The sequence below is a fragment of the Flavobacterium sp. JLP genome (assembly GCF_015350755.1).
Lineage (GTDB): Bacteria > Bacteroidota > Bacteroidia > Flavobacteriales > Flavobacteriaceae > Flavobacterium.
This window is the reverse complement of sequence record NZ_JADKPS010000003.1, coordinates 1-57671: the sequence shown is the minus strand read 5'-3', so window position 1 is coordinate 57671 and position 57671 is coordinate 1. Positions and strand designations below refer to the sequence as shown.

The 57671-nt window shown below is 32.4% G+C and carries 59 protein-coding genes and 3 tRNA genes (1 of these 62 running past the window's edge); 21 read left to right on the top strand and 41 right to left on the bottom strand.

The window, feature by feature from the left end:
• Window positions 1–3218: the 3' portion of a T9SS-dependent choice-of-anchor J family protein gene (locus tag IRZ83_RS09650; RefSeq protein ID WP_194568373.1), read on the top strand. The gene continues 211 nt to the left of window position 1, outside the view; only the last 3218 of its 3429 coding nucleotides appear in the window; its start codon lies beyond the left edge, outside the window; the stop codon is at window positions 3216–3218.
• Window positions 3219–3268: 50 nt separating this feature from the next.
• Here the strand turns inward: IRZ83_RS09650 and IRZ83_RS09645 are convergent, their stop codons facing one another.
• From IRZ83_RS09645 to IRZ83_RS09625, 5 genes are read right to left on the bottom strand one after another with little or no spacing between them, the layout of a single operon-like run.
• On the bottom strand, window positions 3269–3802 hold the full coding sequence (locus IRZ83_RS09645) for a MepB family protein (RefSeq protein ID WP_194568371.1): 534 nt from the start codon (window positions 3800–3802) through the stop codon (window positions 3269–3271).
• A 51-nt stretch (window positions 3803–3853) separates the two neighbouring features.
• Window positions 3854–5611: a hypothetical protein gene (locus tag IRZ83_RS09640; protein ID WP_194568369.1), complete on the bottom strand. Its 1758-nt coding sequence runs from the start codon at window positions 5609–5611 to the stop codon at window positions 3854–3856.
• On the bottom strand, window positions 5608–6162 hold the full coding sequence (locus IRZ83_RS09635; protein WP_029272338.1) for an RNA polymerase sigma factor: 555 nt from the start codon (window positions 6160–6162) through the stop codon (window positions 5608–5610). The genes IRZ83_RS09640 and IRZ83_RS09635 overlap by 4 nt, the downstream gene beginning before the upstream one ends.
• A gap of 51 nt (window positions 6163–6213) precedes the next feature.
• Window positions 6214–6612, bottom strand: coding sequence for a hypothetical protein (locus IRZ83_RS09630; protein WP_029272339.1), 399 nt, complete (start codon window positions 6610–6612; stop codon window positions 6214–6216).
• Between the two features lie 8 nt (window positions 6613–6620).
• On the bottom strand, window positions 6621–7493 hold the full coding sequence (locus tag IRZ83_RS09625) for a protease complex subunit PrcB family protein (RefSeq protein ID WP_194568367.1): 873 nt from the start codon (window positions 7491–7493) through the stop codon (window positions 6621–6623).
• A gap of 187 nt (window positions 7494–7680) precedes the next feature.
• Here IRZ83_RS09625 and rmuC point away from each other — a divergent pair, with 187 nt between their 5' ends.
• The 5 genes from rmuC to IRZ83_RS09600 all read left to right on the top strand — a co-directional run bounded on the left by rmuC (window position 7681) and on the right by IRZ83_RS09600 (window position 11163).
• A complete protein-coding gene (gene rmuC / locus IRZ83_RS09620) occupies window positions 7681–9054 on the top strand; it encodes a DNA recombination protein RmuC (RefSeq protein WP_194568365.1) in 1374 nt (457 codons plus the stop codon).
• Window positions 9055–9060: 6 nt separating this feature from the next.
• Window positions 9061–9426, top strand: a complete 366-nt coding sequence (locus IRZ83_RS09615) for a hypothetical protein (RefSeq protein WP_029272342.1) — start codon at window positions 9061–9063, stop codon at window positions 9424–9426.
• 2 nt (window positions 9427–9428) lie between these two features.
• Window positions 9429–9974: an acyl-CoA thioesterase gene (locus tag IRZ83_RS09610; RefSeq protein WP_029272343.1), complete on the top strand. Its 546-nt coding sequence runs from the start codon at window positions 9429–9431 to the stop codon at window positions 9972–9974.
• 27 nt (window positions 9975–10001) lie between these two features.
• Window positions 10002–10394 carry a VOC family protein gene (locus IRZ83_RS09605; protein ID WP_029272344.1) on the top strand — a complete coding sequence of 131 codons (393 nt, stop codon included), beginning with the start codon at window positions 10002–10004 and terminating at the stop codon, window positions 10392–10394.
• Between the two features lie 199 nt (window positions 10395–10593).
• Entirely contained in the window at window positions 10594–11163 is a 570-nt protein-coding gene (locus IRZ83_RS09600) for a YceI family protein (RefSeq protein ID WP_029272345.1), read from the top strand.
• 2 nt (window positions 11164–11165) lie between these two features.
• On the opposite strand, the gene IRZ83_RS09595 is transcribed toward IRZ83_RS09600, so the two are convergent.
• Window positions 11166–12077 carry a TIGR01777 family oxidoreductase gene (locus IRZ83_RS09595; protein ID WP_194568363.1) on the bottom strand — a complete coding sequence of 304 codons (912 nt, stop codon included), beginning with the start codon at window positions 12075–12077 and terminating at the stop codon, window positions 11166–11168.
• Window positions 12078–12175: 98 nt separating this feature from the next.
• Between IRZ83_RS09595 and IRZ83_RS09590 the strand changes: the two genes are divergently transcribed.
• On the top strand, window positions 12176–12838 hold the full coding sequence (locus IRZ83_RS09590; protein WP_194568361.1) for a TetR family transcriptional regulator C-terminal domain-containing protein: 663 nt from the start codon (window positions 12176–12178) through the stop codon (window positions 12836–12838).
• A complete protein-coding gene (locus IRZ83_RS09585) occupies window positions 12835–14139 on the top strand; it encodes an ABC1 kinase family protein (RefSeq protein WP_194568360.1) in 1305 nt (434 codons plus the stop codon). Before IRZ83_RS09590 ends, IRZ83_RS09585 begins: the two co-directional genes overlap by 4 nt.
• A 238-nt stretch (window positions 14140–14377) precedes the next feature.
• Here the strand turns inward: IRZ83_RS09585 and IRZ83_RS09580 are convergent, their stop codons facing one another.
• From IRZ83_RS09580 to IRZ83_RS09510, 15 genes are all read right to left on the bottom strand, one after another.
• Window positions 14378–15673 (bottom strand): cryptochrome/photolyase family protein, encoded by a 1296-nt coding sequence (locus tag IRZ83_RS09580; RefSeq protein ID WP_194568358.1) that lies wholly within the window; start codon window positions 15671–15673, stop codon window positions 14378–14380.
• Window positions 15674–15776: 103 nt separating this feature from the next.
• Window positions 15777–16238: an SRPBCC family protein gene (locus tag IRZ83_RS09575; protein WP_194568356.1), complete on the bottom strand. Its 462-nt coding sequence runs from the start codon at window positions 16236–16238 to the stop codon at window positions 15777–15779.
• A 9-nt stretch (window positions 16239–16247) separates the two neighbouring features.
• Window positions 16248–16688: a sterol desaturase family protein gene (locus tag IRZ83_RS09570; RefSeq protein WP_194568354.1), complete on the bottom strand. Its 441-nt coding sequence runs from the start codon at window positions 16686–16688 to the stop codon at window positions 16248–16250.
• A gap of 118 nt (window positions 16689–16806) precedes the next feature.
• Entirely contained in the window at window positions 16807–17646 is an 840-nt protein-coding gene (locus tag IRZ83_RS09565) for a phytoene/squalene synthase family protein (protein WP_194568345.1), read from the bottom strand.
• An 11-nt stretch (window positions 17647–17657) separates the two neighbouring features.
• Window positions 17658–19121, bottom strand: coding sequence for a phytoene desaturase family protein (locus tag IRZ83_RS09560; protein WP_194568343.1), 1464 nt, complete (start codon window positions 19119–19121; stop codon window positions 17658–17660).
• Between the two features lie 37 nt (window positions 19122–19158).
• The gene (locus tag IRZ83_RS09555; protein ID WP_029272354.1) at window positions 19159–20058 is read right to left on the bottom strand and encodes a MerR family transcriptional regulator; all 900 of its coding nucleotides are present in this window, start codon (window positions 20056–20058) and stop codon (window positions 19159–19161) included.
• 71 nt (window positions 20059–20129) lie between these two features.
• The gene (locus IRZ83_RS09550) at window positions 20130–21092 is read right to left on the bottom strand and encodes an ion channel (protein WP_194568341.1); all 963 of its coding nucleotides are present in this window, start codon (window positions 21090–21092) and stop codon (window positions 20130–20132) included.
• Window positions 21093–21225: 133 nt separating this feature from the next.
• Complete coding sequence (locus tag IRZ83_RS09545) at window positions 21226–21726, bottom strand: tetratricopeptide repeat protein (protein ID WP_029272356.1); 501 nt, start codon at window positions 21724–21726, stop codon at window positions 21226–21228.
• 144 nt (window positions 21727–21870) lie between these two features.
• On the bottom strand, window positions 21871–22437 hold the full coding sequence (locus IRZ83_RS09540) for a DUF4256 domain-containing protein (RefSeq protein ID WP_029272357.1): 567 nt from the start codon (window positions 22435–22437) through the stop codon (window positions 21871–21873).
• Window positions 22438–22470: 33 nt separating this feature from the next.
• A complete protein-coding gene (locus IRZ83_RS09535) occupies window positions 22471–23049 on the bottom strand; it encodes a YdeI/OmpD-associated family protein (RefSeq protein ID WP_194568339.1) in 579 nt (192 codons plus the stop codon).
• A gap of 17 nt (window positions 23050–23066) precedes the next feature.
• The gene (locus tag IRZ83_RS09530; protein ID WP_194568337.1) at window positions 23067–23444 is read right to left on the bottom strand and encodes a DoxX family protein; all 378 of its coding nucleotides are present in this window, start codon (window positions 23442–23444) and stop codon (window positions 23067–23069) included.
• A gap of 5 nt (window positions 23445–23449) precedes the next feature.
• Complete coding sequence (locus IRZ83_RS09525; protein ID WP_194568335.1) at window positions 23450–23917, bottom strand: SRPBCC domain-containing protein; 468 nt, start codon at window positions 23915–23917, stop codon at window positions 23450–23452.
• 6 nt (window positions 23918–23923) lie between these two features.
• Window positions 23924–24247: an ArsR/SmtB family transcription factor gene (locus IRZ83_RS09520; RefSeq protein WP_194568333.1), complete on the bottom strand. Its 324-nt coding sequence runs from the start codon at window positions 24245–24247 to the stop codon at window positions 23924–23926.
• Between the two features lie 153 nt (window positions 24248–24400).
• Entirely contained in the window at window positions 24401–25552 is a 1152-nt protein-coding gene (locus IRZ83_RS09515; protein WP_194568331.1) for an acyltransferase family protein, read from the bottom strand.
• Window positions 25553–25653: 101 nt separating this feature from the next.
• The gene (locus tag IRZ83_RS09510; RefSeq protein ID WP_194568329.1) at window positions 25654–26559 is read right to left on the bottom strand and encodes a LytTR family transcriptional regulator DNA-binding domain-containing protein; all 906 of its coding nucleotides are present in this window, start codon (window positions 26557–26559) and stop codon (window positions 25654–25656) included.
• Between the two features lie 224 nt (window positions 26560–26783).
• Between IRZ83_RS09510 and IRZ83_RS09505 the strand changes: the two genes are divergently transcribed.
• Complete coding sequence (locus IRZ83_RS09505; protein ID WP_194568327.1) at window positions 26784–28073, top strand: M20 family metallopeptidase; 1290 nt, start codon at window positions 26784–26786, stop codon at window positions 28071–28073.
• 103 nt (window positions 28074–28176) lie between these two features.
• Here IRZ83_RS09505 and IRZ83_RS09500 read toward each other — a convergent pair.
• The 3 genes from IRZ83_RS09500 to IRZ83_RS09490 form a co-directional block, all read right to left on the bottom strand.
• Window positions 28177–28259 (bottom strand) — tRNA-Leu (locus IRZ83_RS09500).
• A 43-nt stretch (window positions 28260–28302) separates the two neighbouring features.
• Window positions 28303–28375, bottom strand: a tRNA-Lys gene (locus tag IRZ83_RS09495).
• A 38-nt stretch (window positions 28376–28413) separates the two neighbouring features.
• Window positions 28414–28486 (bottom strand) — tRNA-Lys (locus IRZ83_RS09490).
• Window positions 28487–28613: 127 nt separating this feature from the next.
• On the opposite strand from IRZ83_RS09490, the gene IRZ83_RS09485 reads away from it, so the two are divergent.
• Entirely contained in the window at window positions 28614–29132 is a 519-nt protein-coding gene (locus tag IRZ83_RS09485) for a shikimate kinase (RefSeq protein WP_194568325.1), read from the top strand.
• Here IRZ83_RS09485 and IRZ83_RS09480 read toward each other — a convergent pair.
• Window positions 29124–29624, bottom strand: coding sequence for a phosphoribosyltransferase domain-containing protein (locus IRZ83_RS09480; protein ID WP_029272366.1), 501 nt, complete (start codon window positions 29622–29624; stop codon window positions 29124–29126). The genes IRZ83_RS09485 and IRZ83_RS09480 overlap by 9 nt on opposite strands.
• An 83-nt stretch (window positions 29625–29707) precedes the next feature.
• Window positions 29708–30097, bottom strand: coding sequence for an RNA-binding S4 domain-containing protein (locus IRZ83_RS09475; protein WP_029272367.1), 390 nt, complete (start codon window positions 30095–30097; stop codon window positions 29708–29710).
• 79 nt (window positions 30098–30176) lie between these two features.
• Between IRZ83_RS09475 and IRZ83_RS09470 the strand changes: the two genes are divergently transcribed.
• The gene (locus IRZ83_RS09470; RefSeq protein ID WP_194568323.1) at window positions 30177–31283 is read left to right on the top strand and encodes an FKBP-type peptidyl-prolyl cis-trans isomerase; all 1107 of its coding nucleotides are present in this window, start codon (window positions 30177–30179) and stop codon (window positions 31281–31283) included.
• A gap of 76 nt (window positions 31284–31359) precedes the next feature.
• Here IRZ83_RS09470 and IRZ83_RS09465 read toward each other — a convergent pair whose 3' ends face one another.
• The 3 genes from IRZ83_RS09465 to IRZ83_RS09455 all read right to left on the bottom strand — a co-directional run bounded on the left by IRZ83_RS09465 (window position 31360) and on the right by IRZ83_RS09455 (window position 33835).
• Complete coding sequence (locus IRZ83_RS09465; protein ID WP_029272369.1) at window positions 31360–32313, bottom strand: transketolase family protein; 954 nt, start codon at window positions 32311–32313, stop codon at window positions 31360–31362.
• A gap of 75 nt (window positions 32314–32388) precedes the next feature.
• A complete protein-coding gene (locus IRZ83_RS09460; protein ID WP_029272370.1) occupies window positions 32389–33240 on the bottom strand; it encodes a transketolase in 852 nt (283 codons plus the stop codon).
• Between the two features lie 280 nt (window positions 33241–33520).
• Window positions 33521–33835 (bottom strand): hypothetical protein, encoded by a 315-nt coding sequence (locus IRZ83_RS09455; RefSeq protein ID WP_194568321.1) that lies wholly within the window; start codon window positions 33833–33835, stop codon window positions 33521–33523.
• Between the two features lie 336 nt (window positions 33836–34171).
• On the opposite strand from IRZ83_RS09455, the gene tgt reads away from it, so the two are divergent.
• The 10 genes from tgt (at window position 34172) to IRZ83_RS09405 (ending at window position 44516) form a co-directional block, all read left to right on the top strand.
• Window positions 34172–35302: a tRNA guanosine(34) transglycosylase Tgt gene (tgt, locus tag IRZ83_RS09450; RefSeq protein ID WP_029272372.1), complete on the top strand. Its 1131-nt coding sequence runs from the start codon at window positions 34172–34174 to the stop codon at window positions 35300–35302.
• Between the two features lie 95 nt (window positions 35303–35397).
• Window positions 35398–36486, top strand: a complete 1089-nt coding sequence (locus IRZ83_RS09445) for an LptF/LptG family permease (protein ID WP_029272373.1) — start codon at window positions 35398–35400, stop codon at window positions 36484–36486.
• Window positions 36473–37360: a DMT family transporter gene (locus IRZ83_RS09440; protein WP_194568319.1), complete on the top strand. Its 888-nt coding sequence runs from the start codon at window positions 36473–36475 to the stop codon at window positions 37358–37360. Before IRZ83_RS09445 ends, IRZ83_RS09440 begins: the two co-directional genes overlap by 14 nt.
• 112 nt (window positions 37361–37472) lie before the next feature.
• A complete protein-coding gene (locus tag IRZ83_RS09435) occupies window positions 37473–38426 on the top strand; it encodes an acetyl-CoA carboxylase carboxyltransferase subunit alpha (RefSeq protein WP_029272375.1) in 954 nt (317 codons plus the stop codon).
• Between the two features lie 141 nt (window positions 38427–38567).
• Complete coding sequence (dnaB, locus tag IRZ83_RS09430; RefSeq protein WP_029272376.1) at window positions 38568–40112, top strand: replicative DNA helicase; 1545 nt, start codon at window positions 38568–38570, stop codon at window positions 40110–40112.
• Window positions 40113–40246: 134 nt separating this feature from the next.
• Window positions 40247–40627: a hypothetical protein gene (locus IRZ83_RS09425; RefSeq protein ID WP_051662746.1), complete on the top strand. Its 381-nt coding sequence runs from the start codon at window positions 40247–40249 to the stop codon at window positions 40625–40627.
• Between the two features lie 2 nt (window positions 40628–40629).
• Window positions 40630–41271 carry a hypothetical protein gene (locus IRZ83_RS09420; protein WP_194568317.1) on the top strand — a complete coding sequence of 214 codons (642 nt, stop codon included), beginning with the start codon at window positions 40630–40632 and terminating at the stop codon, window positions 41269–41271.
• Between the two features lie 78 nt (window positions 41272–41349).
• Window positions 41350–42141 (top strand): sensor histidine kinase, encoded by a 792-nt coding sequence (locus IRZ83_RS09415; RefSeq protein ID WP_194568315.1) that lies wholly within the window; start codon window positions 41350–41352, stop codon window positions 42139–42141.
• A 113-nt stretch (window positions 42142–42254) separates the two neighbouring features.
• A complete protein-coding gene (locus tag IRZ83_RS09410) occupies window positions 42255–42920 on the top strand; it encodes a response regulator transcription factor (protein WP_194568314.1) in 666 nt (221 codons plus the stop codon).
• Between the two features lie 336 nt (window positions 42921–43256).
• Entirely contained in the window at window positions 43257–44516 is a 1260-nt protein-coding gene (locus tag IRZ83_RS09405; protein ID WP_194568313.1) for an asparagine synthetase B, read from the top strand.
• Between the two features lies 1 nt (window position 44517).
• Here IRZ83_RS09405 and IRZ83_RS09400 read toward each other — a convergent pair whose 3' ends face one another.
• The 12 genes from IRZ83_RS09400 to thrS all read right to left on the bottom strand — a co-directional run bounded on the left by IRZ83_RS09400 (window position 44518) and on the right by thrS (window position 56414).
• Window positions 44518–45321, bottom strand: a complete 804-nt coding sequence (locus IRZ83_RS09400) for an endonuclease/exonuclease/phosphatase family protein (protein ID WP_194568312.1) — start codon at window positions 45319–45321, stop codon at window positions 44518–44520.
• A 51-nt stretch (window positions 45322–45372) separates the two neighbouring features.
• Entirely contained in the window at window positions 45373–45627 is a 255-nt protein-coding gene (locus IRZ83_RS09395) for a hypothetical protein (RefSeq protein ID WP_029272383.1), read from the bottom strand.
• 77 nt (window positions 45628–45704) lie between these two features.
• Window positions 45705–46373, bottom strand: a complete 669-nt coding sequence (locus IRZ83_RS09390) for a response regulator transcription factor (protein WP_029272384.1) — start codon at window positions 46371–46373, stop codon at window positions 45705–45707.
• Between the two features lie 9 nt (window positions 46374–46382).
• Window positions 46383–48158, bottom strand: a complete 1776-nt coding sequence (locus IRZ83_RS09385; protein WP_194568311.1) for a tetratricopeptide repeat-containing sensor histidine kinase — start codon at window positions 48156–48158, stop codon at window positions 46383–46385.
• On the bottom strand, window positions 48159–49643 hold the full coding sequence (locus tag IRZ83_RS09380) for a tetratricopeptide repeat-containing sensor histidine kinase (RefSeq protein WP_194568310.1): 1485 nt from the start codon (window positions 49641–49643) through the stop codon (window positions 48159–48161).
• A 290-nt stretch (window positions 49644–49933) separates the two neighbouring features.
• A complete protein-coding gene (locus IRZ83_RS09375) occupies window positions 49934–51655 on the bottom strand; it encodes a tetratricopeptide repeat-containing sensor histidine kinase (protein ID WP_194568309.1) in 1722 nt (573 codons plus the stop codon).
• A 168-nt stretch (window positions 51656–51823) separates the two neighbouring features.
• Entirely contained in the window at window positions 51824–52258 is a 435-nt protein-coding gene (locus IRZ83_RS09370) for a carboxymuconolactone decarboxylase family protein (protein ID WP_194568308.1), read from the bottom strand.
• 78 nt (window positions 52259–52336) lie between these two features.
• On the bottom strand, window positions 52337–52909 hold the full coding sequence (locus IRZ83_RS09365; RefSeq protein ID WP_194568306.1) for a Crp/Fnr family transcriptional regulator: 573 nt from the start codon (window positions 52907–52909) through the stop codon (window positions 52337–52339).
• A 150-nt stretch (window positions 52910–53059) separates the two neighbouring features.
• Window positions 53060–53404, bottom strand: a complete 345-nt coding sequence (gene rplT, locus IRZ83_RS09360) for a 50S ribosomal protein L20 (protein ID WP_007810721.1) — start codon at window positions 53402–53404, stop codon at window positions 53060–53062.
• Between the two features lie 177 nt (window positions 53405–53581).
• Window positions 53582–53779 (bottom strand): 50S ribosomal protein L35, encoded by a 198-nt coding sequence (gene rpmI / locus IRZ83_RS09355; protein WP_007810722.1) that lies wholly within the window; start codon window positions 53777–53779, stop codon window positions 53582–53584.
• Window positions 53780–53893: 114 nt separating this feature from the next.
• Window positions 53894–54445: a translation initiation factor IF-3 gene (gene infC, locus IRZ83_RS09350; RefSeq protein WP_072974136.1), complete on the bottom strand. Its 552-nt coding sequence runs from the start codon at window positions 54443–54445 to the stop codon at window positions 53894–53896.
• 22 nt (window positions 54446–54467) lie between these two features.
• Window positions 54468–56414 carry a threonine--tRNA ligase gene (gene thrS / locus IRZ83_RS09345; protein WP_154339335.1) on the bottom strand — a complete coding sequence of 649 codons (1947 nt, stop codon included), beginning with the start codon at window positions 56412–56414 and terminating at the stop codon, window positions 54468–54470.
• Between the last annotated feature and the right edge of the window lie 1257 nt (window positions 56415–57671).

Below are 57671 nucleotides of genomic sequence, written 5' to 3'. Positions count from 1 at the left end.
TTTCAGGTACTTTTGGTGCTGATAGAGCATTAGTTGCTAATAGTACGGCTGCTACAACTAGTGGTAATTTCCATAATTATAATGGAAAAATAGGTTTTTTAAATACTAGTGGATTAGATTTAACTATTGGTTTTGCATTCATAACAACAGGCCAATCAGCCATTCAGGTTCAATACGAAGTTATGACAATTCGTAATCCTTATGACGGAACAAACAATACTCGTATTAATGAAATGATCTTGCAATATAGAGTGGGCACTACGGCAGATTTTACATCGATACCAGAAACTGCATATGTAAATAATACTACTACACAAACGGGGTCCGGAATTACAACACCACAAAATCCGCAGACTATAAAAATCACCTTGCCATCAAATTGTGATAATCAGCCTGTAGTACAGATTAGATGGATTTCTAAACAAAATTCAGGAGGAGGTTCAAGACCTTCGTTTGCAATTGATAATATAAAAATTGGAAGTGATATAACACCTCCGGTAAACGAATCAGGTTATCCAAAAGCTGTTGAAGTATTATCTGAGGGTTTTGACTTTTTCAATAAAATAAATGAAATTGGTAAAACGTATTATGTACTAGTAGCGGCAGGCATTGCAGAACCAACGCCTGCACAGGTTAAAGCGGGTTTAAATGCCAGCGGAAACGCACCTTTACAAGCAGGTTCTCTTACTATAACAAATAAAGATCAGGAATATTCAAAGGTAATTTCAGGTTTAAGTTTGGGAACTTCTTATATTGTTTATTCTGTATCTGAAGATGCTTCTGAGAATCTTCAAGTTACAGTTAACAAGCTAGATGTCACTACAGCGAGTGTTTTAGTGCCTTCTTTACGAACTACAGCCTCAGTGCTTAATTTTGGGAAATCTGATCAAAATATTGATTCATCAAGTTTGAGTTATCAAATCAGTGGAACAAACATACAGAATACCGTTACTGTTACCGCACCAGCCAATTTCAGTGTTTCAAAAGACAACATAACTTTCCAATCTTCTATTGTTTATGATGCCTCCGATTTTGCTGCAAATGCTACACCAACGGTGTATGTTCGTTTTAAACCTAACACAACTGGCGTTTTTTCAGGAACATTAACTAATGAAACAACGGGAGCTTTAAGCAAAACAGTCTCTTTGTCTGGAATTGGAATAAATCCTTACATACAAGGTTTTAATGATGCTGATGTTTTAACAAACAGCGGTTGGACACAATATAATGTTGCCGGTGCTTTAAATAAATGGAGTTATACAACAGTTGCAAGAAATATAAATTCTGGAAATGGAGCAGTTTTAGTAAACGGATTTACCGATACTGGAGCTAGCAAAGACTGGCTGATTTCTCCAAAATTACATTTGGATACTTTTACTCAATTTGCACTATTGTCTTTTTACTCACGTAAATTTTATGACGGGCCAAGTTTAAAATTAGTAGTTTCTACAAATTATGACGGAGTAAGCAGTCCTGAAACTGCAGCTTGGACAGAAATAGACGGGAAATTTCCTACCGTAACAGGAACTTATGCGCAATCACAATATATAGATTTAAGCGCATTTAAAACACCTAATACGTATGTAGCATGGGTTTATGAAACCACTGCTGGCGGAAATACTTTGGCAGCAGAATGGTGTTTAGATGATGTTGCGATAACAAATGAGTCAGGATTCGTTGCGTCAAATCCTGTTTTAGATTTTGGCGATGTTGCTGTAAATACAAATTCTGCGAGTCAGTCTTTTGTTTTTAAAGCGAATGGTTATAATGATATTACAATTAAAGCTCCTGCAGGTTATCAGATCTCTTTAGATAATACTGTATTTCAGTCAGAAGTTTTTGTCAGCGCTGCTGATGCATCCGCAGGCAAAATGGTTTATGTGCGATTTACTCCATCTGTAAAAGCATTAAGTATTCCTGGAGCTTTAACGGTAGCAGGAACTGCCTTAAACAAACAAATCGGATCTTTAAATGGTTCATCTCTGCCAAAAGCAGATACCTACGATATTGTTAGTTATAATTTAGAATTCTTTGGCTCTGATGTTAAAGGTTCAGATGGAGTTGAGTTTGGTCCAACTGATGATGCGCTGCAAATAGAAAATGTTGCTAAAGTGATGAATAAATTAAATGCAGATGTTTATGTCGTTCAAGAAGTTTCTGATGATCCATCTTTAGATCTTTTAATTCAGAAAATCAATATTAACGGAAAAACATTTGATAAATCAATTTCGACTTCTTGGTCTTATTCGTTTAATGCCCCAGAAGCTGATTTTCCTCCACAAAAATTAGTCGTTCTTTATAATACGCAGACTACAACTGTTAAAAGCACAAAAGTATTGTTTAAAGATTTATATGATCAAGTTCGTGCTGGAACTGTAGTATTGCCTGATTATCCTGGTACAGGTACTCCTCAAGTTAATGATGATAGTTTTTTCTCATCAGGACGTCTGCCATATTTAGTTCAGGTAGAAACAAATATTGGCGGTGTCAAAAAAGAACTTAATCTTATTGATCTTCACGCCCGTGCCAATAGCGGAACCGATATAATGAAATACAATCAGCGTAAATATGATGTGGAATATCTGAAACAAGCGTTAGATGCTGAGTATCCGAATTCAAATCTTGTTCTTTTAGGAGATTTTAATGATGATGTAAAAGCATGGGTTGGAAATGCCAATACCCCATCATCTTACCAAAAATTTGTAGAAGATAAAACAAATTACAATGCTTTAACATTCGATATTAGCCAAGCAGGAGCTTTTAGTTTTTTAAGTTCTGGCGGATTTTTAGATCATATTATAATTTCTAATGAATTAACAGATCAATATATTCCGAATTCAATTGCCGTATATGATCCACGTGCAGACATTACAAGTTATACGTCTACAACTTCTGATCACGGGCCTGTAATTGCTCGATTTGAATTAAAACAAGACGTTTTGTCGACGATAGATTTTGGTGCAAATAAATATGGTGTAGCATCCTATCCTAATCCAGCAAATGATGTTTTGAATGTTGTTGTAAAAACCAATAATGCTAAAGATCTCAAATTAAGACTGTATGATATTTCAGGGCATTTAATTGGAAAACCAATTGAAATAAACGGAACTCAAGAAACCACGACAATTCCGGTATCGCATTTGCAATCAGGAATCTATATCTATACGTTAACAGAAAACAATAAAATTGTTTTTAAAAATAAGATTATCAAGAAATAAGAAATAAAACTAAAACAAAAGGCCGTTCGATTGAACGGCCTTTTTTATGTTTAAATTGAATGTACTCCAATCAAATTTTTAAAATTCTTTAACTCTAAATTTGGGCTTATTTCATAAAAATAATGTAATTGCCACTGCTGTGTTTTTTGCGCTTGTTTACTAGTTGTGACATCCCACGGCGGATAAACTCTCGTTGCTCGTATTCCTTCTTTTGTTTCTGTAGAAAAAATTCCTTTTTGAAGCAAAATATTTTTCGGAAAGATGAATTGTCCTAAAAGAGTCTCTTTTCTAACGCTTACAATTACAAAATCAATTTCATCTGAAAAATCAAAAGGTTCGATAATTCCTGATTTATTTCGTTTCCATAAAGTGACAAACTGCCCTGTTTTTGTTGGTGTTATTTTAGCTTCTCTATAACAAATGTTTTTTTTATTAAAAGAAAAACGATAAGCATTGTACTCTTTGCTTTCAGCTTCCGGTTGAGGTTGCGTGCAATCAAATTCAAAGGAATCAAAAATGAATTGTTTTAAAAGAAGCAAATCTTTTGAAATTTGCAGTTCATTCCAATTGTTTTGAATAGTCATTTGTAAGATTATTTTTGAGTTGAGATTTGTAAAAGTAATTCAAAAACTATTTTAAAATGATACATTCAATCCAAAATTCAATCCCCACTGAAATTGGTTGAAAGACTGACTGTTCAGCGGATTTACATAATAATTCATAGCTGGCTCAACAAATACATTTGTCTTTTTGTATACGCGATATTGTACTGTACTGCTCAAAGTCGATCCGTAAACAAAATCATTAGCATTTACATTTTGTCCAATGTTATTGCCATCTAAAGCTACGTTGTTCGAAATCAATTTACCAACAAATCCTCCTGTGTTTAAAGTGATATTGGCTTTGTTTTTAGAAAAAACAGAATAGGAAACTTCTAATGGCATTTCGATATATCGTAAGCTTTGATCTAAATTTCCACTCTGTATATTATCGCTTGATATCGCCGTTTTAGTTGTGCTTGATAAAAGTACAACACCAGAAGCATTATTGCTGGCTATTTGAGGAATTGAAGAGTTTTGAGCAAGGTAATCGCCCGTCCCTAAAAAAGCATTGTTTTTGGTGCTTATATAAGAAACATTCGCAACGCTTTGTCCTAATTCATTGATTTTGAAACCAGAACCAACAGCCCATTTTTTATTGATTTTATATTTTGTTTTAACTCCGTACGTATTGCTTTGTTTGGAATCGTTTACGTTTCCTAAAGTTTTTTCGTTTTTTGTGTTTTCAGAATTTGCAATACCTGCAAAAACTTCAAGAGCCCATTTGTCAGAATTTGACAGAGCTTTAGGATCTTTTTCTTTTCCTTTTTTGACTTCGGGAGTTATAATTCCTTTTTCTAAATTTTGAAGTTCTGCCAACTGAACTGAATCTTGTTTGCTTAAAATAACATCCTTAAATTTCGAGTTGCTTTTTGGTGTATTTTCTGCAATTGCTTTATCTGTTTTGACAATCTCATTCGAAGCATTTTTCTCGCTTTCAACAGCTCCATTTTGTTTGTTGCCTAAAGATGAATTTGAAGCATTAAAAGCAACATTATTTGAATTCGAATTTAATTTGTCTTCAAATATAGAAGCAGGTGTCTGATTTTTTGGAGAATTAAAGGCATTCTTTTTCTTCGTTACAAATGTTTTTTCGGCTAAAATCTTGTCGGCATTTCTTTTTTCAGGATTTGAAAACTGATTTTTTGAAGCTGTATTAAATGAATTTTGTTTTCCGTAAACGAAAGTTTTTTCGGCTACAGCCTGATTTGCATTTGCTTTCTCTGAATTCAATTTCTGATTTCTAGAGAAAGAATTCAATTGATTTTGTTTTTCAGCAACAGTATTTTTTTCGGCTAGAGCCTGATTTATATTGTTTTTTGCTCTATTTGATTTTGAATTTAAATTTTTAGAAGAATTAATTTTGCTTGAAGCCTCTGTACTGGCTACTGCTGTTTCTTCAGTTTGATTTCCTTCAGAGTTGTTAGTTTGAACTGAATTACTTTCTACAATTGAATTAGTAGTATCATCTGATTGTTGATTACTATTATTTTGTTCTGATTTAATTGGAGTTTTGTCATTTTGCTCCTTTTTATTTTCATCTAAAACAACTTTATTATTTTCAATACCACTGCCGTTTATAGTTTTAATTCCAGAATTTGAAGTAAAATATAAAACAGAAGGAAGCAACAGTCCTAATAACAAGGATGCCGCAGCCGACCACCAAATAATAGCCCTTTTTTTCTTTTTAGGTTTATCCAGTTTTTCCTCAATGTTAGCCCATAGCTCGGGTGGCGGAACACTCGAAAAGTTTTCCATTGATGAAAAAATATCTTCTATATTTTGCTTTTTCATGCTATCTTAAAATTTTTTTTTATGCTCAAAATCCTTTTTTGCAAAATTCCCTTCGCTCTGTTTAAATTTGATTTTGATGTTCCTTCTGATATTTTTAGTAATTCGGCGATCTCTTTGTGTTTCATTTTTTCAAAAACATAGAGGTTAAAAACCGTCCGGTATTGATCAGGCAAATCCCGTATATATTCTAATAATTTTTCTTGTTCTATCGGAATTGTTTCTAATTCCTCCTCTTCAATAAAATCAGTATCAGGGTCAAAAACATCTAGAAAAAAACTCTCTTTTTTCTTTTTATTTAAAGTTTCGATGAGTTTATTGATGAAAATCCGTTTTAGCCAGCCTTCAAAGCTTCCTTCAAATTTATATTGGCTTATTTTCTGAAAAACAATTACAAATGCTTCTTGGAAAACATCCTTGGCATCATCTTCGTTTTTCATATACTTCAAGCAGATACCATACAAAACAGGAGAAAACAGCTGATATATTTTCAGCTGTCCTTCGCGCTCATTCTGCATGCATTGCCTAATGTATTTTTCTAAATCGTCTTTCAAAAATGTGGTATTGTTTGGTTTTGCAAAAATAGTTCTTATAAACTTAAAAAACTATCTTTTAAAAATAGTACGGGCTGCATCTTGACAGTTGCTTACGATTGTTAGGTTTTGATTATCAAGGTTTTCTATAATATAAGTTTTACCTTCAAAGGTAATAAGGTCGTGTTCTGCCTTATCAGAAAAACCAATTCCTTTTCCTATTTCATACGCACTATTTCTAATTTCAACATCATTTTTATACGTGATTACTCTTCCGTCAGGAGTAAAAACTACCTTTTTTGTAAAGCCAATAGTTTTAGGAGTTGCGGTATAAGGATTACTTGCTCCTCCAATAGATTTTTCCCAAATCCAAGTGTTCACAATAGAACCAGAATTTAAGGTTGTCGATTCTAAAGAGTAAGCTGTTGAGAAAAGTCCAAAGACGATAAGGATTAAAATTTGTTTTTTCATGGTTATGATTATTTTAAACTTGTGATTTTGTCTTGAATCGCTTTTTTGAAAAGTTTAATTTCTGCACTTTGATCTGCAGTGTCATTAGTATCTATAAATACTTTTGTAGCAATTGGTCCCTGATGAAGTTCAAAATAAATACCGCCTTGATCTGCAGCATCTGGCGAACCGTACGTTTTTGTTTGTCCTTTTAAATTTAAAATTTCTGCCGGCACACTTTTTAAGAACAAAGTATAGTCGCCTCTTTTACCAGCAGCCATATATTTATATTGCTCAAAATTGTAGTTTCCTGAAGCTACATTCTGAAATTTCATAATATTAAAATCGTTTATCTGAAAGAATTTTTGACAATCAGAACCGGCGCATTCTCCAAAGTAAGTTCCAATTACAATATTGTCTGGAGTTTCTGTTACTGGGTTGAAAAGAATAGTTTTAGATGTTCTTGGAATCAAAATAAAATCTGATGGATATGTTGCAGCTTGTGTAATAGCTTCTCCAGCTAAAGGTGCTTTTTCATAAAAACTGATGATAACTTCGCAGTTATTTTCGACAATCGAAGTCATTTTTATAGCGTAGCCGCTTGTTGGTTTTTCTCCAGCAAAAATTCCTACCAGCATATTTTTAGTAAAATCTATTGTAGGATCGCTTGCAGCGGTACAAGTATTTTCGTGTTTTGTAAAGTTAGAATCCATTTTTTCTTGCGAGGCGACAAGAATGGCAGCTGGTTTTACAGGTAAAGTTTTGATGCTGTAATTGCATAATAGTGGAAACCCTGTAAAAGCTAAATCTGTATTTGCGCCACAGTCAACATTTATGTCGTCGCCAAGGGAGCAAGCACTGAATCCAAAAGCTATAAACAAGCTTAACATTAATTTTTTCATGATATTATTTAATAGGTTATATCTAGTAGATGATTCTTTTTGAAAAGGTTGCGTAAAAGATTTTTTTTTCTTGGAAATTTTTAAAATTCTCGTTTAATTTAGAATGTCTCCTAATTCGTGAAATTTTGATTTTAAAGATTAAGCACTACGTATTATTGCGTACTTTTACTTAAATAAAAATTTAATTATGTTTGATTTTCTTCCACTTATACTGGCGTTTGTTGTTGCTTTATTCTTAGGGATTTACTTAGGAAAATTGCTCTTTTCGGCAAGATCACAATCTGAAAAAGTGAGTTTAGAAGAGAGATTAAATGCAAATGCAAATCAGCTTGAATTGCAAAAAGAACAATTCGAAAATGAAAGAAACAATTTTCAGAAACAGCTTCAATTAACCAATGCTGAAAAAGAAAATATAAGAACCGAAAAAGACAGTTTGGCGATTCAGCTTTCTAAAAAAGAAGTCGATTTTGAAAATTTATGGGAGCGCCACAGAGAACAAAAAAGTGAAATAACAGAGCTTCAGGAAAAATTCACGAAAGAATTCGAAAATTTGGCGAATAAAATTCTCGAAGAAAAATCGGCTAAATTCACGGAACAGAACAGCGAAAACATGAAAAATATACTTTTGCCTTTGCAGGATAAAATTCATGGTTTCGAACAAAAAGTAGAACAAACACATAAGGAAAGTATTGATTATCATGCCGCTTTGCGCCAGCAAATTGTAGGTTTAAGCGAAATGAATGCTCAAATGAGCAAAGAAACCCTAAACTTGACGAAAGCCTTAAAGGGCGACAGTAAAATGCAGGGAAATTGGGGCGAACTCGTTTTAGAACGTGTTTTAGAAAAATCGGGTCTAGAAAAAGGTCGTGAATACGAAGTACAGCAGAGTTTTACTAACAATGAAGGAAATCGCGTTTTTCCGGATGTGGTGATTAATTTGCCAGACGGTAAAAAAATGATTGTCGACTCGAAAGTTTCTTTGGTTGCTTATGAAAAATGGATCAATGAAGAATCAGAAATTCTAAAAGTTGAATATTTAAAAGAGCATGTAAGTTCTATAAGAAGACATGTTGAGCAACTCGGAAATAAAAATTACCACGATTTGTATCAAATAGAAAGCCCAGATTTTGTTTTGCTTTTTATTCCGATAGAACCCGCTTTTGCAATTGCTTTAAACGAAGATTCTGCTTTATACAACAAAGCTTTTGACCGTAATATTGTAATCGTTACGCCAAGTACATTATTAGCGACTTTAAGAACTATTGACAGCATGTGGGCCAACCAGAAACAACAGGAAAATGCTTTTGAAATTGCCAGACAAGCCGGAGCCTTATACGATAAATTTGAAGGTTTTGTAACCGATTTGGTTAAAATTGGAAATAAAATTAAAGATACTAAAAGTGAATACGATAACGCAATGAATAAATTGGTAGACGGAAAAGGAAACTTGATCTCAAGCGTTGAAAAGTTGAAGAAAATGGGAGCAAAGGCTAAAAAAGCTTTGCCAGAAAATATTATTGCGAGAGCCTCAAATACAGACGAAAATCAATCTTTAAATTAAGATCTTATGAAAAGAATTTTAATAATAATTGCAGCAATTGGTGTTTTAATTTTTACGATTTATTTTACCTTTATTTATTATATTCCTTACAGTGAAGGATATCGTTCTGGCGAATTGATCAGAATGAGTCATAAAGGCGTAATGATGAAAACTTGGGAAGGCGAAATAAGTCAAGGCGTTTCTGGATCACAAATATTTAGATTTTCAGTTTTAGACAGCGATAAAAAAGTAATTGATCAATTAAACGATCTGCAAGGTCAATATGTAAAACTGACTTACGTAGAACGCTATAGAACATTTAGCTGGTGGGGAGATTCTCATTTTTTTGTCACAGCTGTTCAAAAAGAAAGTTCCCCATTTAAATATAAATAAACATGACAGATTTTAAACCCGTTTCTTCATCAAAAATTAGTATTTCAGAATTAATGCTTCCGTCGCACACCAATTTTAGCGGCAAAATTCACGGAGGATATATTTTGCAATTGCTGGATCAGATTGCTTTTGCTTCGGCATCAAAATTTTGCGGTAATTATTGTGTAACAGCTTCGGTTGATACAGTGAACTTTTTAAAACCTATTGAAGTAGGCGAATTAGTAACCATGAAAGCATCTGTAAATTATGTTGGAAGAAGCTCGATGATTGTAGGCATTCGAGTTGAGGCTGAAAATATTCAGACAGGAGCAGTTAAACACTGTAATTCGTCTTATTTTACGATGGTTGCCAAAGATAAAGATGGGAAAAGCGTTCAAGTACCAGGACTTATTTTATCTAATTTAGATGAGGTTCGACGCTTTAGAAAATGCATCAAACAAATTGAGTCTAAAAAAGAAGTCGAAGAACATGCCAAAATTACAAATGTAAATTCGATTGAAGATTTAGCAAGTTTAGACAAATATAATGTACTTTTAGAATTAGCATAATTTATTAAATCACTTAATTTAAAACAAATGGTAAAGTTTGGATATACAATTTTATATGTAGAAGATGTAGAAAAGTCGCTTTCATTTTATGAAAATGCATTCGGATTTTCAAGAAAATTTATAACACCAGATCATGATTATGGCGAATTAATTACGGGAGAAACGACACTTTCATTTGCTTCAAAAAATTTAGCCAGCCAAAACTTAAAAGAGGGTTTTGTTCAAAGTAATTTAGAAGGCAAGCCTTTTGGAATTGAAATTGGTTTTATAACAGACGAAGTTGGCGAATTAGTGCAAAAAGCAACTTCTTTAGGAGCAATCTTAGTTGTAGAACCAACAAAAAAACCTTGGGGGCAGGTTGTGGCATATGTACGAGATTTAGATGGCTTTTTAATAGAAATTTGTACAGAAATGAAATAATGTAAATTTCACAAATATTTGGCAAAAATATGAAACCGGCTATCCTGTAAAAATCGTAAATTTAAGGTATAGAATCAATCTTAAAATTATATTTCAAGGAGTATTGCCATTCGATTTTTTATCGGTTTAATTAAGTTCAGTTTTTCTCTTCTTATCATTAAATTATCGATTGACATAATTGTTTAAATATTTGACGATTATGAAAAAAATTACATTATTTATTTTACTATTTACCGCTTATTCCGTTGTTGCTCAGGATAAATTTTTCACCAATTCGGGAACAATTAATTTTGAAGCCTCAATTCCTCTTTTTGAAGAAATAAAAGCCGTAAACAGACAGGTTGCAATTGTTTTAGAACCTAAGACAAGTACATTTATTTGTACTGTTGTTATCAAAGATTTTCGTTTTAAATTAGACTTGATGCAAGAACATTTTAACGAAAATTACATGCAGAGCGAGCGTTATCCTAAAGCAGTTTTTAAAGGCAAAATCGAGAAATTTGATTTGAAGGACATTACTGAAGAAGAAAAAATGTATCAAATAAAAGGAAAATTGGTCGTACGAGGAAAAACTAAACAAATTATGGTAGATGCCTTAATTAAAAAAGTGGGCGACGGAATTCAAATTATATCTGACTTTCCTATTTTGGTTTCTGATTTTGATATTCAAATTCCAGATGAAATAGCTTCCAGAATTTCTAAAACTGCTAATACAGAATTAATTGGAGTTATGAGAACTAATGATCAAGTTTATCTGACTTTAAAATAAAGCTAATGCAAACAGCTTACGAGTGTTTTTTCTAAATCTGTAAACTGAAATTCAAAACCCATTTTCTGAATTTTTTCAGAAGAAACTCTTTGGCCTTCTAAAACTGCATCGCTCATTTCGCCTAAAACTATTTTTAAGAGAAATGGCGGCACTTTTGGAAGCCATATTGAGTAACCAAATAACTTGGCCAGTTCTTTAGAAAATCTTGAGTTTGTAGTATTGTCAGTGATACAGGCATTGTAGGGACCTATCATTTCTTGGTCTAAAATTGCCTTCAAGTAAATTTGGCATAAATCTTCGACATGAATCCAAGGTAAATATTGTTTTCCTGTTCCTAAAACTGCTCCAAAACCAGACTTGAAACTCGGAACAAGTTTTTTAAGAAAACCTTCATTTTTACCAAAAACAATTCCGGTTCTGACTTTTACAGTCCGAATTCCCAATGAATTTATTTTATCAACACTACTTTCCCATTCTTGGCAAGTTGTGCCTAGAAAATCATTTGCTGGCGGTGTATTTTCATCACATATTTTATGACTCGTTATAGCACCGTAAATTCCAATCGCTGAAGCCGAGACAAATGCGTCTAAAGTTTTATTGTTTTCTTTTAAGACAGAAAAGATAAGTTCAATTGGTTGTATGCGGCTTTCTAAAATAACTTTTTTACGATTTTTAGTCCATCTTTTTTCTACAATTCCTTCGCCCGCTAAATGGATAATATAATCGGCATTTAAAATGGCATTTTTATCAATGTAATTCTTTTTTAAATCCCATTTATAATAGGTAACCAAAGGAGTATTTTCTCTATCAGATCGGCTCAAAATAGATACCGAAAAACCACTATCTAAAAGTACATCTGTGAGATGTTTTCCAATGAATCCAGTACCTCCGGTTAGTAAAACATTTTTAGCCATGATAGTTTATAATATATTTAACAGTGCATCTTGTTTAAGCATAAGTAAAGATACTTAAACATTGCTTACCTTTAAGGCAAATTCTAAATTTTAATGAAATGGCAACTAAAAAAAAGATGATCACAAGAGATGATATTGTTTCAAAATATATGGATTACGTTTTAGAAAAAGGAGAAAAGCCAAAATCAGTTTATCATTTTGTCAAAGAAAATGATTTTACTGAAGCTGAATTTTATACTTTTTTTGGAACGATTGAAGGTTTAGAAAAAGAAATATTCAGACTGTTTTTTGTAAATACTGTTGATCTGCTTCACAAAAACAGTGAGTATGCAGCATACAATATGAAAAACAAAATGCTGAGTTTTTATTTTACTTTCTTCGAGATGTTGACTGCCAACAGAAGTTATGTTTTGCAATCGCTAAAACTGGACCGAAATCCGCTTAAAAATTTAGTACAGCTTACTTCGCTTCGTGAAGTGTTTAAAGAATATGTTTCTGAAATCTTAACGGATGATTATAGATTAGAACAGGAAAGACTTCAAAAATTTCAAGAAAAGACAATTCAGGAAAGTGCTTGGCTGCAATTGATGATGACGATAAAATTCTGGATTGACGATTCGTCTCCGGCTTTTGAAAAAACAGATATTTTTATCGAAAAATCAGTTAATGCTTCGTTTGAATTAATGAATGTCGCGCCAATAAATCATTTGATAGATTTCGGAAAATTTCTATTCAAAGAAAAAATATACAGCAAACAATGAAAACAATAGATTATATACCAACGTCAAAAATAGAAAGAGCCAGCAAATTAGTTCAGACAGGTGCAAAAGTGGGAGTAAACTACATTAAGCATTATGCTGAAAAAATGGTAAATTCTGATTTGACACGTGATAAATTAAATGAAAACAATGCCGAAGATATTTATGACGGACTAAAAAGCTTAAAAGGAAGCGCGTTAAAAGTAGCTCAAATGCTGAGTATGGATAAGAACTTCTTGCCTCAGGCTTATGTCGAGAAATTTTCTTTGTCGCAATTTTCTGTTCCGCCTTTATCGGCACCTTTAGTCTTAAAAACATTCAAAGCAAATTTCGGAAAAACACCTTATGAAATTTTTGACGAATTCAATGCAAATTCTGTAAATGCGGCAAGTATTGGTCAGGTTCATTTGGCTAAGAAAAATGATAAAAAACTGGCTGTTAAAATTCAATATCCTGGAGTTGCAAACAGTATTTCGTCTGATTTGGCTTTGGTTAAACCAATTGCAATTAGAATGTTTAACCTGCAAGGAAAAGATTCTGACAAATATTTCAAGGAAGTTGAAGATAAACTTATTGAAGAAACAAACTATTTATTAGAATTAAAACAAAGTCAGGAAGTTGTTGATGCGTGTAATAAAATCGAAAATATACTTTTTCCGAATTACTATCCAGAGTTTTCATCAGAGAAAATCATCACAATGGATTGGATGACAGGAATTCATCTTTCTGAATTTACGGCTAAAAATGCTGATCAGGAAGTTGGCGACAAAATAGGTCAGGCGCTTTGGGACTTTTATATGTACCAAGTTCACGTTTTACGAAAAGTTCACGCAGATCCGCATCCAGGTAATTTTTTAATTAATGATCAAAATCAGCTAATTGCTTTGGATTTTGGTTGTATGAAACAGATTCCCGAGGAATTTTACTCACCATATTTTGAATTGATTAATAAAGCAGTTTTAAATGATTTGGAAAATTTTAATAAAAAATTATTTGAGTTAGAAGTTCTTAGATCTGATGATTCTAAAGAGGAGATCGAATATTTTACAAATATGTTTTTTGATTTGTTATCACTTTTTACCAAGCCTTTTCAAAATGAAACCTTCGATTTTGCAGATGAAACTTTTTTTAATGCAATCGCCGAATTAGGAAAGCGTTTCTCGGAAGATACAAATCTTAAAAAAATGAATGGAAATCGTGGTTCTAAGCACTTTATTTACATGAACCGTACTTTCTTCGGACTTTATAATTTAATGTTCGATTTGAAAGCAAAGATTGTGGTTGATAATTATTTGAAATATTAAGTTTTTGTTTCAAGTTTCAGGTTTCAAGTTGGCTGAACTTTACATATAGAACTTTGTCAAAGTTTAAAACTTTGACAAAGTTTTTTTTGTCTTGTTTGTCATCCTGACGAAGGAAGGATCACACTCGTAAATCGATAAAGATTGGCGGCTTTCTGTGCGGAATTTCTTGTGTGATTCTTCCTTCGTCAGGATGACAAGATTACGAACAATTGGAATTTGGAATTTAAAATTTTGGAATTTATTTCAAAATTCCAGCCTTATAAGTAGCAATAGCGTGATCTCTTGCAAAGGCATGGTCGATCATTGGTTCATTATATCCTAAATCAAATTCTGGAATCCATTTGCGGATGTAGATTCCTTTTTGGTCAAATTTCTTTAGTTGAATTTCAGGATTAAAAACTCTGAAATAGGGCGCAGCATCACAACCCGTTCCAGCTGCCCATTGCCAGTTGCCTACATTTGAGGCCAATTCAAAATCTAGTAATTTTTCTGCAAAATACGCTTCGCCCCATTGCCAGTTAATTAGCAAATGTTTGCATAAAAAACTTGCTACTACCATTCGCACGCGATTGTGCATGTATCCGGTTTCATTGAGCTGACGCATTCCGGCATCGACCATTGGGTAACCTGTTGTGCCAGAACACCATCGTTTAAAATCGTCTTCGTTATTTCGCCATTGGATGCCGTCGTAAGCTGATTTAAAATTGTGATTAACACAATTTGGAAAACTGAAAAGAATCTGAATAAAAAATTCTCTCCAAATCAATTCGCTTAAAAAAGTTTGATTTTTCTTGTTCGCCCAATTGACTAATTTTCGGATACTGACAGTTCCGAAACGCAAATGAGGAGACAGATAAGAAGTGCTGTCTAAAGCTGGAAAATCTCTCGTTTCTTTATAATTTGAAATGTGAGTTAAGTTGTGTGGAAGCACTTTTATTAAACTTCTTTCAAAACCAATTTCAACTAATTCGGGAAATCTAAATTGATTTTTTGCAAAATTTGCAAAGTAAGGTTTGGTATCATATTCTGGAGCTTGTTCAGAGAAATGATATTTCTCGAGCCATTTGTTTTTATATGGTGTGTAAATCGTGTAAGGCAGTCCGTCTGCTTTTGTGATTTCTTTTTCTTCAAAAATTACATGATCTTTAAATGAAAAAGTTTCAATATTATTTTTTTTTACTAAAGAAGAAATTGCTAAATCGCGTTCAATAGCATATGGTTCGTAATCCTTATTGAAGAAGATTTTCTGAATATCAAATTCTTCTAATAGCGATTTCCAAACATCAATTGTTTTTCCTTTTTTAATTAAAAGAGAAGAGTCAATTCCAACAAGTTCAGTATTTATTTTTTGAAGGGAATCATAAATAAAACTTACCCGTGCATCGTTTTTAGGAAGGTTTTCTAGAATATCTTCATCAAAAATGAATAATGGAACTACAGGAAATTCAGAGTTTAAGGCATGAAATAATCCAGTATTATCTTCTAAACGCAAATCACGTCTAAACCAGAAAAAAGTAACTTTTTGTTTTGTCATTATATTAATTTCTGCTTTTGAAATTTTGTTGTGTTGCCAGAGATTTCTATTAGAATAAAAACGTTTAATGATTTGTATTAAGCTGTGAAATCTTTAGCAGAACTTATTTCAAATTGAATAATTCTTCAATCTTATTGTGGCGATATTCAAAAATGGCTTTTAATTTTCTTTTTACAATTAAAGCATTCATAAGTCGGCCTAAATACCAAAAAGGCAAAGCATAATGCACAATATCGACCATTTTTGTTCCGTTTGCGACAGGCTCAAAAAAATGTTTATGATGCCATAAAGCGTAAGGACCAAAACGCTGCTCATCTATAAAGTATTGATTTTCTTTTGAAACAGTTATGATCGTTACCCAGTTTATTTTTATTCCTAAAAGAGGTTTTAATGTGTATGTAATAATTTGACCAGGATACATGCGCTTGCCGTCAAAATCTTGAATCTCAAAACTCATATTGTCAAGAGTTATGGTTTGAAGGTTATTTGGGCTTGAAAAAAAATCCCAGCATTCTTCAATACTGGCATTGATATGCTGTACAGCTTCTATTTTATATACTTTCATAAAGTAAATTTACATTTTGTAATATTTGAAAGGAACAAATAACATTCCGAAGCATTCTCCATGCTCTTTTCCTAAATGTTTGTGGTGAATTTTATGTGCTTTTCGCAACCCAATAAGGTATTTGTTTTTAGTGTTTTTAAACCATTTAAAACGCTGATGAATCAAAACGTCATGAATTAAAAAGTAGCATATTCCGTAAGTTGTTATGCCACAAGCAACAAAAAACCAATAATTAAATCCGCCTTGAACTCCAAAATAAAACAGCACGATGCTCGGAACCGCAAAGATTACAAAGAAAACGTCGTTGCGCTCAAAAGTATGCTCGTACTTAGGCTGATGATGATCAGCGTGAAAATACCACATAAGCCCGTGCATAATGTATTTGTGCGTGAGCCATGTAACACATTCCATGAACAGAAAAACACCTAAAAAGATTAAGAAAGAAATCATTTTTTTTTATTTGTTGAAATATTAAAATTATTATTTAAAATATGATGAGCTTACCTTTAAATTATAAAAGATTGACTCAAAAAAGTATTTAGTATTTAGAGCTAAAGAATTAGGAAATCTAAACCAGCTTCAATTTGTAAGTTACAAAAGATTGCGCTAAAAGTCCTGCTTTAGTATAATTTGAAACTCTGATTCTAGAAGTTCCAATTTCGTAATAAGGTGTATTTTTTAGCTTTTTCAGTAATTTTTTATAATAAACAAAAGCAGTATAAACGCCAAATTTAGCTTCGATAGGAAGTTTTACAATTCCTTGATATGCAATTCTAAAATCTTCTTCGATTTCATTGATAATGGCTGTTTTTGCATTTTCATCAAAAGAATTCAAATCGACTCCTGGAAAATAATTTCGGTTTAAAACCAAATTATCATCTTTTAAATCTCTTAAAAAATTCACTTTCTGAAAAGCAGATCCTAGACGCATTGCTTCGTTTTTAAGCTGTTCGTATTTATGATCTTTTCCTGAAACGAAAACTTTCAAGCACATCAAGCCAACAACATCTGCAGAACCGTAGATATAATCTTCATATTCAGTTTGTGTATTATAAGTTGATTTTATAAGATCGAGTTTCATACTTTTTAAAAAAGCCTGAATCATATCATCTGTAATATTGTATTCTTTTACAGTGTGCTGAAAAGAGTTCAGAATCGGATTAAGGCTGATTCCAAGTTCCATCGCTTTATAAAACTCTTTTTCAAAATCGTTTATGAGACTTTCTTTGTCGTATTCATGAAACGAATCTACAATTTCATCTGCAAAGCGGACAAAACCATATATGCTGTAAATAGCATCGCGAATACTTGGCGACAACATCTTTACTGCTAGCGAAAATGAGGTGCTGTAGTGCTGTGTAACAAGCTTACTGCATTTAGAAGAAACGGCGTCGAATAGTGATTTCATTTTTTTAAGATCTAAGATTTTTGAATTAACTCAGCAACCAATTTTCCCGAAATTAAAGCAGGCGGAACCCCTGGTCCAGGAACGGTTAGTTGCCCTGTGAAGTATAAATTCTTTACTTTTTTGCTTTTTAATTTCGGTCTTAAAAAAGCAGTTTGTAATAAGGTATTTGCCATTCCGTAGGCATTTCCTTTGTACGCGTTATAATCGGATACAAAATCATTTTTACAGAATGATCTATTAAATATAATACTATTTTTAATTTTTTGTTGTGTAAGTGCTTCAAAACGAGTGATAATTTTTTCGAAATATTCTTCTCGAAGCGATTCACTGTCTGTTATTCCCGGTGCTAACGGAATCAAAAAGAAACCGCTTTCCATACCTTCCGGCGCAGCAGTTATGTCTGTTTTAGAGGGAAAATTGGCGTAAAATAACGGAGACTCTGGCCATTTTGGTTTATCATAAATATCTGCTGCATGCTGATTAAAATCAACATCGAAAAACAGTGCATGATGCGTTATGTTTTCTATTTTTTTATTAAAGCCCACGAAAAATAGGAGAGAAGAAGGTGCAAAAACACGGCTATCCCAATATTTTTCAGAGTAAGCTCTGTCTGATTTTTCAAGTAAAGTTTCTGTATGATGATAATCAGCACCGCTTAAGATAATATCTGCACTAATGATTTTTCCGTTGATAACAATTCCAGTTGCCGTTTTGTTTTCGACAATTATTTTTTCTATTGCCGAATTGGTTTCAATTGAAACGCCTAATTCACGAGCTAGTTTTTCCATACCGCGAACAACATCAAACATACCGGTTTTAGGATGCCAAGTGCCTAAGCCAAAATCGGCATAATTCATAAAATTGTAAAATGAAGGTGTTTTGGTAGGTTTTGCTCCCAAAAATAAGACTGGAAATTCAAGAATCTGAATCAGTTTTTCATTTTTGAACTTCTTGCGGATATCAGTACTTACGTTGCTAAAAAATTGACCAAGTTTTAAAGTAGTTTCGAGAGTGACTAATTCTAGCGCCGAAACCCCAGGGCGATAAACTAAATCTTTGATCGCAATATCATAATTGCTTTTGGCTTGATTGATAAAGGTTTCTAACTGTTTACCGCTTCCTTCTTCAATACTTTCAAAAGTAGACTTGATTTCCTCTAAATTGTCGTAAATGTTAATGAAATCGTCAACGCCAAAATAAACCCGATAGGCTGGATTCAATTTTACGAGTTCATAATAATCGGATGTTTTTTTGTTAAAATCCTGAAAAAAACGTTCAAAAACATCGGGCATCCAATACCAGCTTGGTCCCATGTCAAATGTAAATCCGTCTTTTTTAAATTGTCTGGCTCTACCGCCAATACTATCATTTTTTTCATAGATAGTCACCTTGTTGCCTTGCTGAGCCAAGTAACATGAAGCGGCTAAAGCTGAGAAGCCTGATCCTATTATTGCTATTGTTTTTGTTTTTGTCATCTGTTTAACAAATGTACAAAAACTTTAAACAAAAATATTAGATTTGTTCTATTGTTTCTTCCATAGAATCAAAAATTCGAATTCTGTCTGGCAAATTAGCTTGATCAATATGTTCTACCATGTTGCCCATAAGCCAAATTTCGTTGTTTTTTAGAAGTAATTTTTGTGCCATAGTCTTAACGTATTGATTGATAACACTACGATCTGGCTGTACAGTCATAAAAGAAACGAAAGTAATGTTCTCAAAATGACGCGTAAGATCCTGTAAATTTTCTATCGGCATACTTTCGCCTAAATAGATGGTTTTGTATCCTTTAGATAAAATTTCGTATTGCAGATATAATAATCCAATTTGATGAATTTCATTTAATGGCAAGGAAAGTACAAATAATCGATCTGTTTTAGTTGGCTTTAATATTTGAAGGCTTTCGGTATAAATTAAAATCTTCTGCTTGATCAAATGGCTCATGAAGTGCTCATTTGCAGGAGTTATCGTTTCAGATTGCCACAATAATCCTAACTCTTTTAATAACGGCAAAAAGTGATCTTTGAAAACTTCTTTAAAGCTTTTTTCAGAAATCAGCCAATCAAAAGTGGTGAAAAACAATTCTTGGTCAAAATTCATCATTGCCATCTTAAATGAAGTGATGGCGTAGTTTTGAGAATTTTTCTTGGAGATAATTTCTCTAACTAATTGCGGAATTTTATCATCAGGATAAGTAGCTATTTTAGATATTTTATAACCGTATTCGTGTAATAATGTTATGTTTAAAAGCTTTTGTAAGTTTTGTAAATTATACAGTCTGATATTAGTATCAGTTCGCATGGGTTCAAGAATATTGTATCTTTTTTCCCATATTCTGATTGTATGAGCTTTTATGCCAGATAAGTTTTCAAGATCTTTAATGCTAAAGACCGTTTTTATATTGTTCACCATTTGTTATTATTGAATAAACAAAAATAAAATAAAATCTGAAATAACCCTTAAAACTTACTAAAAATGGTCGATTATTCGAGGTTTGTAGTATCATACTGATTTAATTTATCTAAATACAAAATCGTTTTAGTGCCATCCTTGCTTCTATTGTACATTGTTACGAATTTTGCGCCATAAATAATCTCACTAAAAATATAAGAAGTTCGGGCTGCAACAGTGTTGCTATACAAATCATCAAAAGTGGTAATGAAAACTAAAATTTCGCCATGTATTTTTTTAAAGTCTTCTTCAGTAAAATTGTATAAAGGACTTTGTTCTGTTATAGGATGAACTAGTGTCCAGCTTAAAGAAAGTGCATTAATTCGATCTAATTCGAGTTCTAAATTGTAGAATTTGTTTGTTCTTACGCCGTTTTCTTCAACACTCATTCCTAATGTAACTTTTGCTTTTGCATCTGTAAAATTGGTATTTTTAAAAGGAACAAGACGTATCATTAGGCCTTTATTTTCTCCGTAAGGCGAGATTAAGGCATTGTGCGAAAACTTCAGGAAAGCGGTTGGCTTGCTGAATCTTCCAAAAAATAAACCTGTTGCAATAGCAAAGCTCAATAAACCAATTAAGGCTTCCGCCGAAGACAAAGCGCTTGTTAAAAATCCGGTTGGACTTATATGGCCGTAACCAACAGTTGTAAAAGTTTGTGCACTAAAAAAATAAGCTTGCCCAAATTGAGTCAATACACTTTGCGATTGTGCGATTCCGTCGAGATGTTGAATTCCGATTGCATAGTAAATAACAGCGAAAATAAAATTGATTACGATGTAAAAAGTAAAAAGTATCAACATGAATTTCCAATTAGGCATATCGATCATGGTATGATACCAGCTAATGCGTCGAAGTATATTCATACCTCTTTTTTCGATATTTGGGGTTCCGTTTTTATTTACGAATCTCCCGCCATAACTGCCTGCATTTGTCCCGAATCCAGAGTTTTTATCGGTTTGAGCGTTGTTGTTTATTTTTTTAAGAAGTGCCATCGAAATTAAATTTGAATGACAAATGTAAGGATATCTTTAATAGGAAATTGTGGTTGGGTTTTTAATAAAAAAGCAACCTGTAAACAGCTAGTTTAAAGATTGCTTTTTAGTTATTTTTAATTGTAAAATCAGTTTATTTGCAAAAAGTAGCCCTGTTTTTAATCGCACTCTGACTTCCTAATTCGATTGCTTTAGAGAAATCGCTGCAGGCATTTTTTTTGTCTCCAATTTTATTATATGCCAAAGCTCTAAGATTGTAGGCAATATAATCTTTCGGATTTAAACCTAATGAAGCAGTGCAGTCTTCGATAGTTTCTTTAAAGTTCATCAATTTGTAATTTACGTTTGCTCTTCCCGTAAAGGCATCTGCATTCATGTCGTCTAATTCGATGGTTTTGCTAAAATCTGCCAACGCACCTTTTAAGTCGTTGATTTTAAATTTTGCAACACCTCTGTTTTGGTAGGCTTCAACAAATTTTGAATTCATGCCGATGGCTTTAGTATAATCAGCGATGGCGCCTTTTGTGTTGCCGGCTTCGGCTTTTTTCATGGCTTTGTCAAAATAAGCCGTTGCAGATTGCGCCCAGGTAGAGCAGGTAATCATAATAAATGATGCTAATAGTAGGTGTTTCATAAACTAATTTGGGATTAGGTTGATGTGTTAATTAATTCTGAAACGAATTTAGCAAAGTTTTATTTGTAAGAGAAGTTCTTTTTGTGAAATAATCTTGATTAATTTTAAATATAATATAAATTATTTGCCCAAATTCAAATAAAATTAAACTCTTAAAGAACCGCGAAATCCCCTTGCAGCATAATAAGATTCTGCTCCATTATGATATACAAAAACAGTGTCGTAACGAAAATCTGAAAACAGCGCGCCTCCTAATTTTCGAATGTTAGAAGGTGTGGCAATCCAGCTCGAGGTTTTAGTATCAAAATTTCCCAGTTGCTGTAATTCGCGATATTGTTCTTCTGTCAAGATTTCAATTCCCATTTCTTCAGCCAAATCAATTGCACTGTTTTTGGGTTTGTTTTCTTTTCTTGAATCAAGCGCTTTTCGATCATAACAAAGACTTCTTCTTGCTTTTGGACTTTCGGCCACGCAATCAAAAAAAATGTATTCATCTTTTTTTTCATCATATCCAACCACATCAGGCTCGCCTTCCGTTTTTTCCATTTGAAGCAATGACCAAAGTTTCTCTGTATGAGATTGCAGTTTTTTTTCTACTTTAGACCATTCAATACCTTTATGACGGCTCATGTTTTTTTCAAAACGAGCTTTCAAAATACTGATGATTTCTTCCTGCTCTTCTTGTGTCAACTTGTTTTTTATGAAGCTCATGTTGTTTGCTTTTTTTAGAGGGGTGAATTAAAATTAATCATTTAATCCTTTTCCGTCAAGAATTAGCGGGATATATTTCTCGACTCTTGATTCTCTCGTTTTAGATTGTTTAGGCTGCGAAAAATGAAGCAAGTAAGCTCTTTGACGTCCTGGCGTTAGACTTTCAAAAGCTTTTTTTAATTTAAAATCTTCATCAAGTTTCTTTTGAAATTCTTCAGAAACTGCAAATTCTGTTGTCTTTTTTAAATCGACTTTTAAGCCTGCTTTTTCAATTTCGATCGCTTCATAGATATACCTTTTTAAAACGTCTTTTAATTCAATAATTTCTTTAACGTCGGTAAATCTAATTTGTCTAGCAGCTTGCACATTTTCTGTTTGCTGAATCATAATTCCATTTGTGTCTTTTAGTAGTGCACCTTTAAAAAATAAAAAGGCACAATACTCTTTAAAGGCATGAATTAAAACAATATTGCCTTTTTGATACATGTAGCAAGGATTTCCCCATTTTAATTCTTCTGTTAACGGGCAATCAAGAGCTATGGTTCTTAATTGCTCCAATTCTTCTTGCCACTTTTGGTCTTTGTTAAAATAAAAATCAACTTTAGGATTCATTGTAACTATTTTTAAAGTTAAACCGAAATTGTTTTTCTATTTTCAGGTCTAAAATACCATGAAAGTACAGTAAGAATTAGCAATAAAGTGGGCCCAAAATATTCTTTTCCTCCATCGCCAATTGCAAAGTGCGAAAATATAGCGCCAGACATAGCAAAAAAGAAACCTGCATAGGCCCATTCTTTCAATAAGGGAAATTTTTGAATAAGAACTGCGATTACGCCAAGAATTTTCCAAACGCCTAATATTCTTAGAAAGTAAAGTGGATAACCCAAATGTGCCATCATTTCTTTTTCTTCCTTTAGTTGTAGTAATTGTACAATTCCGGTTGACAGCATTCCTAATGAAAGCCAAGCGGTTGCAATCCAATAGATAATTTTGTTTCTCTTTTTCATGATTCTTATTTTAGTTTACTAACGATGTCTTGTAAGCGATTGTGAGCCATGTTTATGCCTTGAGCAAATGGTAATTGCAGCATTTGATCTCTAAGAGCAATTGATTTGTATACCACATGCATTTTGAGTCTGCTGGTGTTTTCTGTTAATGTTTCAAATTCTAAAAATTCTAACTGAACAGCAAATGGAGAATTTTCCATTTCAAATGTTCGTGTGATTTTTTGGTTTGGAATATATTCATGAATAACACCGTTAGCCTGAAATACCACATTTCCTTTAGGATCGCTTGTTTCAAATTGATAGCCTCCGTGTTTCTTGTTTTCAAGTTTGAGTACTTTTGTTCCCATCCATTGTTCAACTATGCTTGGTTCAATGTATGCTTTAAAAAGTAAGGCTGCCGGAAGATCAAAATCTCTTGTAATTACAATTTCTTGCTTCCCATTTTCTGCGTCTATTTTTGTCTTTTGTTCCATTTTGATTTAGTTTTCGGGTTTGTAGTTTTTCATAATTGATTCAAGTTTGTTAAATCGGTCGTCCCACATTTTTCTGAAAGGCTCAATAAAATCAGCTACTTCTCTCATTTTTTTAGCATTGATATTGTAGTGAACCTCTCTGCCATTCTGTGTTTGTTGTAACAATTCGCACTCGGTTAATATTTTCAAATGCTTGGACACAGTTGGTCGCGCCGTGTCAAAGTTAGATGCAATAGCACCTGCGGTCATAGATTGCGAAGTTACCAGCAATAATATAGCTCTTCTTGTTGGATCTGCTATGGCTTGAAATACATCTCTTCTTAAATTCATTGTGAAGTTATTTGGCTACAAATTTATATGTAGTTATTTAACTACACAAATTTTTTTACTATATTTTTTAAAAATATCTAAAAGGCTGTAATAAAAAATGGTACAAAGAATTGTTTATTCTTTGTACCATAAGGTTTGAGTATAGAAGTTTTTTTAAATTATTTTTTTGACTCCAGGAATTAATACCAGCATTGATCCAAATAAAAAACTGCCTAAAATTGCCAAAGGAGCTGCAATTAAAAGTTTTATTGCAGAATCAACTTCCCAGTTTCTTAAAGCTAATGTAAAAGCAACAATTGCCAGCGGATGAAAAATATATACTGCAAAACTAGAACGGGATAGTTTATAAAGTAATGTTGATGAAGTATTCCATTTTCTTTTTCCTTTAACTAATAAAGCTGTTAGGATAGAAAGACCAATCCATTGTTCCCAGACCGCGTATAATAAAGATTGCCAGTGAAAACCGCCACAATACCAAGAAACTGGCATGTTTAATTTCTCTTTGATTATAAAAAATAGAGGAAAAAATAATAAACATAACCAAGCTGATAAAGTCAGTTGTTTTCCTGTACGCTCTGTTAGTTTGTCGAACCAGTTGTTCTTTTTTGCAATAAGGCCAATTATAAACAGTGCAATGTATTGCGGAAAATGTCCAAATTGAAAACCAATTGGTTTGAGCACCCATCCAACAGGAAATACAATTCGCACAGCAAAACTAATAATCCCCAATAATACTGCAAATAATAATATACTGCTGGTTTTTGGTACAGCTAAGGAACTTTTGTAATTAATTTTAAAAAGACTTTTCATTGTGGCATAAATTAACGCGAACAGCAATAATGCGGCGATAAACCATGTTACGCCAGTTTCGTAATCATTGTAACCAGAAAGATATTGTAGAAATGTGATGTGTTCTTCTTTTGCAAAGTAATTTACCAAATAGCTTAAAAACGGAGAAAGAATAAAAGAATAGAAGAGAAGCGGAATGCCTAATCTGATGAGACGATCCTTAATAAATTTCGCAACTCCTTTTCTATCATAAGATGCGTCTGTAAAATAAGCGGATAGCAAAAAGAAAAAGCCCATAAAAAAAGACTGATTAATGCTTATTAATATTGTCATCGGAATTCTGGCGCCTTCAATGTTTGTTTTTTCACAATAGTACCAGCCTTCAGAAGAATTATAAGCGATAAAAATGTGATGAAGTATTACTAATATTGTTAAGAGGATTTTAATATTATCTATGTAAAATAATTTGTTTGAAGTACCCGAATCCTGATTCGCGGTAAAAGTTGCAGTTGTCATAATAAATTGGTTTAGCGTTATTGATGACAAACGTACAACAAGAAGAACCCTTTGTTTTAAGGCTTGTTACTGATAACTAGCTTTTGTGATGAACAACAAGTTTAAGCGATATATTTCGTGCGAAGCTCTTGGTAATAGTTATTAAAGCTATCGATTTGTTTTCTGGAAACGGGAATTTTTATGTTGGTTTCATTAAAAGATAAAAGATAGCCTTGTGAATTTCCGGTTACCTTTTCTACTTTAAACATGTTTACTAAATAGGTTCTGTGGCATCTAAAAAAGTGTGGATAATCTTTTATTTGAGTTTCAAATTGAGTTAAAGATATTCTCTTTACTTCTGTGTTAATTTGATTGCCGTTTGATTTTGTTAACTCTATATAATTACCATCTGCTTTTGCGAAAAGTAATTGATCAATATCCAGACTAAAATCGTCTTGTTTTACCTGTGTACTAATAAAGAGATTGGACTTAAAAGTTGTTTTTTCAGGCTCAACCGCAAGTGGAATAAATTGAAGAACAAATGGTTCACCTTTTTTGGATTCAAAATAAAAGCTGGATAATCTGAGAAAGAAATAGAAAAATATTCCTGCCACAAAGCAATTTCTGATTTCTTCAAAAAAATATTTCCAAGACCAGTTGTTTGGATTATCATAAAGTAAATCTCGTAATAAAAAACTCGATACACCTATTAGAAATAAAAGAACCCCAATATGAATGTATTCTTTAAGTAAAGTCCAATTGCTTCGATTTTGTATTTTCCTGAAATAATTTAATATTTTAAAATAAGAACCTAAAATCAATGCTGGAACAAAGCCATGAAAAAAGCAGATCAATAAATAATGCATTTTGAGTTCGGGATCATAAACTCCAAAAGGTCTGAATAGCAAAAGAAAAGTTATAATAATAAGAAAAACCACAACCGAACTTTTTATTAGATTTTGAGACTGATATCTTGTAGGATATTCAATTTCCTTTGTCAAATGTTCTGTGTTGATGTAAAATCTCATGATTAAAATTTGTTCGGGAATAAAAATACAAAAAATAGTGAGGCTGCCGTTTTGTTTAAAGATTATTTGGAGGTACGGAATTCTGCACTCTTACTAAAGAGTTAAACATTATAAATGAGTTTTGTTATTATATATCTATTCAACACTTTAGAACCAAATAATTTATCTTTTAATATGGTTATATTAGCCGTTTTGTAATTAAGTGATATTTAACAAAACTCCAAATGAATAAACAAATTCTATTAGCATTACTTTTTGTGAATATATGTTGTACAAAACAAATTATTTATGCACAGGAAAAAAATAATGAAATCGCTGCTCAAGAATCTATTCAACTCGAAACGGATAAAATTTTCGATAAGCTCGTTCAAATTAGAAGAGACTTTCATGAAAATCCAGAACTTGCCGGAAAAGAAAAAAGGACACAAGAATTAATAAAAAAATATTTACTGGATTTAGGCCTTCAAGTTGAAAATAATATTTACGGTTATGGTGTTATTGGTATATTAGAAGGTACTAAAAAAGGTAAAAAAATTGGCTGGAGAGCCGATATGGATGCTTTGCCAAATGACTTTCCTGATAAATCTGATTTTAAATCCAAGATAAAAGGTGTTCAGCATGGTTGCGGACATGATATACATATGGCAATTGCGCTAGGAATTGCAGAAGTTCTAGCAAAAAACAAAAAGACATTGCACGGTACTGTTTATTTTATTTTTCAGCCAGAAGAAGAAACATTTAAAGGAGCAAAAGGAATTATTGAGAATAAAATATTTGTCAAATATAAACTTGATGAGATTTACGGACTTCATATAACGGCATTGCCGGCTGGACAAATAATGGTAAAGCCTAATGAAATGTTTGCCTACCAAAAAGAAATAGAAATAGAATTTAAAAACAGATTGTCAGGAGAAGAAGTAAAAGAACTCACGTCAAAAATTCGAAATTCTTTAGTTAGGTCGAATAACGGCAGCAAGCCATGGGAAATCCAATCTATTATAGATTCTAAAATTGGATTGATGAATCCGAACACAATATTTAAAGACTATTTAATTGTTGACGAAAATTTTAGAACCTATTCTAAAAATAATGTGTTCTATTTAAATACAGAACTATATGAAACAGATGCTGCTCGATTGAAAAATATTATTCCGACCGTTGAGCAGGTAATTAAAGATAATAATTACGCTCCTCAAATGCTTTCTATTGAGTATATAAAAGAAAATCCAACAGTTTTAAACCATCCAAATTTAACAGCCATTTCTATAAATACACTTGAAGATATGTATGGAAAAGGATTTGTAACAATTGATTACGGACAGGTTCCTTATTTTAATGATGATTTTGCCTATTTTCAGCAAAAAATACCAGGAGTTTATTTCTTGCTAGGAGGTTCTAATTTCGAAAAAGGAATTGTAGCAATGAATCATGCTCCTAATTTTGAAGTTGATGAAGAATGTATCAGAACTGGTGTAAAAGCATTTTCTTCGTTGCTATTTCAAAGAGGTGGATGAAATAAAAAATTAATTAAAAGTAGTTCGCAAGAGTTCTAATGTGAATTCTGCGGATAGAAAAGAAAAAAACCTATTTCATTTTGAAATAGGTTTTTTTCTTATGTGACCACGGTGGGATTTGAACCCACACGCCCTTACGAGCACCACCCCCTCAAGATGGCAAGTCTACCGTTTCTCCACGTGGCCCAAACAAAAAAAAGGTCAAGTAAATTAATACTCGACCTTTTTGTGACCCGACTGGGGCTCGAACCCAGGACCCCATCATTAAAAGTGATGTGCTCTACCGACTGAGCTATCGAGTCATTGCTTTCAAGAAACTTGTATTGTGAATCACAATTTGTGACCCGACTGGGGCTCGAACCCAGGACCCCATCATTAAAAGTGATGTGCTCTACCAACTGAGCTATCGAGTCATATTCGTTTCTTGAATGCGGGTGCAAATATAAGGAGTTATTTTTGATATTTGCAAGCTTATTTATTATAAATTTGTCTTTTTTTAATCAAAATTTACAACGCCTTAGTTTATAGGGTATTATTAAAATGAAAAAAATCATATTATTAGGATATATGGGTTGCGGAAAGTCAACTATTGCCCAAAACCTTTCAAAAATTACAAATATTCCGTTTTTAGATTTAGACAAATGCATAGAAAAAAGAGCAAATTTGTCCATAAATGAAATTTTCGAACAGCACGGAGAAATCTATTTCCGTAAATTAGAACACCAAATGTTCTTAGAATTACTTCAATCTTCAGAAAAAAGCATAATAGGTTTGGGTGGTGGTACACCATGTTATGCCAATAATCATGAATTATTAAAAAGAGATGATGTTATCTCGATTTATTTAAAAGCTTCAATTGAGACTTTATATAATAGATTAGTGCATAACAAAAGCAAACGCCCTTTGATCGCTAATATGGAGGAGGAAGAAATGAAAGAGTTTATCGCAAAACATTTATTCGACAGAAGCTTTTATTACAACCATGCACAGCAAAAAGTTTCGGTAGATAATAAAACGGTTGATGAAACAGTTCAGGATATTTTAGAAATTTTAGCTTAAAAAAGCATAATCATCTCCATTTTCATTAAAAACAACTTGTACATGTTCTAATAAAGATGTAGAAAGAGATATTCCTTTAAAATCGGCCTTTACAGGGTATTTTTTATGATTTCTGTCTACAAGTACCGCTGTTTTGAATTTCTTTAGCGGTACGTCTAAGAAATGACGAACAGCATAAATCAAAGTTGTGCCTGAGTTCAACACGTCATCAACTAAAACCAATCCTTTGTTTTGGTACTCTTCTTTAGTTAAAGAAGTTTGAATTGGCAATTGTGGATTCTGTTTGTCGACTTTTACTTCGCAAAGAGAAACTTTAAGTGTTGAGATATTGCTTAACGCTAAAGCAATTTTTTCGGCAAAAACAGATCCATTAGAAGCAATTCCAGCAATTACAACTTCTTCTTCGTCAACAAAGGTTTCGTAAATTTGATAGGCAATACGTTTTATTTTGTGTTCGATTTCCTGATTGGTTAAGATGATGTTTTTGCTCATGATTTATTTTTTTTGCTAAAATACAATTAGAATTTTAGATTTCAGATTTTAGATTTCAGATTTTTTGAGTTTGAATTTGGAATTTAATTTTCCTCGTCTTCATCAAAAATTTCATTTCCATATTCATCAATATCTCTTCTGTCTTTTTTAGTAGGTCTTCCTGTGCCGCTTTTGCGATAGTGCTCTTTAGACAGTTTTAAAAGTTCTAAATGAGCGTAAGCTTCTGCGGGGGTTTCATTTTTTCTGTAAATATCAACTAGTTTTGCTCCCACGCGACTTTCTGGAATGTCGAGTACGGTAATAATCTGCGTAATTTGATCTTTCCTAAAAGTAATTCGGTCAGTAGGAAAAACTTCTTTAGAAGGTTTGGCAACCTGCCCATTTACAGTAACGTGGTTTTTTTTGCAGGCCTCTGTTACCATGTTTCTGGTCTTGTAATAACGCACGCACCACAAGTATTTATCGATTCTCATAATTTTTCTAAAATCAAAGTTAAATTCTTTACAAAAATAAATCAATATTGTATCTTGCGCACCTAAAAAATTAACAATAATGAATAAATTTAAATATTATTTTATTTTAGTACTGGCAAGTATTGCTATAGTATCATGTAATAAAGATAATGATGATCCAGTAGTGGTTCCTGTTCATGACTATGCAGAACAATATAAAGCAGATAATGATTCTATTGTAAAATATTTAAATACTAATTATATTACGGTTACGAATAGTCCGGGTACTCCAGAGGATCAGGATGTTGTTATAAGTAAAATTACAAATCCTGCAACTCAGCCTTCTATTATGTCTTATCTTAATAGTGCTACTTTTCCCAAGTTGTTGACCAGAGATGTTTATAATGATGATATTACTTATAAAGTTTATTATTTGGTTCTAAGAGAAGGATCTGGAGAAGCTCCAACTAATACCGATAGAATTTCTGCTTCTTATTCAGGAAATCTTTTAAACGGAACAGTTTTCGATACTTCATACGGTATCGGGCGTACTTTTGATTTATTTGTATATGCAGAATCTCCTGTAATAGATGGCTGGGGAGAGATTTTTCCTAAGTTTAGAACCGGTATAGCAAGCAATCCTTCACCTACTGGTGAAATCACGTATTCTGATTTTGGTGCAGGTGTAATGTTTTTACCTTCAGGATTAGGTTATTATGCAAATACAAAAGATAAAATTCCTGCTTATTCGCCTTTAGTTTTTAGTTTTAAGCTCTTGGGGCTTCAAAGATTAGATCACGATATCCAAATTGTAAACGGACAAGCGACTTCGGCTCCAGATGGTATTCCTGATTATTTTGAAGACATCAATCATGATGGTTATCTGTATGATGCAAGAGATACAGCACGTTACCCAAATCTTCCTGCAGCTTTAGTCGATGATACAGATAAAGATGGTTTGGCTGATTTCTTAGATTTTGATGATGATGGTGACGGATATACAACTAGATTTGAAATTACAAAACCGACTGGAGCTCCAAAGACTGGAATAAGTTTATATTATCCTTATAACCCTGTCTCTGACAATCCAAAAACACCAAATGTAGATGAGACTGAAACTTACGGAATTCCTGCTTTTGGAGGCGATTATACTACTCCTGACAGATTAAGACTGCATATTGATAAAGATCATCATGCTGTTAAATAATGATAAATAAAAATTAGACATAAAAAAACCTCGAAAGTGATTTCGAGGTTTTTTTATAAAGTAAGAAAATCAAAAATTATTTTCTTTTGATAACTCTTTCTACAGCTTCAACAATTGCTTGATTGTTTAGTTTGTATTTTTCCATTAATTGCTCTGGAGTTCCAGATTCACCAAAACTATCATTTACAGCTACAAATTCTTGCGGAGCAGGAGTATTTAAAGCTAATACTCTAGAGATGCTTTCTCCAAGGCCTCCAAGAATATTATGCTCTTCTGCCGTTACCACACATTTAGTTTTAGCCAATGATTTAAGAATTGCTTCTTCGTCAAGTGGTTTAATAGTGTGAATGTTAATTACTTCAGCAGAAATTCCTTTTGCTTCTAAAGCTTCAGCGGCGATAAGAGCTTCCCAAACTAAGTGTCCTGTTGCAACAATTGTTACATCAGTTCCTTCGTTTAATAAAATTGCTTTTCCAATTACGAAAGGCTCGTCAGCAGGAGTAAAGTTAGGTACAACCGGACGACCAAAACGCAAATAAGCTGGACCATGATGATCAGCTAAAGCTAAAGTTGCAGCCTTAGTCTGGTTGTAATCGCAAGTATTGATTACAGTCATTCCTGGCAACATTTTCATTAATCCGATATCTTCTAAAATTTGGTGAGTTGCTCCGTCTTCTCCTAATGTTAAACCAGCGTGAGAAGCGCAGATTTTTACGTTTTTATCAGAATAGGCAACAGATTGACGAATTTGATCGTAAACTCTTCCTGTAGAGAAATTAGCGAAAGTTCCTGTAAATGGAATTTTCCCTCCAATTGTTAAACCTGCAGCGATACCAATCATGTTAGCTTCTGCGATTCCAATTTGGAAGAAACGCTCTGGGTGATTTTTTTTGAAATCATCAAATTTTAATGATCCAATTAAATCAGCACAAAGTGCTACTACTTTTTCATTTTTTTGACCTAATTCAGTCATTCCCGCTCCAAAACCAGAACGAGTGTCTTTACTTCCTGTATTTGTATATTTTTTCATTTTTGTCTTTTTGCTGTACGCAATAGGCTGTAGGCAATAGGCGTAAAACTTACTGCTTAAGGCTTATAGCTTTTTTTAATAGTCGATTTGATCTGCAGAATAGTTTTGAGCCAAAGCACTTGCCAACTGATCGTTGTTTGGTGCTTTTCCGTGCCAAGCATGAGTGTGCATCATAAAATCAACACCGTTACCCATTTCAGTATGTAGTAAAATACAAACTGGTTTTCCTTTTCCGGTTCTTGATTTAGCATCTGTTAAACCAGCGATAATTGCATCGATATTATTTCCTTCAGCAATTTCTAAAACATCCCAGTCAAAAGCTTCGAATTTTGCACGAAGGCTTCCCATTGCAAGAACTTCGTCAGTTGTTCCGTCAATTTGTTTTCCGTTAACGTCTACAGTTGCAATAAGATTGTCTACTTTTTTAGCAGAAGCATACATAATAGCTTCCCAGTTTTGACCTTCTTGTAGCTCACCATCACCGTGCAAAGTGTAAATTAAATGATTGTCGCCATTTAGTTTTTTAGCTTGAGCTGCTCCAAGAGCAACAGATAAACCTTGTCCTAATGAACCAGAAGCCATACGAACTCCAGGTAAGCCTTCGTGAGTTGTTGGATGTCCTTGTAAACGAGAATTTAACAATCTGAAAGTTGCAAGTTCTGAAACAGGGAAATAACCGCTACGTGCTAAAACGCTATAAAATACTGGAGAGATGTGTCCGTTAGAAAGGAAGAAGATATCTTCTCCAATTCCGTCCATATCAAAACCTTCTTTGCGGTCCATAATGTTTTGGTAAAGTGTTACCAAAAATTCAGTACAACCTAAAGAACCACCTGGGTGGCCTGAGTTGACAGCATGTACCATTCGAAGAATATCTCTTCTTACTTGGATAGTTAAATCGCTTAATTGTTGTGTGTTAGGCTTCATTTTATTTGTAAAAGTTAAACTGGTGCAAAAGTAATTTTTATTTTGCGGGCTGACAAATGATTTTTTGCTTTAGTTTGCTGGAATTGTTAAATTATAGTTCTTTTTTTATTAATCTCGAAAAAAAGCCTGAAATCTTGTAGATAGTACATAAAAAGTTTGCCACACATTAAGCAACATAGATTTTTAAATCTTTTAATGCTTAACCTGTGGCAAAAATAAACTTGAGAAATTATTTAATCAAATTTGGGGTAAAAAAGGTGGTAACGTAAATGAGGGCAAATTAATCATTCCCTCTGCTGTAAAAATTGTTTTCTTCATCCTCAGAACCAATATCTTCCTGTTCGTCATCAAGTTCAGAACCTGGAACGTCTAAGTCGTTTCCGAGTTTGTCGCTGTTTTGTTTCCACTCGTGATTATTGTCTTGATTAATGATTCTTTCTCCTGAAATTCCTTCTGGATCAATATCTTCTAACTTGTCTTCCTGATTGTAAATATCTTCGTTTGCTGGATAATCTAAATTTTCTAAATTTCTTTCAATTTGATCGTCCTTAATTTGATCTAAATCAACAGGATTTTTTTCTTCTGAATTTATCATGATTTCTAATAATTTAATTGACACTAATTTAGTTTTTCACTAAAAATAAAATTACGAATTAGATGCTGTTTGATGTTACACTTTACTATTGTGATTGTTGTAAATTTTACATTTTATGAGATAGTTAAGAATTATAATTTATTAAAGGTTAAATCATAATGGTTTTGCTTCAATTTTTTACGTTATCATCTAGACTGCTTGCCATTTTCTCATTATCAAACTGCCGTGTTTTCTAATTATGTAATTTTCTAAATTGACAAATTTTCTAATTAATTAAATTTTCCTCAAATTAACCTATCTTTGCCGTCCCGAACAATCGGGAGAAAAAAGAAACAGATGAAGTTTGATTTATTACAAAAAGATCCGCAATCAAAAGCAAGAGCGGGAAGCATTACTACAGATCACGGCGTAATTGAAACGCCTATTTTTATGCCTGTTGGGACAGTTGCATCTGTAAAAGGTGTACATCAGCGCGAACTTAAAGACGATATTAATCCGGATATTATTCTTGGAAATACTTACCATTTATATTTGCGTCCGCAGACAGAAATTCTTGAAAAAGCTGGCGGATTGCATAAATTCATGAATTGGGATCGTAATATTTTGACAGATTCTGGAGGATATCAGGTATATTCTCTTTCAAATAATAGAAAAATCAAGGAAGAAGGAGTGAAGTTTAAATCGCACATTGACGGTTCATATCACTTTTTTACGCCAGAAAATGTAATGGAAATTCAGCGTACCATTGGGGCTGATATAATTATGGCTTTTGATGAATGTACGCCTTATCCATGCGATTACAGATACGCACAGCGCTCTATGCACATGACGCACCGCTGGTTGGATCGTTGCATCAGTCACTTAGATAAAGTTCCGTATAAATACGGATACGAGCAAACTTTTTTCCCGATTGTGCAAGGAAGTACTTATAAAGACTTACGTCGTCAATCAGCAGAATATATTGCCAATTCTGGTCAGCAAGGAAATGCAATTGGTGGATTATCAGTTGGAGAACCTGCAGAAGAAATGTACGCGATGACCGAAGTGGTTTGCGAAATTTTGCCAGAAGACAAACCACGTTATTTAATGGGAGTTGGAACGCCAATTAATATTTTAGAAAATATTGCATTGGGAATTGATATGTTTGACTGCGTAATGCCAACCCGTAATGCAAGAAATGGTATGTTGTTTACAGCAAACGGAACAATCAATATTAAAAATAAAAAATGGGAAGCTGATTTTTCTCCAATTGATGAAATGGCCCATACTTTTGTAGATACCGAATACACAAAAGCTTATTTGCGTCATTTATTCGCAGCTAATGAATATTTAGGAAAACAAATCGCGACTATACATAATCTTGGTTTCTATATGTGGTTGGTTCGTGAAGCTAGAAAACATATCTTAGCAGGAGATTTTAGACCATGGAAAGAAATGATGGTTAAAAATATGAGTCAAAGACTTTAAAAAGTTTCAAGTTTTTTAGTTTTGAGTTTCAAGTTCTATACTGAACGTGAAATCTGAAATATAAAACCTGAGCATTAAATTGAAACGAAAAATCTATGCTGACAATAATAGATAAGTATATTTTAAAAAGATATTTAGCCACTTTTTCGGTGATGATTCTCTTATTTATTCCAATTGGGATTGTAATTGATGTCTCTGAAAAGGTGAATAAGATGTTAGAAAACAAGATTCCATTTACTCAAATTGCAATCTATTATTACAACTTTACTATTTATTTTGCGAACTCTCTTTTTCCGATATTTTTATTTTTATCGGTAATTTGGTTTACCTCAAAATTGGCAAATAATACAGAGATTATCGCTATTTTAAGTTCTGGAATCTCATTTACGAGGTTTTTGCGTCCTTATATTATCGGAGCTTCAATCGTTTCCGTTTTTGTACTTCTAATGGGATTTTTCATTGTTCCAGCTGCCAGTGAAGGGTTCAATAACTTTAGGTATACTTATTTAAAGGGAAATGGAAAAGAGCTCATGCGTGGCGAAAACACCAATGTTTACCGCCAGCTTAACGATAATGATTTTATTTTTGTAAATAGTTTTAATGAAGAATCAAAAACAGCTTTTAATTTTACACTGGAGCATTTCGAAAAAGACAAACTGACTTATAAAATTAGTGCCAGCCGTATCAAATGGGATCCTAAAAAGAAAACGTATATTCTTTATGATTACACCAAAAGAACTGTTGGCGAATTGAATGATGTTATAGAGAAAATTCCCGAAAAAGAAGTGAAATTTAAGTTTGAACTGGCCGATTTAACTCCGGTAGTGTATATTGCAGAAACACTTTCGTTAGGAAAATTGATCGATTTTATCGAAAAAGAAAGAAAAAGAGGCTCAGGAAATATCAATACATATTTAGTAGTACTGTATAAAAAATACAGTGTACCAGTATCTGCTTTTATATTAACCATTATTGCTGTTGCTGTTTCGGCTATGAAACGTCGTGGCGGAATGGGAACGAATTTGGCAATCGGAATTGCAATCGCCTTTTCATTTGTCTTTTTTGATAAAATATTTGGTACTCTTGCCGAAAAATCTACTTTCTCACCTTTATTAGCTGTTTGGTTTCCGAATATTGTTTTCGGAATTTTGGCAGTTTATCTATTACGAAATGCGAAACGATAATTTAAAAAGTTATTTAAATCTTCATTTAATTGTTTTTATCTGGGGATTCACTGCTATTTTAGGTGCATTAATTACTATTGATGCCGAAAATTTAGTTTGGTTCAGAATGCTTCTTGCAGGAATTTTTCTTGCCGGATTTATTGTGTATAAAAAACAATCTTTTGTCATATCAGCTCAATCTTTAGCCAAGTTAATTTTTGTCGGATTATTGATTGCGATGCATTGGATTTTCTTTTTTCGAGCCATTCATGTTTCTAATGTCTCGATCACTCTATCGATATTTTCATTAGGAGCATTTTTTGCATCTTTATTGGAACCGCTTTTTTACGGCAGAAAAATATTATGGTACGAAGTTTTCTTTGGATTAATTATCATAGCAGGTCTTGGTTTGATTATGCAAGTTGAGGTAAAGTACTTGCACGGCATGTATTATGCCTTGGCTTCGATCATTTTAGGCGTATTATTTACTTTAATGAATGGGAAATTAATCTCAGATCATGAACCTTCAGTTATTACATTTTATGAATTTGGAGCTGGCGTTTTCTTTATTTCAATTTATTTTTTGGTGCAAGGAAAATTTAATGCTGATTTTTTTACAATGTCATTAAATAATTGGGTTTTATTGCTGATTTTAGCTTCGGTTTGTACCGCTTATGCGTTTACGGCTTCAGTAAAAGTAATGCAGCGATTAACTCCTTATACGGTAATGCTAACGACTAATTTAGAGCCCGTTTACGGAATTATGCTGGCTTATTTTATTCTTGGCGGAAAAGAAAAAATGAGTGCAGAATTTTATATTGGCGCACTGATAATTGTAATTACAGTTATTTTAAACGGGGTTTTTAAACATTATAAAAACAGGAAAGAACTGTAATAATTTCCTTATCTTTAAATTACATTTTTATATTTTAAATACGATTTAACCATACCAATGATATAATATTTTTATATTTGCGGTTCGATTTACAAACAAAATTCAAAAATCCATGGAATATTTAGATTTTGAGCTTCCAATCAAAGAACTTGAAGAACAGTTACAAAAGTGTGTTATAATTGGAAAAGAATCTGATGTTGATGTAACACCAACCTGCAAGGAAATCAACAAAAAATTAGAGCAAACTAAAAAAGATATATACAAAAACCTTACGGCTTGGCAAAGAGTCCAGTTGTCAAGACATCCAAATAGACCTTATACTTTAGATTATATCAGAGCAATTTGCGGTGATACTTTCTTAGAACTTCATGGAGACAGAGGCTTTAAAGATGATAAGGCAATGGTTGGCGGACTAGGAAAAGTAAACGGACAGTCGTTTATGATTGTAGGACAGCAAAAAGGTTTTAATACAAAAACCCGTCAATACCGTAATTTTGGTATGGCAAATCCTGAAGGATACCGTAAAGCTTTGCGTTTGATGAAAATGGCAGAGAAATTTGGAATTCCGGTTTTAACTTTAGTAGATACTCCAGGTGCATACCCAGGACTAGAAGCTGAAGAAAGAGGACAAGGTGAAGCAATTGCAAGAAATATTTTTGAAATGGTTCGTCTTCAAGTGCCAATTATCACGATTATTGTTGGTGAAGGAGCTTCAGGTGGAGCATTGGGAATTGGTGTAGGAGATAAAGTATATATGTTAGAAAATACTTGGTATTCTGTAATCTCTCCAGAATCATGTTCTTCAATTTTATGGAAAAGCTGGGAGTACAAAGAACGTGCAGCCGACGCTTTAAAATTGACTTCATCAGATATGAAAAAACAAAAATTAGTTGATGATGTTATTCCAGAACCATTAGGAGGAGCACACTATGATCGCGAAACTACTTTCAAAACTGTTGCTGAATATATTACGAAAGGATATAACGAATTGAAAGACTTATCAACAGCCGACTTAATTGCCCAAAGAATGGACAAATACAGTAATATGGGTGAATATAAGGAGTAAATTCTTACAAGAATATTAAAAAATCCGAAGCCTTACAGTTTCGGATTTTTTTTTGGTTATGAACAAAAAAAACTTATTTATAAACAATTAATAGTTATAACTCGATAGCAATTTTTTTTTAAATTTTGTTACTTTCGCTATATGGAAAATTTCAAAAATGTAAACCCTATAAAGGTAGATAAAACCACGATTATCAATTTAGAAAAAGGAAAACTGCCACCACAAGTACTTGATTTAGAAGAAGCTGTGCTTGGAGCGATGATGATTGATAAAAAAGGGGTAGATGATGTAATTGATATTTTGCAGCCAGATGCTTTTTATAAAGATGCACACAAATTTATTTTTGAAGCAATTGTGCAGCTTTTTACAGAAACACAGCCAATTGACTTATTAACTGTTTCGACTCAGCTGAAAAAAAACGGAAAATTAGAGTTAGCGGGAGGTGATTTTTATTTAATTCAGCTTACTCAAAAAATTGCCTCTTCGGCACACATTGAATTTCACTCTAGAATCATTCTTCAGAAATACATTCAAAGAAGTTTGATTAGAATTTCTTCTGAGATTATAGAAGAATCTTATGACGAAACTACCGATGTATTTGATTTGCTGGATAAAGCCGAGTCAAAACTATACGAAGTTACGCAGGGAAACATCAAGCGAAGTTCTGAAACTGCACAAAGTTTAGTATTACAGGCAAAAAAACGTATTGAAGAAATTGCAGGAAAAGAAGGTTTGAGTGGAGTTGCAACTGGTTTTGAAAAACTAGATCAAGTAACTTCAGGATGGCAGCCTTCGGATTTAATTATTATCGCGGCGCGTCCAGGTATGGGTAAAACCGCGTTTGTACTTTCGATGGCAAGAAATATTGCTATCGATTTTGGACATCCGGTTGCAGTTTTCTCTTTAGAGATGGCATCAGTGCAGTTAATTACAAGGCTTATTTCATCAGAAACTGGTTTGTCTTCTGAGAAATTGAGAACAGGAAAATTAGAAAAACACGAATGGGAACAGCTGAGTACTAAAGTAAAAGACTTAGAAAAAGCACCATTATTTATTGATGATTCGCCTTCGCTTTCTATTTTTGACTTACGTGCAAAATGCCGTCGTTTGGCATCACAGCACGGTATAAAATTAATTATTGTCGATTATTTGCAGTTGATGACCGCCGGAGGAAGTGGAAAAGGGGGAGGAAATCGTGAGCAGGAGATCTCGACAATTTCTCGAAACTTAAAGGCTTTGGCAAAAGAGCTAAACGTTCCGGTAATTGCACTTTCGCAGTTATCTCGTGCCGTTGAAACGCGTGGATCTAGCAAACGACCGTTGCTTTCGGATCTTCGTGAATCTGGAGCTATTGAGCAGGATGCCGATATTGTATCGTTTATTTACCGTCCTGAATATTACAAAATTGAAGAATGGGACGATGATGAACAATCTCCAACTGCTGGTCAAGCCGAGTTTATTATAGCAAAACACCGTAATGGTGGTCTTGAAAATATTCGTTTAAAATTCTTGGGGCATTTGGGTAAGTTTGATAATCTGGAAGATTTTACGGGAGGTTACGATGATTTGCCTTCTAAAATGAATCATGATGATAATCCATTTATCACAAAAAATCTGCCTTCGGCAAATGAAGCGTTCGGAAGCAATTTGAATGATGACGATGATGATAGCGATGTTCCATTTTAATATATCAAAAAGCCTTTTTTACAAGGCTTTTTTTTATGAACAAATGTTAAAATTATTAATTTAATTCTGTAGATTAGCACAGCAATTGCTGAAAATCAATTGTATATTAACATAACCAAAAACAAATTTAAATTATGGCAAACAACATCAAATTACCAGAAAAAGACACGGAAATCCCTTTGAAACTTGCTCAGACTTGGGTAGCAAAATGGAAAAAACAAACTGATGAAGAGGTTCTAAGGAAAAAAGTCGATTCGTATTTAATTCCTAAATACAATTTAGAAAAAGTTTTAGCAGAAGGAATTGATGCTGCAAGAGCGTATATTGGAGTTAATGAACAAGGTTTGCAAACTTTGATGATTGTGGGAACCCGATATGATGACAAAACTGGTATTTATGTTGATGTACTGCCCGGTTATGGAGTTGAATGTACAGAAGATGGTGGTGGTATTTACGATTTTAGCGAACCAAGCCCACCAGCAACTGCAGATCCAAATAGCCCAATGAATCAATAAATATGCATTCATTTCTTGTAAACTTAGGATATGTTTTATTGGCACTTAATTTTATTTTATATGCAGTAAAATTTCCGAAAAAAGATCCGGCTTATAAAATTTTTACAGTTTATATACTAGTAATGATAGGTGTACAGCTTAGCGCTAAAATATGCATGCTAATGCATGCCAGCAATTTGTTTCTGTCTCATTTATATTTTATAGGTCAATTTATAATGCTTAGTTTCTTTTATTTAAAACTAGTGAAAGATCAGTTTCAAAAAAAAGCGATTAAAATTGGTTTTGTGCTGGTTTTGCTGACGTTAGCTATTCAATATGAAATAAAGCCTGAATTGTTTTTAAAATTTAATCTTTATGAAATATTTATTACTTCGTTTTTACTGATTATTTATGCAACTTTTCATTTCTACAATATGTTAGAGGAAAGAAGAACATTTTATTTTATCAATATGGGAATTTTGCTTTATCTGTTTGGAAGCACAATTCTTTTTTTAGTCGGAAATTTGACGGTCAAATTCAGTAAGGATTTCAATATGGTCACATGGTTGTTAAATGCAATTTTGTATGTAATTTATCAACTGTTTATATTATATGAATGGAAAGTAAGTTTCTATAAAAACAAGAAAGAAGAATTCATAAATTAAAAACATATAACCTTTGGCATTATTTTTTATTTTGCCAAAGGTTTTTTACTGAAACAATACTAATTTAATTAAAAATAGATGAGTTTAAAGGCAATTCCAGAATCAGAAATAGTCGCAACAGTCATATTCAGTTGTGTGTCTTTTTTATTAATGGGAATTGTTTTGGTATTGTTTTTTTATTTCTCAAGAAAAAAAATCATTCAAAAAGAATTAGAAAAAAAAGATTTAGAGATTCATCTTCAAAAAGAACAATTACATGCTATAATTATTACGCAGGAAGAAGAACGAAAAAGAATTGCTCAAGATTTGCATGACGATATTAGTTCTAAACTTAATATAGTGTCACTGAATACGCATTTGCTTTCGGCGCCAAATTTAACAGAAAGCGAAACTAGAGAAATTACAGAAAATATTATTAATCTTACTGCGAAGGCTTTAGAGAATTCTAGAAAAATTGCACATAATTTGTTGCCTCCGGTTTTTGAAAAATTTGGGCTTAATGCCGGCATCGAAGAATTGTGCGAAGAATTTGAAACAAGTAAAGCTGTAAAAGTTCATTATACCAATAAAATTGATTTTGATGATAATGAAATGGATCGCCAGCTGCATGTTTTTAGAATTCTTCAGGAATTAATGAATAATTCATTGCGTCATGGAAAAGCAAGTGAGATTTGGATTTCTTTTAAAAAAAATAATGGAATTTCAACCTGCGATTATGAGGATAACGGAGTTGGCTTCGACAGTAAAAATGCTGAAAATCAAAAAGGGCTTGGAATGAAAAATATCGACAGCCGAATTTCATTTTTAAACGGAACAATAAAAATTTCTTCAGAATTGAATAAAGGTTTTACAGTAACTTTTACATTTTAAGTTAAAATAAAAGAATAATCTATCTTTCTAGTCAATAAAATGGGCTTTTTCAACTGTTTTTTAATACATATTTTGTAATTTCGACGAGCCAAACGACCAAAAACCGAATAAAAATGAGTGCCGCTATTAAAATTGCTTTAGTTGATGACGAAGTTTTATTTCGAAAAGGGATTTCTTTTTTATTGCAGCGCGAAGATAATATTGAAATTATTTTTGAAGCATCAAACGGAGAAGAACTTCTTTCAAATCTGGAAGAGAATGAAATTAAACCAGATATTATTGTAATGGATCTGAAAATGCCAGTTCTAAATGGTGTTGAGGCCACAAAAATTATTCGAAAATCTTATCCCGAGATAAAAATAATTGCCTTGACAAGTTACGATTCTAAATCATTTATTGCCAATATGATTCAGGTTGGTGCTGTTGCTTATCTTATAAAGAATACAACTCCAAAGGATTTGATTCATACTATTAATGAAGTGGCGCAAAAAGGATTTTATTACAATGAAAATGTTTTAAAGACAATTCAAGAAACTATTGTATCATCAAAAAATTCAAAAGTACATTTAGAAACGAGCTTTCTGTCGCCACGCGAAATAGAAATTCTTCAACTTATATGTCAGCAGAGAACGACTTCAGAAATTGCTGAGCATCTTTTTTTAAGTCCAAGAACTGTAGAAGGTCATCGCAATAATTTATTGCTTAAAACAGAATCAAGAAATATTGCCGGCTTAGTGGTTTACGCTATTCAAAATGAAATTGCTGTTATAACAATTTAATAGTTAACTGGTTAAAAATTGAATAGACAGGACGTAGTAAAAAACAATTGTGACTACAAGTACACAAAGACCTATTTTTTGCATTACGCTTAATCCTTTTGGTTGGTTATTTTCGTTAAATTTCATTGTTTCTCGTTTCATTGATTAATATCTCAATGATTTGGGTTTCCAAATGTAATTAGAAAATAGTTTTGTGAAATACGTGTTTTTACCTGTTTTTGTGTTAAAAGTTTAAATTTCAAATGAAAATTTTTAACGTTTCCATCTCTTATAAAACAAAGATATCTAGTGTGTTTTTTGAGGCTTCCTTTATATCTTTACTAAAATAATTTTCTAATGAAGAAGTGTTTACTTTTTATTTTCATATTGTTGCTTTCATTAAGTGCAAAAGCTTCGTTTATCTTACTTCCGATGGACGAAACAACCCAGCAAAATCACTTAAAAGCGTACGGAATTACATATTGGTGTTTAAGCAAAGATTATAAAGCAAGCTGGCTACTTAATTATCGCGGTGGCTCTTTTTTATTGCCTGATGCAGATGAAATTAGAAAAGAATGCAAAATACGTGGCGTTAGTTTTGAAATACTTTCTGATAGCGAAGAAGCATCAATCTTGAATGAGATTTCAAGTCCTTCTCAAAATATGGAGTCAGTTGTTCTTGAAAAAGCACCAAAAATTGCGGTTTATACGCCAAAAGGAAAACAGCCTTGGGATGATGCTGTAACTTTGGTTTTGACTTATGCTGAAATTCCTTTTACACCAATTTATGATGAAGAAGTTTTGAGTGATCAATTACTCTTATATGATTGGCTGCACTTGCATCATGAAGATTTTACAGGGCAATATGGAAAATTTTATGCAGCTTATAAAAATACACCATGGTACATCGATCAGAAAAAAGATGCTGAAGCTTTGGCAACAAAATTAGGTTATTCTAAAGTATCTCAGGAAAAAGGTGCAGTTGCAAAAAAAATTAGAGATTTTGTTATTGGAGGAGGATTCATGTTTGCTATGTGCTCTGCAACAGACAGTTTTGATATTGCTCTCGCAGCAGATGGAGTAGATATTTGCGAAGCCATGTTTGATGGTGACGCTAGTGATTCTAACTATCAGGCAAAATTAAATTTTGGAAATTCATTTGCGTTTAAAAATTTTACTTTAGAAAGAAGACCAGAACAATATGAATTTTCAGATATTGATATGACTTTGAAAAGAAAAATTCCTGTTGAAAAAGATTATTTTACTTTAATGGAATTTTCTGCAAAGTGGGATCCAATTCCGAGTATGTTGTGCCAAAATCATACTCAGCTAGTCAAAGGTTTTATGGGACAAACTACTTCATTTGATACAGCATTAATAAAATCGAATGTTTTGATAATGGGAACTTGCGAACTCAACGGTGAATCAAGATATATTCATGGTGAAAAAGGAAAAGGAATGTTTACTTTTTTTGGAGGCCATGATCCTGAAGATTTTCAGCATCAGGTTGGAGATCCGCCAACGGTTCTCGATTTACACCCAAATTCGCCAGGTTACAGATTAATTCTTAACAACGTTTTGTTTCCTGCAGCAAAAAAGAAAAAACTTAAAACATAATTTAATTCAATGAAAATTCAAACCAAATAGGAATATGATCTGATATTTTTCGGGCTTCCTGCAGAGAATTGAATTTTTTATAAAATGAAACTACCCCAGAATTAATATAATTTACTGTATTTGATTTGAAAAACATATTGTCAAATTCTGATGCGACACAGATATTATCTTTGCATTTTTGTTTCAAAGATGTTTTTTGATTTTGTAAAACAGGAGCGTAGCCCATTTTCTTTAAAGGATTAAAAACAGTATGTGATTGAGGACAATTAAAATCTCCCATAAAAATCAAATTTAAGCTGGGATATTCTGCTGGTAAAAATTTGAAATATTTGATTTCGGTTTCAGGCTGTCTGTTTTTCGTTATAGCATGAAAATTAGCGAGTGTAAATGTTTTTTTGCCACTTTCAAAAGTAGCAAAATAAGGTTCTCTGTCAATTTCTAAACCGTATTTTTTCTCGAGCCAGGGCTTTCCTTTCAGTTTGACTTTACTCTTTTTCCAAATAAAAGCATAACGTTCTGTTTTATAACTGCTGCTGCTTGTCGGATCACTTATCACATAATCCCAGTTTGTACCTTTTTCATTTAATAGTACAGCAAGTTTTGCTACAGCTTTAGCACCGCCATAACCGGCAACAACTTCCTGAATAGCAACAATGTCATACTCAAGAAGAGTAGAGGTAATAAAATTTAATTCAGATTCAGATTTTGATTTTCCAAAATTTTCTATGTTCCAAGATAAAATCTTAGTTTGAGAAAAAGAAAAGAGCGTAAGAAATAACAGAACAAGGCTAAGACTATTTTTCATGCAGTATTAAAAAATCAAATATAAGCATTTCAAAATTTTACAATAATAGTCTTAGTGTTTTTTATATCTGTTTTTTAAGGCAGTTCCAATAATAATAATTTGAAGTACTAATAAAGCTGGAATGAAAACTAATTTCCAATCAACTTCAAACCATCCTGTTCTATCTGACACGAAGGCAAAACTTATTGATAAAAAGATACAAAGCAGCATTGTTTTCATAACAATTTTATTATTGGTTGTATTAATTTTTAAGATCAATCTCTCAGAAAAATTTTTCTCTAAATTAATTTTATTATTCGGTTTCATGGTTGGTTAATCGATTACTCAAACTTAAATCTATATAAAATCATTTCCTTACGGAAACCCGTAAAAGGCATTAATTTTTACACTAAACCAAAGTCCTTTGCAATTGCAATTAAATGCACATTGTTATTTGCTTTAAAATATATTTTCAATTTGTTGATTCTCTTTTCAATACTGCTGGTTCCGTTTGGAGTGATAGCAGAAGACTTAAATTCGTTAGAGATATTCTCTAGAATGTAACCCTGAGCCAAAAGTTTTAATATAGAAATATCATAGGATTCAATTTCAATTAAAGCTTTATCATTAAAACTAAACGATAAATCCGATGATATTATTTTTTCTTCATTTCTAAAAGTTCCTTCGATTGCTTTTCTAAGTTCCTCCATGCTGTTTCTTCCTTTAGAAACATAGGCATTTACTCCTAAATCATTAAAAAGAGTCTTTACTCTATATGATTTGTCTTCAATCGAAAAAACTATTTTTTTTAGTTTTGGCTGTACTTCATTGATTGCTTCGATAAGCTCATCGCCACAAGTAAGAGTTGTTTTGCGATGATCTGATTTAAATGATAAATCAGTTATTAGTAAATCATAAGGTTCTTTTTCAACCAGCGCTTTTTTAACTTTTAAAAGACCGTCATCACAGTATTTTACATGATGAATGGTTGGTACTTTTAAGTCTTCAAGTACTTGAACCACTGCTATGCTAATACTATCTAAATCTTCGGCAACTAAAACTTTTTTAAACATATTATTATTTTATAAAGGAAAAGTGAAACTGAATTTAAAACCTATTTCAGAATTATTGTCAAAAATAATAGTTCCATTTATAGTTTTAATACGGTTTTCCACATTTGACAGTCCATTTTTCAAAATTAAAGTCTTATTCCCTATTCCAACGCCGTTATCGCTGTATGTTACAGAAATATTTTTATCAATAATTTTAAATGTTATACTGACAAGAGTCGCTTTACTGTGTTTTTTCATGTTCAGAAAAAGCTCTTGAAGTATTCTAAAGATTATTATTTTTTTGTTTTCATTAATTTTATTCCACTGAATTGTATCAAAACCATTAATTAAAATGTTTAAATCTGCAGTTTTAAAACCTGAAATCATTTCTTTTAGGATAAAAGGAAAATCCTTATCAGTTTTAATGATACTGTTTTCTTTCGAGATATTTCTTGTTTTGGCATAAATATTATCAAGACTTTTTAGAAAATGTTCTTTATTTTCTCCTGTTTCAAGATCTTTATTTTGTGCAAAACTTATAGTTTGAAAAACATCTTTAGCGAGTTCATCGTGCAGTTTTCTTGATATCCGAAATTCACTTTTTAAAATTGCCTCTTTTTTTTCTTTTTTACTTTTTGAGGATAAATAAAAAATCAGAAATAAAATTGCTCCAATAACAACAGCCAGAATAGCATATAAAATTATAGTACGATTTTTTTGTCTTTCTATTTGAAGATTATTTTCAGCTTTCTGAATTTTGAGATGTAAATTTTCAGCTTTGTCTATGCTAGCATCATATTTAATTCTAGAAAATTGATTTCTAGCTTTTTGTCTGCCTTTAGTAATACTGTCAATAAGTTTGATATAATCTAAAGAATATTTTTTCAGATTATTTCCGTTATAGCTTTTAATTAATTGTGCCAGACTATTCGCTTTATTGGCGGCTGAATTTACTTTACAAGCATTCATGTAAGACTTTTTAGCATACATTTCTGCCAGTGTAGAATTCCTGTTTTGATAATACATCGAAAGAAACTTATAGGTAGCTATACTGCTATAGTCATCTTTTTGTTCAAGCTTTATCTCTAAACTTTTCCTTAAGTAATCTACTGCTTTGGGGTTTCCAAGTTTAAAATAACAGAATCCTAAATTGTCTAGTATTAAGGAATACTGATACTCCGTTTGCAAAGGTTTTGTCTTATGTTTAATTTTTTTTACCGCTAATGGATATAACAAATCGACAGCTTCTTTATATTTTTTTTGTTCAATGTAAACTACTGCTATATCATTTAATATTATTGACTTTTTGAAAAGATCATCAGCAAATTTTAATGCTTTTCTGTGATATAAAATGGCACTCCTATAATCATAATTATTATAGTAATTATAAGCCATGAGCGTATATACATATCGGGCATATTTTGGTTCTTTTATTTTTTTTAAATGAGGAAGAGTTTTTGTAAGTGTTGCTTCGGCAGCTATAAGATCACTGTTATTTTGCTGAATATTAGCAATTGATGCAACAATAAACACGTATTCTTCATGATTTATTTTTGGATCACAAAGGATCAGTGCTTTGTTATAATAAAATAATGCACTATCATATTCACTTTTATCAAATTGAATATCTCCTTTGTCAAAAAGTATTTTAATTGCGGCAGTATTATCTTTTGCCTTCTCTTTTAATGGCGCTTCTGTTTTGTATAACTGTTTTAAAAATAAAATGCTAACAAGCAGCATGCTTAAAATAACTAAAAAAGATTTTAAGACCACTTTATTTTTAAATGCGCTATAAAGGTTTTTCATTTACAGAGGAAAATTAAAAGAAACTTTAAAACCCCTGTCTGGAGCTGAATCTATCTTAATGTCACCTTTTATGTTATGAATTCTAGATTCAATATTGTGGAGTCCGCTCTTAAATGAAATTGTGTCTATGTTAGTACCAGTTCCATTATCATTATAAATAACAGTAATGTTTTTGTGCATTTTTTTTAAGTTTATACCAACTAATGATGCATTGCTGTGTGTTTTCATGTTTGTCAGCAATTCCTGAAGTACCCTATAAAGGGTTATTTTTTTGTTTTTATCTACTTCATTCCAGTCAATGGTACCAAAACCATTCAATAAAATATTCAAATCTTGAGTTTTAAATCCTGAAATCATTTCTTTCAATACAAGATCGTAACTTTTATCTGTTTTGATTGTACTGTTCTCTTTTGAAATTTTTCTTGTTTTTGAGTATAAAAGGTCTAAATTATTCAGGAGTTTTTCTTTGTTTTCTTCTAATTCCAAATTCCTGCTTTCAGCAAAAACTAATGTTTGGTAGACATTATTGGCAAGTTCATCGTGTAATTTTTTTGAAATTCTAATTTCACTTGTGTAAATAGCATCATTTTTTTCTTTTTTTCCTTTAGAGGTTAAATGAAAAAAGAGATAAAGCAACAGTGTGCCGGTAAATAAAATGATAATATAAGAAATTTTAGTTCTATTATTTTGCCTTTCTATTTGAAGTACATTTTCAATTTTTTGAGTTTTAAGAAATAAATTTTCAGCCTTATCTAAATCAGAATCGTATTTAATTCTCGCAAATTGATTTTTAGCCTTTTCTCGGGCAACAGTAAAACTGTCAGCAAGTTTAATAAAGTCTAACGAATATTTTTTTAGTTCATCTCCTTCACTTTTTTGTATCAGCATAGCCAAACCATTTGCTTTATAAATTGCTGAATTTGCTTTACACGCACTGCTATATGCTTTTCCGGCATACATTTTCGACAAGTTTGCGTCAGTTTTCGAGTAATAAGTTGAAAGTGTATTGTAAGTCCCTATTAAACCGTGGTTATCATTTTGTTCTAGTTTTATTTTCAAGCTTTTATTCAGACAATCTAACGCTTTAGGATTTCCAATTTTATAATAGCAATATCCTAGATTGTCCAGTAAAAGAGAATAATTAAAGTCGGTTTTATTTTGATCGCTTTCGTGTTTGATTTTTTTTGCAACCAATGGTATTAATAATTCAGCAGCTTCCTTATATTTCTCTTGTGTTAGATAAACCAGTACAATGTCGTTTAAGATAACAGACTTTTTAAACGGTGTTTTAGCTAATTTTAAAGCTTTTAGATGGTATGATATGGCACTTTTATAATCAAAGCTATAGTAATAATTGTATGCTATTAAAGTATAAACATTGTAAGTGAATTTTGGATTTTTGAGGTATTTTAAATAAGGCAGCGTTTTGGTTAGACTTTCCTCTGATGCAATATAATCACTGCTGTTTTGTTGGATGTTTGCCATACAAGTTAGTGCAAATACATAGTCCTCTGCATGATCTTTTTTGGGTTCACAAAGAGATATGGCTTTATTAAAATAAAGATATGCACTATCATTTTTTACTCTGTCAAAAAAATAATTGCCTTTTTCAATCAGCTTTTTAATCTCGGCTGAGTGGTTTTGTTTGATAAGTTTCTTTTCTGTTTTTCTTTCACAAGATTGTACAAAAAACAAACTACCAATAATAAAGTAAATGATGTTTATGCGAAGCCGATTTTTAAAATGGTTTTTATAAGAAATTAAAGTCTTTTTCATTATTTATAAGGGAATTTAAAAAAGACTTTAAAGCCTTTGTCTGGAGCAGAATCAATATCTATTTCGCCTTTTATACTTAAAATCCTGCTTTCAACATTATGTAATCCATTTTTAAATGCCATTTTAGTAACATCGACACCTTTTCCGTTATCTGTATAATTTACAATGATACTTTTATCTGTAACTTTAAAACTAATTTCGATTAAAGTGGCATTGCTGTGTTTTTTCATATTTACAAGCAATTCTTGAAGCACTCTATAAACAGCAATCTTTTTATTTCTTTGAATATTATTCCAAGGAACTGAATCTACGCCATTCAAAATAAGATCAATATTTGGGGTATTAAACCTCGATATCATTTCTTTTAAATAAAAAGGGTAGTTCTCATTAGTTATTATCGGGCTGTTTTCCTTAGAAATGTCTCTAGTTCGAGAATAAATGGCATCTAAATTATTTAATAATTGCGTCTTGTTTTCTTCAATTGAAAGATTTCTGTTTTCAGCAAAGGCCATTGTATGATAAATATCGTTTGCAAGTTCATCATGTAATTTTTTTGATATTCTTGTTTCACTTTTGTAGGTAGCTTCGATTTTGTCTTTATTTCCCTTAGAAGTCAAATAGAAGTAAAGTACCAAAATTAGACTTAGGCTTAACATAATTATGATATAAGAGTAGATATTTCTGTTTTTTTGTCTTTCTATTTGAAGTTCATTTTGTGCCTTTTGTACTCGCAATTTCAGATTTTCATTCTTTTCTTTTTTTGAATCATATTTAATTCTCGCATATTCATTTTTAGCTCTTTGTCTGGCCTCAAAAATACTGTCAACGAGTCCAATATATAGTATCGAATTTTTTTTCAATTCGGCATCATTGCTATTTTTGATTATTAATTCTAATGCATTAAGCCGATCGTCTATACAGTTTGCTTTTGTATATTTCTCATAGCTTATCTGAGCATATTTTTTAGCGAGTTCAGGATTGCTCTTATCATGAAATTTTGATAAATGCATATAACTCATGCCTAAGCCTAAATTACTATCTAACTTTAATCTAATTTCTAAACCTTTATGCAGAAAATCTACTGCCAGAGGATTCTCAACTAATGTATAACAAGAACCCAAATTATCTAATACTTTAGAAAAAAGCAACGGATTGTTCTTAATCTCTTTTTCATTTAAGAGCGTTTCAAATATTTGTATGGCTTTATTGTATTTTTTTTGTTCGCGATAAACCAGAGCAATATTGTTTTTCATTGCTATTTTTCGCTTTTTATCAGTTTTTAATTGATAGGCTTTCTGATAATAAAGAATAGAGTTTTCAAAGTTATAAATGCAGAAATAATCTATACCTAATACTCTGTATATTCTCCAGGTATAATCTGTTTCATTAGCATTATTTAAATATTTAAGAGCTTCTTTTGCTGTTGTTTCACTCCCAATGTAATCGCCATTTTCTTGTTGAATTTCAGCCATTTTCAAAAGAGAATATGTAATTTTTTTGAAATCCGCTTTTGGATCTGCAACCGATTTTGCTTTATTAAAATAGAAAAAGGCGCTGTCAGTTTTATTAGTGGCTTTATATTTATCAGCTATCAAAACAAGTTTTGAAACTTCTTGAGAAGCATTTGGTTTTGGAGTAATGATTGTCTTTTTTTGGCAGGAAAAAAGAACAAGAAAAATTAAATAAATATATAAGGATATTTGTTTGCTTTTTGGTATCATGCGCCAAAAATAAAGAATTTTTTTTCTTATGAAAGCGTATAAATACGGTATTTTTAAAAATCTAAAAAATTGTAATTATCTGATTCTCATTTACAAGCAAATACAAACAAACCCTCAGTCGTGAGGGTTTGTCTTTGTTGAAAAGTTGTAAAAATTATCTTTATAAAATTATACAGCACGCATTACAGTAGTAATTGCCATTCTGTTCCATGCGTTTATTGTAATGATCGCTAAAAGGATTTCAGCAAGGTATTTTTCATCAAATAAATTGGCAGCATTTTGGTAAACTTCATCAGAAACATGATTACTGATTAAAGTTACTTGTTCAGTAAGAGCAAGAATTGCTTTTTCTTCTTCAGAATAAACATCCGCTTCACGCCAAGCACTAAGTAAGTAGATACGCTGCTCTGATATGCCATGCTTTCTTGCATCTGCTGTATGCATATTAATACAAAAGGCACAGCCATTTATTTGTGATGCACGAATTTTGATTAATTCTTTATGAATGGGTGTCAGTGAAGTAGTAGAAATATATTTTTCTAAATTCATTAATGCTTGATAAGCTTCTGGTGCAACTGTTGGCAGAGTGATTCTTGTTTTCATTTTATGTATTTTTAAAAGTTTGATACAAAGGTCAGAGATATCTCCTTTTAAAAACTTGAACTACTTCAAGAAATGAAATCAGACCTTTCCAGCTCTAATTTTGCTCATGAACTCTGCAGAAAAATCTAAATAGGAGGCAAGCATGTATTGAGGAACTCGTTGAACAAATTTTGGATTCAAATTGTTAAAATGATGATACCTTTCCTCTGCAGACATTGTAAATAAGAATTTAATGCGCATTTGCGCTGCACCAAACGATTTTTGGGATACGATTCTGAAGTAACGTTCTAATTGTGGCATTTGAATTAAAATTGATTCTAAAACTGATTTCTCAATTGCTATAACACTTGTATTCTCTACTGCTTGAATATAAAAATGTGAGGGTATGTGATTATGATAACTCAGATAATCTGTTATCCACCAATTCTCGATGCCAAATTGAAGTGTTTGCTCAGCACCTCGTGAATTGATTATATATTGTCGCATACATCCTTTGACTATAAAATACATCGTATTGCAAACCTGGCCTTCTTTTAAAACATGTTCTTTCTTTTTTATTTGAGAAAGATTCAAACATGATTCTAGAATATCAATATCTGAAGGCTCTAAGGTTGTAAACTTTTGGATATGTTGAAAAAGCGAGTCGTACATATAGAGGTTTTAGTTATTACAAAAGTACTTCTAAATTTAATACATTGCAGATGTAGTTTTGTAAACTCGTATAAAGCAAAAAACCATTCCGTTTAATCGGAATGGTTTTTCTATGATAAGTAAGTAATCTAAATTGAGTTTATAAAACGTTTATTTTACTTTATTAAGTATTGCTTTGAAAGCTTCAGGGTGGTTCATCGCTAAATCTGCAAGAACTTTACGGTTCAATTCGATTCCGTTAGCTTTTACTTTCCCCATGAATTGAGAATAAGACATTCCTTCCAATCTAGCTCCAGCGTTGATACGTTGAATCCATAATGCACGGAAATTTCTTTTGTTTTGTTTTCTATCGCGGTAAGCGTAGCACATTGCTTTCTCTACTGCATTCTTAGCAACTGTCCAAACGTTTTTACGTCTACCAAAGAAACCTTTGGCTTGCTTCATTATTTTTTTTCTTCTTGCTCTTTTAGCAACTGAATTTACCGATCTTGGCATAATTTTAATGTGTTTTTGTAGCAGGCGTCCTGAATTAAATCAAAGGAACTTAAAAGCCATACTCCAAGGTTATATAAATAATTTTTTAACCTAAAGAAAATCTTTAGTCAAAGGTTTAAAAGTCAAATGTCAAAAGTTTAAACTTGCAACTTTAAGACTTTACAACTTAGACTTATATTAGATAATTCTTAATTGTTGTTTGATGCTTTTCATATCTGTAGAGTGAACTAGCGCTGAGTGTGTCAAAGCTAATTTACGTTTTTTAGATTTTTTAGTCAAGATGTGACTTTTAAAAGCATGCTTTCTTTTAATCTTTCCAGAACCAGTAACTTTGAAACGTTTCTTGGCGCTAGATTTTGTTTTCATTTTAGGCATTTTTCCTAGTGTTTTAATTTATTCTTACTTACTTATATCTTGGTCTGAAAGTTTAAAAGTTAAAGTCAAAAGTCAGATTATGACTTTCGACTTTAAGACTTTCTACTTTAAGACTTATTTTTTCTTCTTAGGAGCAATGAACATAATCATTCTCTTACCTTCTAAAACTGGCATAGCTTCCACTTTACCATGTTCTTCTAAATCTGTAGCCAAACGTAATAATAAAATCTGCCCTTGATCTTTATAGATGATTGAACGTCCTTTAAAGAATACAAATGCTTTTAATTTAGCTCCTTCTTTTAAGAACTTCTCAGCATTCTTTCTTTTAAATTCATAATCATGCTCATCTGTCTGAGGACCAAAACGAATTTCTTTTACTACAACTTGCGTAGACTTAGCTTTTAACACCTTATCACGTTTCTTTTGTTCGTAAACGAATTTTTTATAATCCATTATTTTACAAACCGGTGGCTCAGCGTTTGGCGAAATTTCAACTAAATCCAATTCAAATTGATCTGCTAAACGTAAAGCTTCTGCAAGCTTAAATACACCTGGTTCGATGTTCTCGCCTACTAGTCTTACTTCTTGTACACCACGAATATTATTGTTTATTCTGTGTGCATCTTTTTTTTCTACTCGAGGTTGATAACCTCTGTTGCTTCTTATTGCTATGACTTTATAATTTAAGTTAAACTGTAAAAACTTTTAATGTCTTTTTTATTTCTTCGTTTACAATAGCGACAAATTCATCAATTGTAACTGTAATATTCCCTTTTCCTTCTTGCCCGTGACGACGGATCGAAATAGTTCCGTTTTTCTCCTCTTCCTCACCTACAATAAGCATAAACGGTATTTTTTGCATTTCAGCATCTCTAATTTTCTTACCAATAGTCTCGCTTCGGTTGTCAATTAGGGCGCGAATTTCGTGATTTTCTAGCAAATCTAAAACTTTTTTAGCATATATTTCGTATTTCTCGCTCAAAGACAAGATTATAGCTTGTTCCGGCATTAGCCAAAGTGGGAAATTTCCCGCAGTATGCTCTAGTAAAATTGCGATAAAACGTTCCATAGATCCAAAAGGAGCTCTGTGAATCATAACAGGGCGATGTAATTCATTATCAGCACCTTTGTAAGTCAATTCAAAACGCTCAGGAAGGTTATAATCAACCTGAATAGTTCCTAATTGCCATTGTCTTCCTAAAGCATCTTTAACCATAAAGTCAAGCTTCGGACCATAAAAAGCAGCCTCGCCATATTCTACAACAGTATTCAGTCCTTTGTCAGCTGCAGCATTGATAATCGCATTTTCAGCTTTTTCCCAGTTTTCGTCTGAACCAATATACTTCTCTCTGTTTTCTTGATCTCTCAATGAAATCTGAGCAGTAAAGTTTTCAAAGCCTAACGAACCAAATACATAAAGTACAAGGTCAATTACTTTTTTGAATTCTTCATCTAATTGCTCCGGAGTACAAAAAATATGCGCATCATCCTGAGTAAACCCTCTAACGCGAGTTAAACCGTGTAACTCGCCAGATTGCTCATATCTATATACCGTACCAAATTCAGCATAACGTTTTGGTAAATCTTTATATGACCAAGGTCTTACATTATAAATTTCACAGTGGTGAGGACAGTTCATCGGTTTCAATAAAAACTCTTCGCCTTCAGCAGGAGTATTTATTGGCTGAAAACTATCAGCACCATATTTTGCATAGTGACCAGAAGTTACATAAAGTTCTTTCTGTCCAATATGTGGAGTTACTACTTGCTCGTAACCGGCTTTCTTCTGAGCTTTCTTTAAAAATTGCTCCAAACGATCTCTAAGTGCAGCACCTTTAGGTAACCATAAAGGTAAACCTTGTCCAACTTTTTGAGAAAAAGCAAACAATTCAAGTTCCTTGCCTAATTTACGGTGATCACGACGTTTAGCTTCTTCAAGTAGTTCAAGATATTCAGTTAAATCCTTTTGCTTAGGGAAAGAAGTTCCGTAAACACGAGTCAATTGCTTGTTTTTTTCATCACCTCTCCAGTAAGCACCCGCAACACTCATGATTTTAAAAGCTTTGATGATTCCGGTATTCGGAATATGTCCACCGCGGCATAAATCAGTAAAAGTTGCATGATCACAAAATGTAATAGTACCATCTTCAAGATTCGAAATCAATTCAGTCTTGTAAACGTTATCTTTATACATTGCCAAAGCGTCAGCTTTACTAACCGGACGCATCTTAAACTCATGCTTTTCTCTTGAAATTTCAAGAACACGATCTTCAATCTTTTTAAAGTCAGCTTCAACAATTTTCTGATCTTCAAAATCAACATCATAATAGAATCCATTAGAAATTGCAGGTCCAAGAGTTAACTTAATTCCAGGATACAATTCTTCAAGAGCTTGCGCCATTACGTGCGAAGTCGAATGCCAGAAAGCTTTTTTACCTTCTGCATCATTCCAAGTATATAAAATAAGACTACCGTCGGTCGTCAATGGAGTTTCGGTTTCTATTGTTGTACCATTAAAAGAAGCAGAAATCACATTTCTTGCAAATCCTTCACTAATGCTTTTAGCAACCTCCATCGGAGTTACGCCCGAAGCAAACTCTCTAATTGACCCATCGGGTAAAGTAATCTTAATCATTGTTTATAATTTTGTGAATGCAAATATAAAGCATTACAAAAACACATACAATATATATGTACATGTTTATACGATAATATATAAGAGTATATTTAATAATTCTCTCCATCGTCATTTCCAGGTACTATATAATAAAGGTATATCGGCAATTCAATCATTGAGTTTTTAGAATATATAACATCTTATTCTCTCTTATGTATAAGTACAATTTAACGATACTATATAGGGACAAGTTTCTACTATAATATATAAGAGTGATTTCTTCGCGAACGAACCCGATAGGTTTTCAAAACCTTTCGGGTTTACTGCATAAAGTATATAAGATCATTTTTTGTCCAGTTGAGCGAAGTCGAAGCCTTAAGAGTTTGGGATTTAAAAAAATGGAATTTAAATTAAGAATTAGGAGCTATTTCCTGTTATCCGTTCCAATCTTTTGTGCCGGTCCCGAAGCTTCGGGACCGGCACAAAAGGATTTCCTTCCGAATCGTCGGGAGGACTATCGGGGCTAGGGCAGAGGTTTTCATAACGAGTGAGAGGGAATAAAGAGAAAAACTTAGCGACTCTGAACCTTTGTGCGATTGAAACGCCACAAAAGCTTTTAGGACTATGTTTTACAATCTAAATCCTTGAAAAATGTACAAACTTGATAAAATTGCCATACTAAAAAGGTCTTGAAATGCCAAAAACACAGTAAGTCGAGGAAAAAACTCACAATGTATCAAAAAAGGTTAAAATGTAAAGATGACGTTATCAGAGTGTTAAGAAAAGTTTTGAAAAAACAGGAAAAATATATAATAAAAAGGCTTGCAGATGTAAATAAAGGTGGTACTTTTGCACCCGCAACAACGACAGACGTTCACCGAAATACTGACAAGTTATTTAAACTAAACGAAAAAATATTTTCAAAAAAAGTTAAAAAAAGCTTGCGAGATTTGAAAACAGATGTTACATTTGCACCCCGCAAAACACGGAAAGTTCATTGACAGACTGGCAGACAAGGAGAAGAAAAAGGGAATAAAAATTTCTGAAAAAAAACTTCAAAAAACATTTGCCGGTTAGAAATAAGTTTTCTACTTTTGCACCCGCTTTGAGACACAGGCGAAACAAGATTGAAACACGTTCGTAGACATATTGAATTGACAGCCGCTTTAACAGAGATGTTAGAGCAAAAGAATAAGAGTAATAGAATCGAGAGATTCGAAAAGAACCGATAGAGAAAACGTCGCATAATAATTAGTTCTGATTTATTTAGAACAA

Bases quoted from the DNA above. Each gene is read 5' to 3' on its own strand.
- IRZ83_RS09600 (WP_029272345.1), top strand. From the start codon at position 10,594: ATGAAAAAAATTACATTATTTATTTTACTATTTACCGCTTATTCCGTT.
- IRZ83_RS09400 (WP_194568312.1), bottom strand. From the start codon at position 45,321: ATGAAAAATAGTCTTAGCCTTGTTCTGTTATTTCTTACGCTCTTTTCT.
- tgt (WP_029272372.1), top strand. From the start codon at position 34,172: ATGAAGTTTGATTTATTACAAAAAGATCCGCAATCAAAAGCAAGAGCG.
- thrS (WP_154339335.1), bottom strand. From the start codon at position 56,414: ATGATTAAGATTACTTTACCCGATGGGTCAATTAGAGAGTTTGCTTCG.
- IRZ83_RS09390 (WP_029272384.1), bottom strand. From the start codon at position 46,373: ATGTTTAAAAAAGTTTTAGTTGCCGAAGATTTAGATAGTATTAGCATA.
- IRZ83_RS09590 (WP_194568361.1), top strand. From the start codon at position 12,176: ATGGCAACTAAAAAAAAGATGATCACAAGAGATGATATTGTTTCAAAA.
- IRZ83_RS09610 (WP_029272343.1), top strand. From the start codon at position 9,429: ATGACAGATTTTAAACCCGTTTCTTCATCAAAAATTAGTATTTCAGAA.
- IRZ83_RS09535 (WP_194568339.1), bottom strand. From the start codon at position 23,049: ATGAATCCTAAAGTTGATTTTTATTTTAACAAAGACCAAAAGTGGCAA.
- IRZ83_RS09460 (WP_029272370.1), bottom strand. From the start codon at position 33,240: ATGAAGCCTAACACACAACAATTAAGCGATTTAACTATCCAAGTAAGA.
- IRZ83_RS09510 (WP_194568329.1), bottom strand. From the start codon at position 26,559: ATGAGATTTTACATCAACACAGAACATTTGACAAAGGAAATTGAATAT.
- IRZ83_RS09410 (WP_194568314.1), top strand. From the start codon at position 42,255: ATGAGTGCCGCTATTAAAATTGCTTTAGTTGATGACGAAGTTTTATTT.
- IRZ83_RS09425 (WP_051662746.1), top strand. From the start codon at position 40,247: ATGGCAAACAACATCAAATTACCAGAAAAAGACACGGAAATCCCTTTG.
- IRZ83_RS09550 (WP_194568341.1), bottom strand. From the start codon at position 21,092: ATGGCACTTCTTAAAAAAATAAACAACAACGCTCAAACCGATAAAAAC.
- IRZ83_RS09465 (WP_029272369.1), bottom strand. From the start codon at position 32,313: ATGAAAAAATATACAAATACAGGAAGTAAAGACACTCGTTCTGGTTTT.
- IRZ83_RS09545 (WP_029272356.1), bottom strand. From the start codon at position 21,726: ATGAAACACCTACTATTAGCATCATTTATTATGATTACCTGCTCTACC.
- IRZ83_RS09475 (WP_029272367.1), bottom strand. From the start codon at position 30,097: ATGAGAATCGATAAATACTTGTGGTGCGTGCGTTATTACAAGACCAGA.
- IRZ83_RS09540 (WP_029272357.1), bottom strand. From the start codon at position 22,437: ATGAGCTTCATAAAAAACAAGTTGACACAAGAAGAGCAGGAAGAAATC.
- IRZ83_RS09525 (WP_194568335.1), bottom strand. From the start codon at position 23,917: ATGGAACAAAAGACAAAAATAGACGCAGAAAATGGGAAGCAAGAAATT.
- IRZ83_RS09365 (WP_194568306.1), bottom strand. From the start codon at position 52,909: ATGTACGACTCGCTTTTTCAACATATCCAAAAGTTTACAACCTTAGAG.
- IRZ83_RS09375 (WP_194568309.1), bottom strand. From the start codon at position 51,655: ATGATACCAAAAAGCAAACAAATATCCTTATATATTTATTTAATTTTT.
- IRZ83_RS09440 (WP_194568319.1), top strand. From the start codon at position 36,473: ATGCGAAACGATAATTTAAAAAGTTATTTAAATCTTCATTTAATTGTT.
- IRZ83_RS09585 (WP_194568360.1), top strand. From the start codon at position 12,835: ATGAAAACAATAGATTATATACCAACGTCAAAAATAGAAAGAGCCAGC.
- IRZ83_RS09485 (WP_194568325.1), top strand. From the start codon at position 28,614: ATGAAAAAAATCATATTATTAGGATATATGGGTTGCGGAAAGTCAACT.
- IRZ83_RS09560 (WP_194568343.1), bottom strand. From the start codon at position 19,121: ATGACAAAAACAAAAACAATAGCAATAATAGGATCAGGCTTCTCAGCT.
- IRZ83_RS09405 (WP_194568313.1), top strand. From the start codon at position 43,257: ATGAAGAAGTGTTTACTTTTTATTTTCATATTGTTGCTTTCATTAAGT.
- IRZ83_RS09555 (WP_029272354.1), bottom strand. From the start codon at position 20,058: ATGGTGAACAATATAAAAACGGTCTTTAGCATTAAAGATCTTGAAAAC.
- IRZ83_RS09645 (WP_194568371.1), bottom strand. From the start codon at position 3,802: ATGACTATTCAAAACAATTGGAATGAACTGCAAATTTCAAAAGATTTG.
- IRZ83_RS09380 (WP_194568310.1), bottom strand. From the start codon at position 49,643: ATGGCAAACATCCAACAAAACAGCAGTGATTATATTGCATCAGAGGAA.
- IRZ83_RS09595 (WP_194568363.1), bottom strand. From the start codon at position 12,077: ATGGCTAAAAATGTTTTACTAACCGGAGGTACTGGATTCATTGGAAAA.
- IRZ83_RS09530 (WP_194568337.1), bottom strand. From the start codon at position 23,444: ATGAAAAAGAGAAACAAAATTATCTATTGGATTGCAACCGCTTGGCTT.
- IRZ83_RS09605 (WP_029272344.1), top strand. From the start codon at position 10,002: ATGGTAAAGTTTGGATATACAATTTTATATGTAGAAGATGTAGAAAAG.
- IRZ83_RS09515 (WP_194568331.1), bottom strand. From the start codon at position 25,552: ATGACAACTGCAACTTTTACCGCGAATCAGGATTCGGGTACTTCAAAC.
- IRZ83_RS09385 (WP_194568311.1), bottom strand. From the start codon at position 48,158: ATGAAAAACCTTTATAGCGCATTTAAAAATAAAGTGGTCTTAAAATCT.
- IRZ83_RS09470 (WP_194568323.1), top strand. From the start codon at position 30,177: ATGAATAAATTTAAATATTATTTTATTTTAGTACTGGCAAGTATTGCT.
- IRZ83_RS09505 (WP_194568327.1), top strand. From the start codon at position 26,784: ATGAATAAACAAATTCTATTAGCATTACTTTTTGTGAATATATGTTGT.
- IRZ83_RS09420 (WP_194568317.1), top strand. From the start codon at position 40,630: ATGCATTCATTTCTTGTAAACTTAGGATATGTTTTATTGGCACTTAAT.
- IRZ83_RS09630 (WP_029272339.1), bottom strand. From the start codon at position 6,612: ATGAAAAAACAAATTTTAATCCTTATCGTCTTTGGACTTTTCTCAACA.
- IRZ83_RS09575 (WP_194568356.1), bottom strand. From the start codon at position 16,238: ATGAAAGTATATAAAATAGAAGCTGTACAGCATATCAATGCCAGTATT.
- IRZ83_RS09415 (WP_194568315.1), top strand. From the start codon at position 41,350: ATGAGTTTAAAGGCAATTCCAGAATCAGAAATAGTCGCAACAGTCATA.
- IRZ83_RS09480 (WP_029272366.1), bottom strand. From the start codon at position 29,624: ATGAGCAAAAACATCATCTTAACCAATCAGGAAATCGAACACAAAATA.
- rplT (WP_007810721.1), bottom strand. From the start codon at position 53,404: ATGCCAAGATCGGTAAATTCAGTTGCTAAAAGAGCAAGAAGAAAAAAA.
- rpmI (WP_007810722.1), bottom strand. From the start codon at position 53,779: ATGCCTAAAATGAAAACAAAATCTAGCGCCAAGAAACGTTTCAAAGTT.
- IRZ83_RS09435 (WP_029272375.1), top strand. From the start codon at position 37,473: ATGGAATATTTAGATTTTGAGCTTCCAATCAAAGAACTTGAAGAACAG.
- IRZ83_RS09455 (WP_194568321.1), bottom strand. From the start codon at position 33,835: ATGATAAATTCAGAAGAAAAAAATCCTGTTGATTTAGATCAAATTAAG.
- IRZ83_RS09395 (WP_029272383.1), bottom strand. From the start codon at position 45,627: ATGAAACCGAATAATAAAATTAATTTAGAGAAAAATTTTTCTGAGAGA.
- IRZ83_RS09615 (WP_029272342.1), top strand. From the start codon at position 9,061: ATGAAAAGAATTTTAATAATAATTGCAGCAATTGGTGTTTTAATTTTT.
- IRZ83_RS09570 (WP_194568354.1), bottom strand. From the start codon at position 16,688: ATGATTTCTTTCTTAATCTTTTTAGGTGTTTTTCTGTTCATGGAATGT.
- IRZ83_RS09370 (WP_194568308.1), bottom strand. From the start codon at position 52,258: ATGAAAACAAGAATCACTCTGCCAACAGTTGCACCAGAAGCTTATCAA.
- IRZ83_RS09640 (WP_194568369.1), bottom strand. From the start codon at position 5,611: ATGAAAAAGCAAAATATAGAAGATATTTTTTCATCAATGGAAAACTTT.
- IRZ83_RS09580 (WP_194568358.1), bottom strand. From the start codon at position 15,673: ATGACAAAACAAAAAGTTACTTTTTTCTGGTTTAGACGTGATTTGCGT.
- IRZ83_RS09520 (WP_194568333.1), bottom strand. From the start codon at position 24,247: ATGAATTTAAGAAGAGATGTATTTCAAGCCATAGCAGATCCAACAAGA.
- rmuC (WP_194568365.1), top strand. From the start codon at position 7,681: ATGTTTGATTTTCTTCCACTTATACTGGCGTTTGTTGTTGCTTTATTC.
- IRZ83_RS09445 (WP_029272373.1), top strand. From the start codon at position 35,398: ATGCTGACAATAATAGATAAGTATATTTTAAAAAGATATTTAGCCACT.
- dnaB (WP_029272376.1), top strand. From the start codon at position 38,568: ATGGAAAATTTCAAAAATGTAAACCCTATAAAGGTAGATAAAACCACG.
- IRZ83_RS09565 (WP_194568345.1), bottom strand. From the start codon at position 17,646: ATGAAATCACTATTCGACGCCGTTTCTTCTAAATGCAGTAAGCTTGTT.
- IRZ83_RS09625 (WP_194568367.1), bottom strand. From the start codon at position 7,493: ATGAAAAAATTAATGTTAAGCTTGTTTATAGCTTTTGGATTCAGTGCT.